Below are 55,768 nucleotides of genomic sequence, written 5' to 3'. Positions count from 1 at the left end.
CGCGCGCAGGGCTTCATCATTGATGGCCAGCATGTGGCGCGCATATTCCACCAGGCGCCTGCCATGGGTGGACAGGGTCTTGTTGCGGCCTTGCTTTTCGAACAGGGGCAGGCCAAGGGTCGCCTCCAGGCGCTGCATCTGCTGGGTCACGGCCGACTGGGTCTTGTGCAGCCGGTTGGCGGCTTCGGAAAAGGTCTCGTAGCGCGCGATCGCGGTCAACGTACGCAGCAGGTCCAGATCGAGATTACGCATGAGGAACGGGGATATCGCCTAAATACATTAGAGATGCTTATGGAATATTAAGGCAATTTAAATTGTTGGCGCCGACGCTCGACGATACAGTGACTGTAATAACTCGTGAAACAAGAGAGAAAGTCATCGTGAGCACCCCGCATCCCCATCAGCACGGCATCGACAGCGCCGTCGGAAATATTAAAAATACTTTAGGAAATAAGGGGCTGAACCGCGACAGCCTGAAGGTGGTGCTGGACGAACTCATCGGCCTGGCGGGCCACACCGACTGGTGGGCCCAGGACCGCTACCCGGCACCGGAAGACGGCGAGCGCCAGGCGCGCTACCTGATCAGCGAGGACGCCGACAAAAGTTACGCGCTCTACCTGAACGTGATGCGGCCCGGCAAGCAGATCGTGCCGCACAACCACACCACCTGGGCCTGTATCGCGGCCGTCGAAGGGGTCGAATACAACTACGTCTACGATCGCACCGACGATGGCTCGGTGCCCGGCGTCGGTCACCTGAAGCAACGCGGCACCGTGGTGGTCGGGCCGGGCGCCGGCATTGCGCTCATGCCCGACGATATCCACGCGGTCGAGATCCAGGGCGACAGCGTGATCCGTCACCTGCACATGTATGGCCGCGCCCTTGAAACGCTGAACGAACGGCTGGCCTTCGACCTGGCCGCCGGGACCTGCAAAGTCATGCCGATCGGCGTGCAGACCCGCCGCTGACCGCCATGAACAAGCCCCTGCGGCCCGCGACGCGCTTGCTGCGCGCCGGGCGTCCCCACGCCGGCTGGGTCAATACCCCGGTCACGCGCGCCAGCACTTATGTGTTCGACAGCGTCGCGGCCTGGCGTGACACCCGCGCCCGCCGCGAACAGGAACGCCTGGCGTCATATGGCGCGCGCGGCACCGACAGCACGCACGCGCTGGAAGACGCGCTGGTCGAGCTGGAGCAGGGCCATCGCGCCCAGTTGTACCCGACCGGACAGGCCGCCATCGCCACCGTGCTGCTGGCCTATCTGCGCAGCGGCGATCATGTGCTGGTGACCGACGCGGTATATGAACCGGTGCGGCGCTTCTGCGCCGAGCACCTGGCGCGGCTGGGCATCGAGGTCACCTTCTACCCGCCGGATGGCGCCGGCCTGGCGCAGTTGCTGCGTCCCAACACACGCATGATCTATGCCGAGTCGCCCGGCTCGCTCACTTACGAGATGCCCGGCTTGCGACAGATGGCCGATCTGGCGCGGCGCCATGGGTGCTGGCTGGCTGTGGACAATACCTGGGCGTCCGGCTTGCTGTGCCAGCCGCTGGCGCTGGGCGCGGATATCTCGATTCTGGCGGCCACCAAATACCTGGGTGGACATGCCGACGTGATGATGGGCGCGGTCGTGACCAATGTCCGGGCATGGCGCGCGCTGGAACGGGCCAGTATCGATTTCGGCCAGACCGTCGGCGCCGACGATGCGTTCCTGGTGCTGCGCGGCATGCGATCGCTGCCGCTGCGCCTGGCGCAGCATGCCCGCAGCGCCTTGCGCGTGGCGCAATGGCTGCAGGGCAGGGCGCAGGTGGCGCGCGTGCTGTACCCGGCCTTGCCCGGCGACCCCGCGCATACGGTCTGGCGGCGCGAATGTTCAGGCGCCAATGGCCTGTTGACGCTGGAGTTCGCCGCGGGCATCACCGACGCAGACATGGAGCGCGTTATCGATGCCCTGCGCCTGTTTGGCATCGGCGCCTCCTGGGGCGGTTTCGAGAGCCTCGTGATTCCCGTCAATCTGGCCAAGGCCCGGTCCCTGCCTGTCGCCCCGCATGGCGCCATGCTGCGCCTGCATATCGGGCTTGAAGATCCGGACGACCTGATTGCCGATCTCGAACAGGCATTGGACCAACTGCGGCCAGCCTTGAATTCCCATTCTCCCGATTCCCTGCGGATTTGATGATGCATTCCCCTTCCCACCCGACGCTGGCCGACATCGACTCGCACACGCTCAAAGGCTGGTTGCACGACGGCGACGAGATCGCGTTGCTGGACGTGCGCGAGCATGGCCAGTATGGCGAGTCCCACCTGTTCTATGCGGCGCCGGTGCCCTTCAGCCGCCTGGAAGCCGACATCGCGCGGCTGGCGCCGCGCCGCGATGTGCGCCTGGTGGTGTATGACGCCGGCGCCGAGGATGACGTCGCCCTGCGCGCGGCCTCGGCTTTGCGCGCGCTGGGCTATACCCGTGTCTATCGCCTGGCCGGGGGCATCGCGCAATGGCAGCGCGATGGCTATGCCACGTTCGCCGGCGTCAACGTACCCAGCAAGACTTTTGGCGAACTGGCTGAAGAGGTCTTCCATACGCCGCGCATCAGCGCGGCCGAACTGGCCGAGCGCCAGCGCCGCGGCGACAACCTGATCGTGCTCGACGGCCGGCCCTACGCTGAATACCAGAAGATGAGCATCCCCGGCGGCATCTGCTGCCCCAACGGCGAACTGGCGCTGCGCGCCCACACCCTGGCGCGCGACCCGAGCACCACCATCGTGGTCAATTGTGCTGGCCGCACGCGCAGCATCATTGGCGCGCAGACGCTGATCAACCTGGGTGTGCCCAATCCGGTCTATGCGCTGGAAAACGGCACTCAGGGCTGGTATCTGGCGGACTTCAGGCTCGACCACGGCGCCAGCCGCCGCTACGACGAGGCCATCGCGCCGCAAGACCTGCCCGCGCTGGCGCAACGCTCGGCCGGCCTGGCCGAACGCCACGGCGTGCCGATCGTGGACGCGGCCCAGGTGCGGGCCTGGCTGGGCGACACGGCCCGCAGCACCTTTCTGTGCGATGTGCGCAGCGCCGAGGAATACGCGCAAGGCTCGCTGCCCGGCGCGCAGCATGCCCCGGGTGGCCAGTTGATCCAGGCCACCGACCAGTACCTGGCCGTGCGCGGCGCCCGCATCGTGGTGTTCGATGGCGAAGGCGTGCGCGCGCCGGTGGTGGCCAGCTGGCTGTGCCAGATGGGCTGGGACGCATGTGTGCTCAAGGAAGGCCTGGCCGCCGACCTTCCAGCACCGGTCGCGCCGCCGGTCGAGCCCGCCCTGCGGCTGCTGGATGATCGCGCTCTGGCCGCGGCGCAGGCGCGGGGCGCGCGGCTGATCGATATCCGTTCCAGCATGCGTTATCGCGCCCAGCATATCGCGGGGGCGCAATGGTCGATCCGGCCGCGCTTTGCCGGCCTGGCGCTGGCGCCGTCGCAGCCGCTGGTGCTGCTGGCCGACGAACGCGCCGTGGCCGCCTGGGCCGTGGCCGATCTGCGCGCGCTCGGTGCGCACGATGTGGCGGTAAACCTGGGCACGCCGGCCAGCTGGTCGGCCGCCGGCATCCCCCTGGTTGCGACGCCCGACGAACCGGCCGACCGGGATTGCATCGACTACCTGTTTTTCGTACATGACCGCCACGACGGCAATAAGGCCGCCGCGCGTCAGTACCTGGCTTGGGAAACCAATCTGGTCAGGCAGATCGACGCGCGCGAGCGCGCCGCCTATCGCTTCCCGGCAGGATAACCATCGCAGCTCGGCCGCCACGGCGGCCGGGTGAAACGCTTCATCCGATCAGCACGCCCCGGCGCTTTGCCGGCGGGGCGCGGACGGTTCATGGCGAACCGGAATGCAATGGACGGCCGAGCATCCGGCCGCCAACCACAAGGGGAAATACCGATGAACAAGTACATCGTGCAACATGCATGCAAGACCGCCGCCGCCCTGGCCTGCCTGGCGTGGGGACTCAATGCCCATGCCCAGGCGCTCGCGCCCCTGGCCGACTATCCCAGGCAGGCCATTACCGTGGTGTCGCCATTCCCGCCCGGCGGCGGCAACGATGGCGTGGCACGCCTGATCGCGCAGGAACTCGGCGTCATCACCGGCCAGAGCGTCGTGGTGGAAAACCGCTCCGGCGCCGGCGGCAACGTTGGCACGTCACAGGTCTCGCGCGCCAAGCCTGACGGTTATACGCTGGTGATGTCGCAGACCAGCGTCATGGCGGTCAACCCGCGCCTGTACAAGAACGTCGGTTTCGATCCGCTCAAGGACTTCGTGCCGATCTCGCAGATCACCTCGGCGCCGCTGGTGCTGGTGGCGCGCAGCGAAAGCGCCTACAAGTCGCTGGGCGACTACCTGGACGCCGCGCGCAAGCAGCCGGACGTCATCACCTACGCCACGCCCGGCAACGGCACGATGAGCCACTTGATGGGGGCGCTGCTGTCGCAGAAGGCCAACGTCAAGCTGGTGCACGTGCCGTATCGCGGCGCCGCGCCCGCCATCACCGACCTGATGGGCGGCACCGTCGACATGCTGATCACCTCGCCGGCCTCGGCCGAGCCGATGGTCACGGCCGGCAAGCTGCGCATCCTGGCGCTCAGCCACGAGAACGGCATCGGCATCTTCAAGGGCGCGCCCACGCTTGGCCAGGCCGGCATGGATGGCATCACGGCCGACGACTGGTACGGCCTGTTCGCGCCGGCGGGGACGCCGCCCGAGCGTGTTGCCTACCTGGCGCAGGCCGTGGCGCAGGCGATGAAGTCGCCCAATGTGATCGCCAAAATCCGGGCTGGCGGCAGCCAGCCCGTGGGCAGTGCGCCCGACGCGTTCGGCAAGCGGTTGCAGCAGGACACCGCGTACTGGGCCGACATGGTGAAGGTGGCGGGGGTGTCGGTCGACTGACGCGCCGCTATACCACCAGCAGCTTGCCGACCGCGGCCGCCAGGGCCGCGAACGCAGGCTGCTTCTGTGCCTGGGTGTTGGTGATGAGGTGGTCGATGCGATTGACCTCGCAATACGACACCCGGCTGCACAGGCCGATCTTGCTGAAGTCGGCCAGCAGGATGCGCTGCTTGGCGTTGGCCGCCATGGCGCGGGCCACTTCGGCCTCGCGCAGGTCGTAGCTGGTGGCGCCGCATTCTGCGTCCACGCCCACCGGCGACAGCAGCGCGACGTCGGCGCGGTAGCGGTGGATCTCGGCGATGGTGATGTCGCCGGCGGTGGCGCAGACCGGGCCGCCCACCGAGCCTCCCAGCATGATCAGTTCGTTGGCGCCATGGCCGGCGGCGCCCACCTTGAGCGCCACATCGAATGAATTGGTGATGATGGTCAGCCCGCTCAGCTTGGCCAGCTCATCGGCCAGTGTGCTGGTGGTGCTGCCCGCGTCCAGGAACAGCGTCTGGCCGCTGGCCACCAACCCGGCGGCGGCGCGCGCGATGGCGCGCTTGTACTTGACGCGGGTGTGCACGCGTTCGGTGATCGGCGGCTCGCTATGCACCGGCACGGCGCCGCCATGCACGCGGCGCAACTCGCCCATGGCCTCCAGTTCCAGCAGATCGCGCCGGACCGTCTCCCGCGATACGCCCAGTTCACCGACGATACGGTCGGTCGATACCTGCTGCAGCGAAGACAGCAGGGCGCGGATTCTCTGATACCGCTCTTCTTGCCACATATCGGATGCTTCCTAATCTTATTTGCGGCGCCGCGCCGGCAGCGCGATCAACGCGCGCATCGCCAGCAGCGAACCACCTACGACCAGCATGATAAGCGTCGAATAGGCCGCGGCCTGCGAGACGAAGCCGGCTTCGTCCAGCCGCAGTACGGAAACGGGCGCCACGCTGATTGACGGCGTCACCAGGAATATCACCGCCGACAGCGTCACCATGGAACGCATGAACAGGAAGAAGAATACGCCCAGCACCGTCGCGCCTATTTGCGGCAACACCGCGTCGCGCAGCACGTGCGCGGTGCCGCCGCCCAGGCAGCTCACCGCTTCCTCCAGGGCCTGCGGCACCGCGCGCATGCCGGTCATCATCGTCAGGAAACCCTGCGTGTGATAGTGGTAGAAGTTGCAAAGCGCGATCAGCGCGGCGCTGCCATACAGCGCGTAGAGCGGCGTGGAAGGGGAGTTGAAGGCGAAGATATAGGACAGCCCCAGCACCAGTCCCGGCACGCCCACGGGCAGCACCGATACCAGGTAGACCAGTTTGGCCCAGACACGTGGAATGCGGCACACCCCGAAGGTCAGGAAGAACAGCAACAGCACGCCACCGGCCGCGGCCGCCAGCGACAGGTACAGCGATGTCCACAGTGGCGCATAACCGCCGCTGACCGTGATGTCGTAGTGCTTCAGGGTCCACTCCATACGGTACGGCCATAGCCGCATGAAGCTGGCGAACACCACCGTGGCCACCGTCGCCACGATGGCGCCCGCGCACAGCGACACTCCCAGCGTGAACGCGAGGTCGCGCCCGCGCGCCGATTGCGGCGTCACGCGCAGGCCGCTGGGCGAGGCGGCGCCGAACTGGCGCTGCGAGGCCACGCGCTCGATCTGCACCGAGATCAGCGACGGCAGCAGCAGCAGGATGCCGACCACCGAGCCCATGCCGAAATTCATCTGGCCCGACACCTGGCTGTAGATCTCGGTGGCCAGCACGCGGTAGTTGCCGCCGATCACCGCGGCATTGCCGAAGTCGGTGATGGTGATGACGAACACCACGAAGGCCGCGCTCAACAGACCGAACCTGCAGTTTGGCAGCGTGATGTCGAAGAACTGCCGCAGGCTCGACGCGCCCATCACCTCGGCCGCATCGTAATAGCGCGCGTCGGTGTTGCGCAGCGCCGCCTGCAGAATCAGCACGGCCTGGGGCAGGGCATAGAACACGTTCGAGATCAGCAGTCCCCAGAAGCCGTAGATGTCGATCTCCCAACCGGTCCAGCGGTGCACCAGGCCATTGCGGCCGAGAATGAAGATCAGTCCAAGCCCTTGCACCAGCGACGGCGCCAGCAGCGGCAGCACCAGCGCCAGTTTGACGAAAGCCTTGCCGCGCATGCGGCTGCGGTCCAAGCCGAAGGCAATGGCGAAACCCAGCAGCAGGCTGACGGCGGTGGTGGCCGCGCTCATCGTCAGGCTGTTGGCGGTGGCGGTCAGGATGCCGCGCGTGGCGAACACCTCGGTGTAATTGCCCAGGCCGATGCCGCCGTCCTTTTCCACCAGGCTGCGCCAGCCTACCGTGGCCAACGGATACAGGAAAAACAGCGCCAGGCCCGTCATCGGGATGCCGACGCAGGCCCACAGCAACAGCCGATCCAGCGATGCGGGCGCGCGGCTGGCGCGGGACGAAGCGGTGGCGTCGATACGAGCGGTATTCATGTCCGGGCTCCCGCGCGAATCGGCGTGGCGGATACGTTCATACATGAACCCAGGCGCATTGTTCCGGCGCCATGTCCAGGCGCACCGGCGTGCCCCGCGACAGGCCCGCCGCGCCTTGCTGTTCGACCAGCAATTCGCGGCCCCGCCAGTCCACCCGCACGCGTGTCAGGTTGCCCATGAAAGTCATCTCGCGCACGCGCCCCGGTCCGCGTTCATCGGCGGCGATGCGCAGGCTCTCCGGCCGCAGACACGCCTCGAAACGCTCGCTGGCGCCATCCGGCCGGGTCGCCAGCAGCGCTGGCATGGCCTCGCGCACCCAGTCGGTCGGCAACAGGTTGCTCAAGCCGACGAAGTTGGCGACAAAACGCGTGCGCGGCCGCAGGTACAGGTCAGACGGCGATCCCACCTGTTCGACGCGGCCATCGTTCATGCAGACGATCTTGTCGGCCAGCGTCAGCGCCTCCTCCTGGTCGTGCGTCACCATGATGGTGGGGATCTGCAGGCGACGCTGCACCTCGTGGATCTCGGCGCGCATGTCGGTGCGCACGCGCGCATCCAGCGCCGACAGCGGCTCGTCCAGCAGGATCAGCGCGGGATCCACCGCCAGTGCCCGCGCCAGCGCCACGCGTTGCTGCTGGCCGCCGGACAACTGATGGGGATAACGCTGTGCATAATCCGGCAGCTTGATCAGCGCCAGCAATTCGCGCACGCGCGCGTCGATGCGCTCGCGGCCTTCGCCGCGGATGCGCAGGCCGTAGCCCACGTTCTGGGCGACGGTCATGTTGGGGAACAGCGAATACGACTGGAACACGATGCCGAAGCCGCGTTTGCGCGCGGGCAGCGCCGACAGGTCGCGTCCGCCCAGCGTGAGGGTACCGCTGTCGAAGGGCAGCAGCCCGGCGACGATGCGCAGCAGGGTCGTCTTGCCGCAGCCGCTGGGGCCCAGCAGGCAGACGAATTCGTGCTCGCCGACGGACAGGTCGATGCCTTCCAGCGCCACCGCGCCGTCGAAGGTCTTGCGGATTCCGCGCAATTCCAGGTACATGGCCACTCCAGGCGGTGGCGTGGCGGCCGGCGGCGCCGGCCGCGCGCGCCGTCAGCGTTTGATGGTTTCCTGCCAGGTCTTGATGGTGGTGTCGCGTTCCGCCGCCGATTTCTGGAAGTCCACCGGGTACAGCACGGCGGTCAGGTCCTTGGGCAGGCCCGCGGCCTCGGCCGCCTTGTTGGGGGCGGCGCCCGGGATCGTCACCAGTTCCTTGTACTTGCTGTACAGCTCGCCGGCCTGCGCCGACAGCGTCCAGTCGAGGAAACGCTTGGCATCCGCGGGATTCTTGGCGGTCTTCATGAGGCCGGAGGCTTCGAGTTCATAGCCGACCCATTTCGACGGGATCACCATCTTCACCGGAAAGCCCTCCTCGATCGACTGCATCGCCGGAAACGCGAACGACACGCCGATTGCATACTCGCCGGCGCGCGCCATCTTGCAGGGGCGCGAGCCCGACGACGTGTACTGCGCTACGTTCTTGTCCAAGTCCTTGAGCAGCGCCCAGCCTTTCTCGGCGCCCAGCCCCTGCAGCAATGCCACGATCTGCAGATAGCCGGTGCCGGATGCCGCCGGGCTGGGGATGACAATCTCGCCCTTGTAGACCGGCTTGGTCAGATCCTCCCACGAGGTTGGCAGCGGCAGGTTCTTCGACTTGAGCCGGTCGGTGTTGACGCAGAACGCGGCCACATAGCCGGTGGCGGCGAACCACTTGTTGTCGGCGGCCTTGTATTGCGCCGGCAGGGTATCGATGCCCTTGGCCGCATACGGCTCCAGCAGCTTTTGCAGACGCGGGTCCAACATGTTGCTGACGGCGAAGCCCCAGATCACGTCCTGCTGTGGATTGTCCGCCTCGGCGATCAGGCGCGCGCCCAGATCGCCGGTGGACAGGCGCAGCACGTTCACCTTCACGTCCGGCATGGCGGCATTGGCCGCCTTCAAGTAGGCGGCGATCTCGTCTTCCTCCAGCGCGGTATAGACGGTGATGGCGCCGGCATGGACGGCCTGGGCGAAACCTAGGGAAATTACTGCAACCACAAGACCAAGCTTCTTCTTACATTGCATGATGGAACTCCGGAAAGGAATACACGGCAACGGCGATGAGCTGCTTTTCTGCGAACGGCGGGGCGGTAAAGTTGCGCGAGGAAACGTTGCGTTTCCCGGGTTGCGTTTTTAGGTATATTTGCAAATTTGTGGCAACGTGTCTAGACTGGAAAAACCCGAATCGCATGGGTTTTTCTGCGCCGCGCCACGCCTCGGAGCTCGTCATGCAAACTTCGCCGCCGCTTACCGCGCAGCAATTGGCCGTGTTTTCCTCGTTCGCCCAGACGCTGGCGGATCAGGTCCGGCCTTTGTCGCGCCAGTGGTTCCGCCACCCCTTGACGGTGGAAACCAAAGCGGACGAAAGTCCCGTCACCCGGGCCGACCGCGAGGTCGAGGCAGCCTTGCGCGAGACCATCGCGCAGCACTACCCGGACCATGGCATCTTCGGCGAGGAATACGGCGCCAGCCATGCGGAGGCCGAATGGGTGTGGTCGCTCGATCCCATCGACGGCACCCGCGCCTTCATCTCAGGCAATCCCCTGTGGGGCACATTGCTGGCGCTGCTGCATCGCGGCCGCCCGGTGCTGGGACTGATCGACATCCCCATGATGGCCGAGCGCTGGCTGGGCGCCAGCGGTTCGCCCGCTCGCCTGAACGGCGAGCCCTGCCGGGTCAGCGCCTGCACCCAGCTGGACCAGGCTATCCTCTACGCCACCTCGCCCGACATATTCGACGGCCCCGACCTGGACGCGTTCGACACGCTGGCCGGCACGGTGCGCATGCGTCGCTACGGTGGCGATTGCTACAGCTATGGGCTGCTGGCCAGCGGCCATGTCGACCTGGTGGTCGAGGCCGGCCTGCAGCCTTATGACTATCTGGCGCTGATGCCCGTGATCGAAGGCGCGGGCGGCGTCATTACCGATTGGTCGGGGCAGCCGTTAGGCCTCGCGTCGCAGGGCCGCGTGATCGCGGCCGCCACACCGCAACTGCATCGCGAGGCGATGCGGGCGCTGGGGCGGCCGTGACCTGAAACACCGCGCCCCGCGACCCCGCACGTCAACGCAACGCTTCAGCCACGACAAGGTGAACGAGCCATGCATGCACTAGGGGTAGCAACGGTGGAAGACGCGGAGCGGCTGGTCCAGGCCAGTACGCTCTCGCATATCAAGATCGGCCTGTCCGACGTCGATGGCGTCATGCTGGGCAAGTACGTCAGGCGCGACAAGTTCCTGGCCGCGCTACGCGGCGGGCTGGCGTTCTGCGACGTCGTGTTCGGCTGGGATCTGGACGACCAGCTCTACGACAACGCCAAGTACACCGGCTGGCACACGGCGTATCCCGACGCGCAGCTGCGCATCGTGCCCAGCACATGCCGCCGGCTGCCGCTGGAGCAGGGGCCCGGCGGCGAAGACATGCTGCTCTTCCTGGCCGAATTCGACGGCCCCGCGGCCGACATCTGCCCGCGCCGCCTGCTGCACCGCACGCTGGACCGCGCCGCCGGCATGGGCTTCGAGGTCTATGCCGCGCTCGAATACGAGTTCTTCATGTTCCGCGAAACGCCGCACTCGGTGCGCGCCAAGCACTACCGCGACATGGAGAACTGGACCCCCGGCAACTTCGGCTATTCGATGCTGCGCAGCACGGTGCAGGGCGATTTCTATCGCAAGCTGCTCGACATGTGCGAGCGCATGGACATGCCGATCGAAGGCCTGCATACCGAGACCGGGCCCGGCGTGCTGGAAGCGGCCATCGCCGTCGACCAGGCTAGCGCCGCTGGCGACAAGGCCTTCCTCTTCAAGACCTTCACCAAGGCGCTGGCACAGCAGAACGGCCTGATGGCCACCTTCATGGCGAAGTGGTCGCACGATCATCCCGGCCAGAGCGGCCACATCCACCTGTCGCTACGCGACCGCACCAGCGGCCGCTCGGCGTTCTACGATGAATCGCGCCCGCACGGCATGAGCGCGACGCAGACGGCCTTCATGGCCGGCGTGCAGCGCTACCTGCCCGAATTCATGGCGCTCTACGCGCAGACCATCAACAGCTATTCACGCCTGGTGCCGGGCTACTGGGCGCCGCTGGACGCCACCTGGGGTATGGAAAACCGCACTACCGCGCTGCGCCTGATTCCCGGCAGCGACAAGTCGCAACGCGTCGAAGTGCGCATCGGCTCGGCCGACGCCAATCCGTATCTGGCGCTGTCCGCCGCGCTGGCGTCGGGCCTGTACGGTATCGAGCAGGGCCTCGAACCCGAACCGATGGTGCAGGGCAACGCCTACACGCAGCAGTTCCCCGAACACCTGCGGTTGCCCACCACGTTGTGGGAGGCGGCGCAGCGCCTGCGGCAGTCGGAGGCGGCGCGCGAGCTGTTCGGCGATGCTTTCGTCGAGCACTACGCCGCCACGCGCGAATGGGAAGAACGTCAGTTCCGCCGCCACGTCACCGATTGGGAACTGGCCCGCTATTTCGAGATCATCTGAACGCCGCCGCTTCCTTCATTCACCACGCATGCACAGGGTCGCCATGACGCAGGAACTCATCACCATCAGTCCCAGAGACGGGCGCGAAGTCGTGCGCCGCTCCTACGCCAGCGAGGCGCAGGTTGCGCAGGCGCTGGCTGACGCGCAGGCCGCGCAGGCCGCGTGGCACGCGCTCGGCATCGAGCAGCGCGGCCGCATCCTGTCCGACGCGGTATCGCGCTTCGTCGCCGCCAAGACGGAGATCGCGCATGCCATCACGATCCAGATGGGACGCCCCTTGCGTTATACGCCCGGTGAAGTGGATGGCTTCGAGCAGCGCGCGCGCCACATGATCGGCATTGCGCAAGAAGCGCTGGCACCGATCCAGGTGCCGGAACTGGCGGGCTTCACGCGCTTCATCAGCCGCGAGCCGATCGGCGTGGCGCTGACGATCGCGCCGTGGAATTATCCATTGCTGACGGCGGTCAACAGCATCGTGCCGGCGCTGATGGCCGGCAACACCGTCATCCTCAAGCATTCCGACCAGACCCCGCTGTGCGCCGAACTGATCGACCGCGCCTTCAGCGAGGCCGGCGTGCCGCGCGGCGTGTTCCAGTATCTGCACGCCAATCACGACATTGCGCAGCGCCTGATCCGCGCACCCGAGATCGGCTACGTGTCCTTCACCGGCTCGGTGCGCGGCGGCCAGAGCGTTGAACAGGCCGCCGCCGGCCGATTCATCGGCGTGGGCCTGGAGCTGGGCGGCAACGACCCCGCATACGTGCGCGCCGACGCCAATCTGGCGCATGCGGTCGAGACGCTGGTGGACGGCGCCTTCTTCAACTCTGGCCAGTCCTGCTGCGGCATCCAGCGTATCTACGTGGCGCGCGAGCGCTACCAGGACTTCATCGACCGCGCCGCGGCCTTGACCCGCGAATACGTGCTGGGCGATCCCTTGCAGCCAGACACCACGCTCGGGCCGGTGGTGCGCACGCGCGCCGCCGATGAGGTGCGCGAAGTGATTGCCGAGGCCGAGTCCCGCGGCGCCCGCAACCTGGTCGACGCCACGCGTTTTGACGCCGCGCGCGCCGGCACGCCATACGTGGCGCCGGCGCTGTTGACGCAGGTGGATCACCGCATGCGCGTGATGAACGACGAGTGCTTCGGCCCGGTGGTCGGCGTGATGCCGGTCGACAGCGACGAAGAAGCCGTGGCCTTGATGAACGACAGCCCCTATGGCCTGACCGCCGCCGTCTTCACGCAGGACGAGCAGGCCGCCTTGCATCTCGGCCGCCAGCTGCACACCGGCACCGTCTTCATGAACCGCTGCGACTATCTCGATCCCGCGCTGGCGTGGACCGGCGTCAAGCACACCGGCCGCGGCGTTTCGTTGTCGCGCGTCGGCTACGAACAACTCACCCAGGCCAAATCCTTCCATTTGCGCCGCAACGCCTGAGCGCGCGACCAGGAGCCGACATGACCGTCCCCAGCGTCAACTGGAACTATCCCACCGCCATCAAGGCGGGCCCCGGCCGCATCGAGGAACTGCCCGACTGGTGCCGCGAACTCGGCATGGCGCGGCCGCTGCTGGTCACCGACCCAGGCCTGGCCGCGCTGCCCATGATCGCCGACGCGGTGCGCGGCTGCCGCCAGGCCGGACTCGAATGCGGCCTGTTCCACGAAGTGAAGGGCAACCCCACCGGCAGGAATGTGGACGATGGCGTGGCGCGCTATCGCGAGGGCCGCCACGACGGCGTCATCGCGTTCGGCGGCGGCTCGGCGTTGGATGCGGCCAAGGCCATTGCGCTGATGGCCGGGCAGAAGCGTCCCCTGTGGGACTTCGAAGACATGGGCGACAACTACCTGCGCGTGAACGTTGCCGGCATGGCGCCGGTGGTGGCGGTGCCGACCACCGCCGGCACCGGCTCGGAAGTGGGGCGCGCATCCGTCATCACCGACGAGGCGGCGCAGGTCAAGCGCATCATCTTCCACGCGCGCATGCTGCCGGCCATTGTCATCCTCGACCCCGAACTGACCGTCGGCCTGCCGCCGCGCATCACGGCGGCGACCGGCATGGATGCGCTGTCGCACAATCTCGAAGCCTACTGTTCGCCGTTCTTTCATCCGATGGCCGCCGGCATCGCGCTGGAAGGCATGCGCATGATCAAGGAATACCTGCCGCTGGCTGTGACGGACGGCGCCGATCTGCAGGCGCGCCATCAGATGCTGGTGGCATCCAGCATGGGCGCCACCGCGTTCCAGCGCGGCCTGGGGGCGATGCATGCGCTGGCGCACCCGCTGGGGGCGCTGTACGACGCACACCATGGCATGCTCAACGCCATCCTGATGCCCTACGTGCTCAAGGCCAACCAGCACGCGATCGCGCCGCGGTTGCAGGCGCTGGCGCGCTACCTGGCGCTTGCGGACGATCGTCCGGGCGCCGTGCTCGACTGGGTGCTGGGCCTGCGCGAGTCCATCGGCATCCCCCACACCCTGGCCGACATCGGCATCGACGACGCGCAGGCCGAGCGGGTAGGGCGCATGGCGAGCGAGGATCCGTCCGGCGGCACCAACCCCGTCGCCTACACCGCGGACCAGTACGCCGAACTTTTTCGTGCAGCCGTTCGCGGAATCTTGTAAGCTTCGCCCCCTCTGCGCGCAAATGCGGCAGGCAGAACGAAAGTTTTGAATATTTTTCGTCCCAGGCGTTTGACAGCGGATTTGAAAGTGTTCATAATCTCAAGTTCTCCGCTGGAGGGGTGCCCGAGTGGTTAAAGGGGGCAGACTGTAAATCTGTTGGCCTTGCGCCTACGTTGGTTCGAATCCAACCTCCTCCACCAGAGACCCAAACCTGAATCCAGGCGATGTTTGCCTGGATTTTAAAATGCAGGCCTAGTGAACTGGGCGGCCTTCGCAACGAAGGCGGCAGGTTTTCCAAGGCCTTCGTTTTGAAAGTCTGGGATAGATAGTGAGGTGGTGAAAGGACAGCCGCGGGTGTAGCTCAATGGTAGAGCAGAAGCCTTCCAAGCTTACGACGAGGGTTCGATTCCCTTCACCCGCTCCAAGCAGTACACATGCCCATGTGGCTCAGTGGTAGAGCACTCCCTTGGTAAGGGAGAGGTCGCGCGTTCGATCCGCGCCATGGGCACCACAAATTCCAAAGTCTTTTCTTCAGTCAGCAGCTTCAGTCAAAAGCGCAATCCAGGTCAGGAGTCAGCCATGGCAAAAGGCAAGTTTGAACGTACCAAGCCGCACGTGAACGTGGGTACGATTGGTCACGTTGACCACGGCAAAACGACGTTGACGGCGGCCATCACGACCGTTCTGTCGACCAAGTTCGGTGGCGAAGCCAAGGGCTACGACCAGATCGACGCGGCTCCCGAAGAAAAGGCTCGCGGCATCACGATCAACACGGCGCACGTCGAGTACGAAACGGAAACGCGTCACTACGCGCACGTTGACTGCCCGGGCCACGCTGACTACGTCAAGAACATGATCACGGGCGCGGCGCAGATGGACGGCGCGATCCTGGTTGTGTCGGCCGCTGACGGCCCGATGCCGCAAACGCGTGAACACATCCTGCTGAGCCGCCAGGTTGGCGTGCCGTACATCATCGTCTTCCTGAACAAGGCCGACATGGTTGACGACGCCGAGCTGCTCGAGCTGGTGGAAATGGAAGTTCGCGAACTGCTGAGCAAGTACGACTTCCCGGGCGACGACACCCCGATCGTGAAGGGTTCGGCCAAGCTGGCGCTGGAAGGCGACAAGGGCGAACTGGGCGAGCAAGCGATCCTGTCGCTGGCGCAAGCGCTGGACACCTACATCCCGACGCCCGAGCGTGCCGTTGACGGCGCGTTCCTGATGCCGGTCGAAGACGTGTTCTCGATCTCGGGTCGCGGCACCGTGGTGACCGGCCGTATCGAACGCGGCGTGATCAAGGTCGGCGAAGAAATCGAAATCGTCGGTATCGTGCCGACGGTCAAGACGACCTGCACCGGCGTGGAAATGTTCCGCAAGCTGCTGGACCAAGGTCAAGCCGGCGACAACGTGGGCATCCTGCTGCGCGGCACCAAGCGTGAAGACGTCCAGCGCGGCCAGGTTCTGGCCAAGCCGGGCTCGATCACCCCGCACACGGACTTCACGTCCGAGGTGTACATCCTGTCCAAGGAAGAAGGCGGCCGCCACACCCCGTTCTTCAACGGCTACCGTCCCCAGTTCTACTTCCGCACGACGGACGTGACGGGCACGATCGACCTGCCGGCCGACAAGGAAATGGTTCTGCCGGGCGACAACGTGACGATGACCGTCAAGCTGCTGGCCCCGATCGCCATGGAAGAAGGCCTGCGTTTCGCCATCCGTGAAGGCGGTCGTACCGTCGGCGCCGGCGTCGTCGCCAAGATCCTGAAGTAAGCAATACCCGGGTGGGTAGAGTGGACTCTCAAGTCCCTCTATCCATCTTTGCTGTAAAAGTAGTATGATGTATGGTTCCGCAAGCTGCTGCGCGTGGCGGTTTGCCTGGAACGAAAAGCGAAGTGCACGTGAATGTGAGTGTTTTAGGGGCATAGCTCAATTGGCAGAGCGTCGGTCTCCAAAACCGAAGGTTGTAGGTTCGATTCCTACTGCCCCTGCCACCGCCAGGATAAACCCGCGGGAGATCATCGCGAGTTACGCATTCACGGCGGCTCGCGTCGCAATATGTCTAATACCAGCGTAGAAACCGTAACCAGTACCGCCGACCGGGTCAAGCTCGGGCTGGCGGTTCTTGTCGTTATTGCTGGCATCGTCGGGTTTTCCGTGCTCAGCGCGCAACCGATGCCTGCTCGTATCGGCGTCTTTGTCGGCGGTCTCGTGATCGCAGCCGTGATCGCCTGGTTCAGCGAACCCGGCCGTCGCACCCTGAGCTTTGCCAGCGAGTCGTACAACGAAGTCAAGCGTGTCTCCTGGCCCACGCGCAAGGAAACGACCCAGATGACGGGCATCGTTTTCGCGTTCGTGGCGGTCATGGGCATTTTCATGTGGGTGCTCGACAAGGGCATCGAATGGATTCTCTACGGCCTGTTGTTAGGCTGGAAATAAGGACGGCGAATGAGTAAGCGTTGGTATGTCGTCCATGTGTACTCCGGCATGGAAAAAAGCGTACACAAGGCCCTGAACGAGCGCATCGAGCGCGCGGGCCTGCAAACGTCTTTCGGCCGCATTCTTGTGCCCTCCGAGGAAGTCGTCGAGGTCAAGGGTGGCCAGAAGTCGATCACCGAGCGCCGCATTTTCCCCGGTTACGTCCTGGTTGAAATGGACCTGACCGACGAAACGTGGCACCTGGTCAAGAACACCAACCGTGTCACCGGTTTTCTGGGTGGCTCGGGCAATCGTCCGACCCCGATTTCCGAGAAGGAAGTCGAAAAGATCCTCTCCCAGATGGAAGAGGGCGTCGAGAAACCCCGCCCCAAGATCCTGTTCGAAGTGGGCGAGATGGTTCGGGTCAAGGAAGGTCCGTTTGCGGACTTCAACGGCAACGTCGAAGAAGTCAACTACGAAAAGAGCAAGGTTCGCGTGTCTGTCACGATCTTCGGTCGTGCCACTCCCGTCGAACTGGATTTCAGCCAGGTCGAAAAGACCTGATTTCAAACCCCGGGGAGCCCTGGCCTCGCGCTAGGGCGATATAACCCGCAAGGAGCAAAGCATGGCGAAGAAGATCGTCGGCTTTATCAAGCTGCAAGTGCCGGCTGGTAAGGCTAACCCCTCCCCCCCGATTGGCCCGGCCCTGGGTCAGCGTGGCCTGAACATCATGGAATTCTGCAAGGCGTTCAACGCCAAGACCCAAGGCATGGAGCCTGGTCTGCCGATTCCGGTGGTGATCACCGCCTTCGCCGACAAGAGCTTCACCTTCATCATGAAGACCCCGCCCGCGACGGTCCTCATCAAGAAGGCCGCCGGCGTGCAGAAGGGTTCGTCCAAGCCGCATACCGACAAGGTTGGCACGCTGACCCGCGCGCAAGCTGAAGAAATCGCCAAGGCCAAGGGCCCCGATCTGACCGCCGCTGATCTGGACGCCGCCGTCCGCACGATCGCTGGCAGCGCCCGCAGCATGGGCATCACGGTTGAGGGGATCTAATCATGGCAAAACTGAGCAAGCGCGCCGCCGCCATTGCGCAAAAGATCGACCGCACCAAGCTGTACCCGGTCGCCGAAGCCCTGACCCTGGTCAAGGAAACCGCTGTCGCCAAGTTCAACGAATCGATTGACGTGGCCGTGCAGCTGGGCATCGACCCGAAGAAGTCGGATCAACTGGTCCGCGGTTCGGTCGTGCTGCCCGCCGGCACCGGCAAGACGGTTCGCGTCGCCGTGTTCGCCCAGGGCGACAAGGCTGAGGCCGCCAAGGCCGCCGGCGCCGACATCGTCGGTCTGGACGATCTGGCCGAGCGCATCAAGGCTGGCCAGATGGATTTCGACATCGTCATCGCTTCGCCCGACACGATGCGTGTCGTGGGTGCCCTGGGTCAGGTCCTGGGTCCCCGTGGCCTGATGCCGAACCCGAAGGTCGGCACCGTGACGCCCGACGTCGCCACCGCCGTCAAGAACGCCAAGGCCGGTCAGGTCCAGTACCGTACCGACAAGGCCGGCATCATCCACGCCACGATCGGCCGCGCGTCGTTCGACGTGGAACAGCTGCAAACCAACCTGGCCGCGTTGGTCGACGCCTTGCAAAAGGCCCGTCCCGCCGCTGCCAAGGGCATCTACCTGCGCAAGCTGGCCGTCTCGTCCACGATGGGCGGTGGTGCGCGCGTGGAAATTGCCTCGCTGTCGGCTGCTTAAGCCTACAGCTGTAAACGTACTTTGGGCCGCATCCGGATTCCTCCGGATGCTGCTGTCAAAGACCGCTGGAGCAGGTCGGCGCGAAGGTCCTCCTTCCGCTGGAAGCAGTACCCTGCTGATCCGCTTAATCCCGAAGCTTGCATAGTTCGGATCCAGCGTAGACGGCGTCCCCAGGAAGATTTCTTTACCCGAAGAACTCGACCAGGCGCCGCATTCGGTTGACGCGCAAGGCTCCGGCCCCAGGCGTCTTTTGATGGAGTGTTCAAACCGTGAGTCTCAATCGTCAAGAGAAAGCGGTGGTGATCGAGGAAGTCTCGGCCGAAGTGGCCAAGGCGCAATCGATTGTTATCGCCGAGTACCGTGGTCTGGACGTCGCCTCTGTCACCGTACTGCGCAAAACTGCGCGTGAATCGGGCGTGTATCTGCGTGTTCTGAAGAACTCGCTGGCCCGTCGTGCTGTTGCCGGCACGGCTTTCGAGCCGTTGGCCGAGCAACTGACCGGTCCGCTGATCTATGGCATCAGCACCGACCCGGTCACGGCGGCCAAGGTCCTCGCAGGTTTCGCGAAAAGCAACGACAAGCTGGTCATCAAGGCGGGCGCTCTGCCCAACAGCCTGCTGAACCAAGAAGGTGTGAAGGCCCTGGCCACCATGCCCTCGCGCGAAGAGTTGCTGTCGAAACTGCTGGGCACCATGCAAGCCCCCATCGCGCAATTCGTGCGTACGCTCAACGAAGTTCCGACCAAGTTCGCCCGTGGCCTCGCCGCCGTGCGCGACCAGAAGGCCGCGGCTTAATCGCCGTCCTTCCCGGAATTCGCTGAACGACCGAGCGACACCCAAACCCTGGCATTACCCAATATTTGGAGTTCTTAAAAATGGCACTTAACAAAGCTGAAATCCTTGACGCCATCGCTGGCATGACCGTGCTCGAACTGTCCGAGCTGATCAAGGAAATGGAAGAGAAGTTCGGCGTGTCGGCTGCTGCCGCCGCTGTGGCCGTGGCCGCTCCGGCCGCCGGTGGCGCTGCCGCCGCTGCTGAAGAGCAGACCGAGTTCACCGTTGTCCTGGCTGAAGCCGGCGCCAACAAGGTTTCCGTCATCAAGGCCGTGCGCGAGCTGACCGGCCTGGGCCTGAAGGAAGCCAAGGACCTGGTCGACGGCGCGCCGAAGCCCGTCAAGGAAGGCGTTGCCAAGGCTGACGCCGAAGCCGCCAAGAAGAAGCTGGAAGAAGCTGGCGCCAAGGTCGAAGTCAAGTAAGACCTGCGTCAATTTGCCCGGGGACAGCGCAATTTGCCGTCCCCGGGCTTTTGCGTTTCCAGGAAACCCCTGCTGGGGTCAGGCCCTTTCCAGAGGGGTTTCCTGGAGTCGTATCACCTGGGGCCGTGGTTGACGGCCCATGCAACCTCGAGTCGGAGTGCTCATGCCTTACTCGTACACCGAAAAAAAGCGCATCCGCAAAAGCTTCGCCAAGCGTGAAGACGTTCAAAACGTTCCCTTCCTCCTGGCGACTCAGCTTCAATCCTACCTAACTTTCCTGCAGGCGGATACCGCCCCGTCCGAACGCGTAGCCGACGGTTTGCAGGCGGCGTTTACGTCGATTTTCCCGATCGTTAGTCACAACGGTATGGCGCGCTTGGAGTTCGTGAGCTACGTGCTCGGCGAACCGGTGTTCGATGTCAAGGAATGTCAGCAACGTGGTCTGACCTATGCCTCGCCCCTGCGAGCCAAGGTCCGCCTGGTGCTGCTTGACCGCGAAGTCAGCAAGCCCACCGTCAAGGAAGTGAAGGAACAGGAAGTCTACATGGGCGAGATTCCGCTCATGACGGGCACCGGTTCCTTCGTCATCAACGGCACCGAACGTGTCATCGTGTCGCAGCTGCACCGTTCGCCCGGCGTGTTCTTCGAACACGACCGCGGCAAGACGCACAGCTCCGGCAAGCTGCTGTTCTCGGCCCGCGTGATTCCCTACCGCGGCTCGTGGCTGGACTTCGAGTTCGACCCCAAGGACGTCCTGTTCTTCCGCGTCGACCGTCGCCGCAAGATGCCCGTCACGATCCTGTGCAAGGCCATCGGCATGACGCCGGAGTCGATCCTGGCCAACTTCTTCGATTTCGACAATTTCGAGTTGAAGAGCGAAGGCGCCATGATGGAATTCGTGCCCGAGCGTTGGAAGGGCGAAATGGCCCGTTTCGACATTGCGGACCGTTCCGGCAAAGTCATCGTCGAGAAAGACAAGCGTATCAACGCCAAGCATCTGCGCGATCTGGCTGCCGGCGGCATCCAGCGCATTTCCGTGCCGGAAGACTTCCTGTACGGCCGCGTGCTGGCCAAGAACATCGTTGATGCCGACACCGGCGAAGTCATCGCCAACGCCAACGACGAGATCACCGAAAGCGTGCTGAGCAATCTGCGCGCGGCCAACGTGCACGACATCCAGACGCTCTACACGAACGATCTGGACCGTGGCCCGTACATCTCGCAGACGCTGCGCACCGATGAAACCGCCGACCAGATGGCCGCGCGCGTTGCCATCTATCGCATGATGCGTCCTGGCGAGCCGCCCACCGAGGAAGCGGTGGAAGCGCTGTTCCAGCGCCTGTTCTACAGCGAAGAAACCTACGATCTGTCGCGCGTCGGCCGCATGAAGGTCAACAGCCGCCTGGGCCGTGGTGAGGATATCACCGGCCCGATGACGCTGACCAACGAAGACATCCTTGAGACCATCAAGGTGCTGGTTGAGCTGCGTAACGGCCGTGGCCAGATCGACGACATCGATCACCTGGGCAACCGCCGCGTGCGTTGCGTCGGCGAACTGGCCGAAAACCAGTTCCGCGCCGGTCTCGTGCGCGTGGAGCGCGCCGTCAAGGAACGTCTGGGCCAGGCCGAGACCGAAAACCTGATGCCGCACGACCTGATCAATTCCAAGCCGATCTCGGCCGCCATCAAGGAATTCTTCGGTTCGAGCCAGCTGTCGCAGTTCATGGACCAGACCAACCCGCTGTCGGAAATCACGCACAAGCGCCGCGTTTCCGCACTGGGCCCGGGCGGTCTGACCCGCGAGCGCGCCGGCTTCGAAGTCCGTGACGTGCATCCGACCCACTACGGCCGCGTCTGCCCGATCGAAACGCCGGAAGGCCCGAACATCGGCCTGATCAACTCCATGGCGCTGTACGCCCGCCTGAACGAGTACGGCTTCCTGGAAACGCCTTACCGCAAGATCGTCGACGGCCGCGTCAGCGACCAGATCGACTACCTGTCGGCCATCGAGGAAAGCCACTACGTGATCGCGCAGGCCAACGCCGCGCTCGATGACGAAGGCAAGTTCGTGGACGACCTGGTGGCTTGCCGTGAAGCCGGCGAAACCATGCTGACCGCCCCGGCCAACGTGCACTACATGGACGTGGCTCCGTCGCAGATCGTGTCGGTCGCCGCCTCGCTGATTCCGTTCCTGGAGCACGACGACGCGAACCGCGCGCTGATGGGCGCCAACATGCAACGTCAGGCCGTGCCTTGCCTGCGTCCGGAAAAGCCGGTCGTGGGTACGGGTATCGAGCGCACCGTGGCCGTTGACTCGGGCACCACCGTGCAGGCGCTGCGTGGCGGCCTGGTCGACCACGTCGACGCCGAGCGCGTGGTGATCCGCGTGAACGACGAAGAAAACGTCGCCGGCGAAGTCGGTGTCGATATCTACAACCTGATCAAGTACACGCGTTCCAACCAGAACACGAACATCAACCAGCGTCCCATCGTCAAGCGCGGCGACCGTGTCGCCAAGGGTGACGTGCTGGCCGACGGCGCATCGACGGACCTGGGTGAACTCGCCCTGGGCCAGAACATGCTGATCGCGTTCATGCCCTGGAACGGCTACAACTTCGAAGACTCGATCCTGATCTCCGAGAAGGTCGTGGCCGATGACCGCTATACCTCGGTGCACATCGAGGAACTGACGGTCGTTGCCCGTGACACCAAGCTCGGTCCGGAAGAAATCACGCGCGACATCAGCAACCTGGCCGAGACGCAACTGAACCGTCTGGACGATTCCGGCATCACCTACATCGGCGCCGAAGTCAGCGCCGACGACGTGCTGGTCGGCAAGGTCACGCCCAAGGGCGAAACCCAGCTGACGCCGGAAGAAAAGCTGCTGCGCGCCATCTTCGGTGAAAAGGCTTCCGACGTTAAGGACACCTCGCTGCGCGTGCCCTCGGGCATGACCGGCACGGTGATCGACGTGCAGGTGTTCACCCGCGAAGGCATCGTGCGCGACAAGCGTGCCCAGTCCATCATCGACGATGAACTGCGCCGCTATCGCCAGGACCTGAACGACCAGTTGCGCATCGTTGAAAACGACCAGTTCGACCGTATCGAGAAGATGCTGGTCGGCAAGACCGTCAACGGCGGCCCGCGCAAGCTGGCCAAGGGCGCGACGATCACCAAGGCCTACCTGGCCGACCTGGATCGCTGGCAGTGGTTCGACATCCGCCTGGCCGACGAGCCCCACGCCGTGGTGCTGGAGCAGGCCAAGGAATCGCTCGAGCAGAAGCGCCACCAGTTCGACCTGGCCTTCGAAGAGAAGCGCAAGAAGCTGACGCAGGGCGACGAGCTGCCCCCGGGCGTGCTGAAGATGATCAAGGTCTACCTGGCCGTGAAGCGTCGTCTGCAGCCTGGCGACAAGATGGCAGGCCGTCACGGCAACAAGGGCGTGGTCTCGCGCATCACCCCGGTCGAAGACATGCCGCACATGGCTGACGGCACGCCGGCCGACATCGTTCTGAACCCGCTGGGCGTGCCCTCGCGGATGAACGTGGGTCAGGTGCTGGAAGTGCACTTGGGCTGGGCCGCCAAGGGCGTGGGTCATCGCATCGCCGATATGCTGCGCGACGAGCGCACCGCGCAGGTCAAGAACGTCCGCGCGTACCTGGACAAGGTCTACAACACGACCGGCACCGGCGCGCGCATCGACGAGCTGACCGACGAAGAAGTCATGGAAATGGCCCAGAACCTCAAGAACGGCGTGCCGTTCGCGACGCCCGTCTTCGACGGCGCGACCGAAGAGGAAATTACCAAGATGCTGGAACTGGCCTATCCGGACGACGTCGCCAAGCGCATGGCGCTGACGCCCTCGCGCACGCAGGCGTGGCTGTACGACGGCCGCACCGGCGAGAAGTTCGAGCGTCCGGTCACCGTCGGCTACATGCACTACCTGAAGCTGCACCACTTGGTCGACGACAAGATGCACGCGCGTTCGACCGGCCCGTACTCGCTCGTGACCCAGCAGCCGCTGGGCGGCAAGGCGCAGTTCGGTGGCCAGCGTTTCGGGGAAATGGAAGTGTGGGCGCTGGAAGCCTACGGCGCCGCCTACACCCTGCAGGAAATGCTGACGGTGAAGTCCGACGACATCACCGGCCGCACCAAGGTATACGAAAACATCGTCAAGGGCGATCACGTCATCGATGCCGGCATGCCGGAATCGTTCAACGTGCTGGTCAAGGAAATCCGCTCGTTGGCCCTGGACATGGATTTGGAGCGTAACTAATGAAAGCGCTACTCGACCTCTTTAAGCAAGTCTCGCAAGACGAGCAATTCGATGCCATCAAGATCGGCATCGCCTCGCCCGAGAAGATCCGTTCGTGGTCCTACGGCGAAGTTCGCAAGCCCGAGACCATCAACTACCGCACGTTCAAGCCTGAGCGCGACGGCCTGTTCTGCTCCAAGATCTTCGGCCCGATCAAGGACTACGAGTGCCTGTGCGGCAAGTACAAGCGCTTGAAGCACCGTGGCGTGATCTGCGAGAAGTGCGGCGTTGAAGTCACCGTTGCCAAGGTTCGCCGTGAACGCATGGGCCACATCGAGCTGGCCAGCCCCGTCGCGCACATCTGGTTCCTGAAGAGCCTGCCGTCGCGTCTGGGCATGGTGCTCGACATGACCCTGCGCGACATCGAACGCGTGCTGTACTTCGAAGCCTGGTGCGTGATCGAGCCCGGCATGACGCCGCTCAAGCGCGGCCAGATCATGTCGGACGACGATTTCCTGGCCAAGACCGAGGAATACGGCGATGACTTCCGTGCCCTGATGGGCGCCGAAGCTGTGCGTGAACTGCTGCGCACCATCGACATCGACCGTGAAGTGGAAACGCTGCGCGGCGAACTGAAGGCCACCAGCTCGGAAGCCAAGATCAAGAAGATCTCCAAGCGCCTGAAGGTGCTGGAAGGCTTCCAGAAGTCCGGCATCAAGGCCGAGTGGATGGTCATGGAAGTGCTGCCCGTGCTGCCGCCGGACCTGCGTCCGCTGGTGCCGCTGGACGGCGGCCGCTTCGCGACCTCCGACCTGAACGACCTGTACCGCCGCGTCATCAACCGCAACAACCGTCTGAAGCGCCTGCTGGAGCTGAAGGCTCCTGAAATCATCCTGCGCAACGAAAAGCGCATGCTGCAGGAAGCCGTCGACTCGCTGCTGGACAACGGTCGCCGCGGCAAGGCCATGACCGGCGCCAACAAGCGCCAGCTCAAGTCCCTGGCCGACATGATCAAGGGCAAGAGCGGTCGTTTCCGTCAGAACCTGCTGGGCAAGCGCGTCGACTACTCGGGCCGTTCGGTCATCGTGGTGGGTCCGCAGCTCAAGCTGCACCAGTGCGGCCTGCCCAAGCTGATGGCCCTGGAACTGTTCAAGCCGTTCATCTTCAATCGCCTGGAGATGATGGGCCTGGCCACGACCATCAAGGCCGCCAAGAAATTGGTGGAAAGCCAGGAACCGGTGGTCTGGGACATCCTGGAAGAAGTCATCCGCGAACACCCGGTGATGCTGAACCGCGCGCCGACGCTGCACCGTCTGGGCATCCAGGCGTTCGAGCCGGTGTTGATCGAAGGCAAGGCCATCCAGCTGCACCCGCTGGTCTGCGCGGCGTTCAACGCCGACTTCGACGGTGACCAGATGGCCGTCCACGTGCCGCTGTCGCTGGAAGCCCAGCTGGAAGCGCGCACGCTGATGCTGGCTTCGAACAACGTGCTGTTCCCGGCCAACGGCGAACCGTCGATTGTGCCGTCCCAGGACATCGTGCTGGGTCTGTACTACACGACGCGCGAGCGCATCAACGGCAAGGGCGAAGGCATCTTCTTCACCGACGTGGCCGAAGTGCAACGTGCCTACGACAATGGTGAAGTCGAGCTGCAAAGCCGCATCACCGTGCGTCTGAAGGAACACGAGCGTGACGAGAATGGCGAATGGCAGCCGGTGATCCGCCGCCATGAAACCACCGTCGGCCGCGCGCTGCTGTCCGAGATCCTGCCCAAGGGCCTGCCCTTCACCGTCCTGAACAAGGCGCTGAAGAAGAAGGAAATCTCGCGCCTGATCAACCAGTCGTTCCGCCGTTGCGGCCTGCGCGACACGGTGATCTTCGCCGACAAGCTGATGCAGTCGGGCTTCCGTCTGGCCACCCGTGGCGGTATCTCGATCGCCATGGGCGACATGCTGATCCCGTCGGCCAAGGAAGGCATCCTGGCCGAAGCCAGCCGCGAAGTGAAGGAAATCGACAAGCAGTACTCGTCGGGTCTGGTCACGTCCCAGGAACGCTACAACAACGTGGTGGACATCTGGGGCAAGGCCGGCGACAAGGTCGGCAAGGCGATGATGGAACAACTGGCCACCGAACCCGTCATCAACCGTCACGGCGAGGAAGTGCGCCAGGAGTCGTTCAACTCCATCTACATGATGGCCGACTCGGGCGCGCGCGGTTCGGCCGCCCAGATCCGCCAGCTGGCCGGTATGCGCGGCCTGATGGCCAAGCCGGACGGCTCGATCATCGAAACGCCCATCACCGCGAACTTCCGTGAAGGCCTGAACGTGCTTCAGTACTTCATCTCGACGCACGGTGCGCGTAAGGGTCTGGCCGACACGGCGCTGAAGACCGCGAACTCGGGTTACCTGACCCGTCGTCTGGTCGACGTGACGCAAGACCTGGTGATCACCGAGGACGATTGCGGCACCTCGCAGGGCTACAACATGAAGGCCCTGGTGGAAGGCGGTGAAGTCATCGAGCCGCTGCGCGACCGTATCCTCGGCCGCGTTGCCGCCGTGGACATCGTCAACCCGGACACGCAGGAAACCGCCATCACGGCCGGTACCTTGCTGGACGAGGACATGGTCGACACCATCGACCGCATCGGCGTGGACGAAGTCAAGGTCCGCACCCCGCTGACCTGCGAAACGCGCCATGGCCTGTGCGCGCGCTGCTACGGCCGTGATCTCGGCCGCGGCTCGTCGGTCAACCAGGGCGAGGCGGTTGGCGTCATCGCCGCCCAGTCCATCGGTGAACCCGGCACGCAGCTCACGATGCGTACGTTCCACATCGGTGGCGCGGCGTCGCGCTCGGCCTTGGCCAGCGCGGTGGAAACCAAGTCCAGCGGCGTGGTCGGCTTTGCCAGCACCATGCGCTACGTCACCAACGCCAAGGGCGAGCGCGTTGCGATCTCGCGCTCGGGCGAACTGGCGATCTTCGATGACAACGGCCGCGAGCGCGAACGCCACAAGATCCCGTACGGCGCGACCGTGCTGGTGGGCGATGGCGAGGCCGTGAAGGCCGGCGCGCGCCTGGCGACGTGGGATCCGCTGACCCGTCCGATCGTGTCGGAATACGGTGGCGCCGTCCGCTTCGAGAACATCGAGGAAGGCGTGACCGTGGCCAAGCAGGTGGACGAAGTCACCGGCCTGTCGACGCTGGTCGTCATCACGCCCAAGACCCGTGGCGGCAAGATCGTCATGCGTCCGCAGATCAAGCTGGTCAACGAGAACGGCGAAGACGTCAAGATCGCCGGCACCGATCACTCGGTGATCATCTCGTTCCCGGTCGGCGCGCTGATCACCGTGCGTGACGGCCAGCAGGTTGCCGTGGGTGAGGTGCTGGCGCGTATTCCGCAGGAATCGCAAAAGACCCGCGACATTACCGGCGGTCTGCCGCGCGTGGCCGAGCTGTTCGAAGCCCGTTCGCCCAAGGATGCCGGCATGCTCGCCGACGTTACCGGTACGGTCTCGTTCGGCAAGGACACCAAGGGCAAGCAGCGCCTGGTCATCACCGACCTGGAAGGCGTCAGCCACGAGTTCCTGATTCCGAAGGAAAAGCAGGTGCTGGTGCACGACGGCCAGGTGGTGAACAAGGGCGAAATGATCGTGGACGGCCCGGCCGATCCCCACGACATCCTGCGCCTGCAGGGCATCGAGAAGCTGGCGACCTACATCGTCGACGAAGTGCAGGACGTTTACCGTCTGCAGGGCGTGAAGATCAACGACAAGCACATCGAAGTGATTGTTCGCCAGATGCTGCGTCGTGTGAACATCGTCGATGCGGGCGATACCGAGTTCATCCCGGGCGAGCAGGTCGAGCGCTCCGAGCTGTTGAACGAGAACGACCGTGTCAACGCCGAGAACAAGCGTCCGGCCACCTACGAAAACGTGCTGCTGGGTATCACCAAGGCCTCGCTGTCGACCGACTCGTTCATCTCGGCCGCCTCGTTCCAGGAGACCACGCGTGTCCTGACCGAAGCCGCCATCATGGGCAAGCGCGACGACCTGCGTGGCCTGAAGGAAAACGTCATCGTCGGCCGCCTGATCCCGGCCGGTACCGGCCTGGCGTATCACCATGCCCGCAAGGACAAGGAAGCCCTGGAGGCCGCGGAACGCGAAGCCGCCCGCCAGCTGGCCAACCCGTTCGAGGACGCGCCGGTCACGGTGGGTTCGGACGCCGATGCCCCGTCGACTGACCTGGGTAGCGAGGACGCCGCCGAGTAACGGCGCGCGTCGGTATATCCCCCGCGCGGTCCGGGCGGGGGAGGCCAGAAGCAAAAAGGCCGCTGATGCGAATCAGCGGCCTTTTTTTGCGCGTGGCAGGGCCCGGTTATCTGGCCGCCTGGGCCTTGGCGTGCTGGAACACGGGGCCCCAGATCGGATGGCCAGCTTCGTTGGGTGCCAGTTCGAAGGAGGGATCGATCTGCAGGATGCGGCGGAAGCTGTCTTCGCACAGTTGTGCATAGCGGCTGACGCAGTAGCTGAACGCCTGCAGCTTGTACGCCTCGATGCGAACGGCCTTGCTGGAGGCCGCCAGTTCATCGGAGCGCGCTACCCGTCGGATGACTTCGCCATAATGGCCGGCCATGTATTGGTCACGCACCTGTTGCAACTGTTCCAGTGCCTCGGGCGTGGGGGCGCGGTCGGGGGCGGTAGCGCTCAGGCCGGAACAACCGGCCAGCCCGAACGATAATCCGAGCGCACCATAGAGAAGGCGAATTTTCATAGGCTTCCAGCGAATTCGGAGAAACTTGACGATACGCTATCGTGCCACAGCCTGATGCGCTCGGACATTTTCGGCAATGTCCTTACGTAACGGATTGGCTAATATTCCGCCTACCAGCCGTCAACCCGATTTCTTGCGCCCGTCGCGCAGCCTTTTGATTATGTCTTCATCCGTCGGCCTGCATACGCCGCGCAGCCCCTTTTCAGGCGCTGCGCCGCTCGCTTTGCGCCCATTGAGCGCCATCGCCGCCAGTTCGGCGGGGGGCGTGCCGGAGGCGCGCATCAAGCGTTTGCTGGCGGACCTGCTGCCGTCGCTGATGGGGCTGCATGCCCAGGGCGAGATCTGCGGCGACATTTCCCTGGATACGGTGGGCATGGATGAGGGCGCGCACGCGCACCTGCTGCCGGAACTGGCGGTGCCGCGCTCGCGCCGGGCAGGAGTGACGCCGGCTCCGGGGTTCGCGCCTTTCGAACTGTATACCGATTCCGCACAATGGCCTCGCGGTCCCTGGACCGACGTTTACGCGCTCTGTGCGGTCATGCATGCCCTGGTCATCGGCCTGCGTCCGCCCCCGGCGCCGGAGCGCCGCGCGACCGACAGTTATGAGCCGTTGATGGCGCTGGGCCTGACGAAGTACAGCCCGGCATTCCTGGAGGCTATCGATCGCGGCCTGGCGATGCAGCCTGCCGACCGGCCACAGACCTTGGGCGAACTGGCGGCCATGTTGGATATCTCCGCGGATGCCGAAATCGCGCCCGTCGTTCCGGAGGCATCCCGGGCCGCGGCGACAGCCGTTCCCGCCGCGCCGGCGGCGGCCGCCGGCAAGCCGCGTGGCGCCGGCCGGCCATTGCTCATGCTGCTGTTGCTGGTGGCGTTGATGGGTGCTGGCGTCTATGCCTGGATGCGTGCCGGAGGTGGCGGCACCAACGCCGTGATCACCCGTTCCGAAGTCGTGCAGCCGAATCCCCCAGTCACCTCGCCCGCGCCGGTGGCGGCCCGCCCTGCGGCAACGGCCATGGCGCCGTCAGGACCGCCGCTGTCCGCAGTATCGCGGCAGGCTGCGCCCGAGGCGGGAGCGGCAGGCATGACGGTCGCGCCGCAGGCGCCAGCCGCCGCCCCGGCCGATGCCGGTACCGCGAGCCCGATTCCGCCCGCGCCGGCTACCTCGGCCGAGGCCGGCGTGCCAGCGGTCGAGGAACCGGCCGCGCCATCGGAGCCGGTTCAGGATGAAACGCCGAAACCCAAGCCGGCGCCGGTTCTGGTGCGCCTGGATATCCGGCCCTGGGGCGAGGTATGGGTCAACGGTGTTGCGCGCGGCGTCAGTCCGCCGGTCAAGGAATTGCGCCTGGTTCCCGGCAAATACCAGGTGGTGCTGCGCAACGCCGACCTGCCTCCCTATCGGACCACACTGGAAGTCAGGGCCGGCAGACCCGCCGTCATTTCGCACGTTTTCCAATAAGGCGCGGATCCGCCTTCCCTGCCGGCCCTAGGCCGAGGCTTCCTCGGGGGCGACAGGCAGGCGGAGCGTGAATACCGAGCCCACGCCGGCCTCGCTTGTCACCTCGACGTCGCCGCCATGGCGCAGCGCCACGGTGCGCACAAAGGCCAGCCCCAGCCCCGCGCCGCCCACATCCCCCCGTGTGGCGACGCCTACCCGCGAGAATGGCTCGAAAAGGCGCGCCAGATCCTCTGGCGCGACACCCTGTCCCTGGTCGCGGATGTGGACGCGCCAATAGCCCTGCGCCGCGTCGATGTGGCACGCAATGCGGGTGCGCGGCGGGCTGTACTTGATCGCGTTGTCGATCAGGTTGCTCAAGGCGCGCATCAGCAGCGTCTGGTCGCCGCGTACATAGGCCACCGGCAGCGGCGGGATCACTTCCAGCGTGATGCCGCGCTTGTGCGCAGCAGCCCAGAATTCATCGACGCCGTCCTGCAGCAGGCTGCCCAGATCCAGGTCGACAGCGCTGATGGCCATCGATTCGGCGCGCGTCAGGTGCACGAAATCGTCGACCAGGTGCAAGGTACGGTTGGCCAGGGCGGCGATGCGCGCCAGGGTATCGTCTTTGCCATCCGGCGCGGCGCCGTCCTGGGTCATTTCGACCAGCGCGAGGATGGAACTCTGCGGCGCCCGCATGTCGTGCGAAATGAAGCGCAGCGTCTCCTCGCGTTGCCGCTCGGCTTGGCGGATGCCGGAAATGTCCGTCAGCGTGGCGACGGTGCCGGCGAAGTTGCCTTCGGCCGTGTGGATCGGCGCGCACTTCAGGATCAAATCACGGCCGGCGTGGTCGCGGACCTCCAGGTCGGCACTCCACGGTGACTGTTCCGCCACCGGCCCCTGGCCGCTCAACACCTGGGCCACGCGCTGCCGTGTCGGTTCGTCGCCGATGGTCTTTTCCAGCAGATGGATCGCCGGATGCCCGACGCGCGGCGGCCGCATGCCCAAGCGCTGGAAATACATCACCGCGGCCTGGTTGCGGAATTGCATGCGGCCATCCTGGTCGAATACCAGCGTTGCGTCGGGCATGCCGTCCAACCCGTCGGCCAGGAAGCGCCGCAGATTGCGCACGCGCGCCAGCGCCCGCCGCAATTCGCCGACGCGACTCTCGAGCGAGGCGCTGGGCCCGCCGGACTGTGCCCTGGCTTCATTCAGCACGGGCGGATACTCACGTTGCAACCGCCGCAGTTCGTTGTCCATATAGCGCAGCGCGGCTTCCTGGCTGCGCCAGCTCCATAGCGGATAGCACAGGGCCACGCCCAGCAGCGCCGCGGTTGGCGCGAACCACAGATAGCTGTGGCCCAGCAGCAGCAGGCTGCAGAGCAACACCAGCGCCAGCAGGGCAATGTTCACCAGCAGTGCCAGGTTGGGAGACAGGCGCCAGAGCGCCAGGCAGGCCAACAGCACCGGCAGCGCCGAGAACAGGGCGTTGAGCCAGGGGGCGGGCGGCTGGAAGGCGATGTCGTCATTGGCCGCCTGCAGCAGATTGGCAATGATCTCCACGCCCGGCATGCCGCTGACGTCATGCGATACCGGCGTGGTGTAGGCATCGCCCAGGCCCGTGGCCCAGGCGCCTACCAGGATGTACTTGCCGCGCAGTTGATCGGCCGGCACGTCGCCGCGCAGCACCGACAGATACGACACGGCACGCGTATGCGCCACCGGCCCGGCGTATGGAATCAGTATGCTGCCTTCCGTGCCGGCGTGTCGCAGCAGCCTGTCGGCCAGGGCCTGTTGCCCGCCTACGTCAAGCATGCTCAGCGCGAAGTGTTGCCAGCGTTCGCCGCCGTAGCGGGTCGTCAGTTGCGCCGAGCGCAGCACGCCATCCGCATCCAGGCTGGCGTTGATGAAGCCGCTGCCGGCCGCGGCCTGGGCCAGGGCGGGAATGGGCGTGCTGATCGACGAAGGGTGCCGCAGGCGATCCAGCACCACCGGCAGCACGACGCGGCCATTGCGCCGGATGCTGTCGGCAAGAATGCCATCGTCGCCGGGATGGGTGGTGTCGGGTTCGGCGAAGATCAGGTCCAGGCCGACCGCGCGGGCGCCTTGCAGGCGGTCCAGCAGCGCGGCGTGCACCGCCCGCCGCCATGGCCAGCGGCCGAGCGCGTCGATGCTGGCGTCGTCGATCGCGACGATCAGGATGTCGGGCGAGATGTCACGCCCGGTCAAGCCGACGGCGCGGTCATACAGGATCTGATCGATACGTCCCAGGCCGTTGAACCCGCCGAGCAAGGCGGCCAACAGCGCCAGCGCCACCGTCAACCACAGGCCTGATCGCGAGGTCCGGTCGATGGGATCGACGGCGTCCGCCATGAGCACCCGTCTAGTATTCGGTCAGCGTCACGAATCCGCCGCTGCCGGTGGCGACACCCAGGCCGCTGCTGGTCATCAGCTGGTTCACGCCGGTGAAAGTGGCCGTGGCGTCCTGGCCGCCCAGGCCGAGCTCATCGATGGCCCGCACCGACACGTAAAAGGTCCCAGGGCCGGGGGCGCTGAAGCGGATGTCCGGGGTGGCAAATCGGGTGGAGGACACCAGCTGGGTGCCATCGGCATCGCGCGCCACGCGCACCAGGTAGCCCTGCGCGCCGGGCACGGGCGCGAAGGCGCTGGTCCAGACGCCGCCACCCGCACGCACCGGTTCGCCCAGTCGCGGCGCCGCGAGCAGTCGGCGCACGCCCGCGACCTGGCCGTCGGCACCGATGGCCGCGCCATAGCCCTTGGCCACGGCCACCGGCTGCGCCGGCGCCGCGCCGGGCGCGTGCGGTTGCAACCTCACGCTGCCTTCCAGGACTTCGCTGCGTACCCCCTGGCTGCCACTCTGCACGCGAAACCGCGTGCCGCGCACGCCCGTCACGGCCACCGGCGTACGCACCTCGAAACGGCCTACTCCCTGCCCGCTAGGCGCGACGCTGGATTCGACACTGCCGCGTTCGACGTGGATGACCGAGTCGGTCAGGTCGGTGCCTTCGAATTGGCGCAGGCGGGTCAGTTCCACGGCGCCGTCGGCCGGCAGCGTGAGCTTGGAGCCGTCGGCCAGCTCCAGCGTGACGAAGCCATTGGGCGCGGTGACGACTTTGCTGCCTTCGGACACGTTGGCCCCCGCCTTGAGCGCCTGTCCGTCCAGCTTCGCCTGGCCGCTGACGTGCACCACGCGTGCCTCGGCGGCACGCTCTGGAATCATCGACAGGGGGATGCGCAGTTCCAGTCCGATCGGCAGGCGCTCGGGCGTGGTGACGTTATTGAGCGCCTGCAGCGGGTTCCAGTTGGCCGGATTGCGCGTATAGGCGGAGGCAATATTGATCAGCGTATCGCCCTGGCGCACGCGGTAGATGAAATCCTCGCCCAGCGCGCCAGCGGGTTGACCATGCGAGGAAGTTGCGAGCAGCAGGCCGGAAAACAAGGCAAGCAGGGAAAGCGCGCGGCAGCGGCTCATGACGTTCAGATCTCCAGTTAGTGCCGCTTGGCGCTAGGGCGCCGCAGGCGTGCTGTCTTCGGACGCGCCGATCAATTCCAGCCGGTAGCCGAGCGCGTAGGAAGAACTCAGCCGCACGCCATGCTCCGGCCGCAGCTGCAGCTTCTGGCGGATGTTCGACAGGTGCGTGTCGAGCGTGCGGGAAGTGGCGGGAATCTCGCGGTTCCAGACGCATTCGGCCAGCACGTCGCGCGACATGAGCCGGCCCAGGTTGCGGAAGAACAGCAGCGCGAGTTCGAACTCCTTGGGCGCCAGCGCGATCGCCGCGCCATCGAGCGCGATCGAGCGCGCGGCCGGATCGACGCGATAGTTGGCCACGTCGAAGGCCTGGTCGGCAGGCTCGGCGATCTGGCTGCGGCGCAGCAATGCCGCGACACGCGCCAGCAATTCCAGCGGCCGCAGGGGCTTGACGATGTAGTCGTCGGCACCGGCGCGCAGGCCCTCGACCAGGTCGTCCTCGCTGGAACGATTGGTGAGAAAAATGACCGGAATGCGCGGGCCGATATTGGCGCGCAACCAGCGCACCACATCGTCGCCATCGATATCGGGTAAGTGCCAGTCCAGTAGCACCAGGTCAAACGCTTCATTGCGCAAAGCGGCGAGCAGGTCGCGGCTTTGCTGATAGCTGGTGCAGGCGTATCCGGCGGCAGTCAGGACTTGCTGGATGCGTTTCGCCTGGTCCAGGTCGTCTTCCAGCGACGCGATTTTCATCAGACGGGGTCTCTCTCGCGAAGGTTGGCTGCGCAAGCGCGCCCTGTGGCGCCCTACTGCAATAAGGAGAAAGGATTGTGTAATGGAATGATAACTCGCGTCGCGTCACTGTTGGCTACGTTGTGCCAACAACTGTCAAACATTGCAAAGTTGACGAATCTTGACTGGAGTTGTTGCAGAACAACGGGCCAAACTGTCCCCAACCTCCCCATCAGCCGGCGCGGTCAGCCGGCGCGCGGGGGGAGGCAGAAGGGATGGAAGAAACCTATGAATCAATTGCGCGTACTGATGATGTCGCCGGACGAGGCCGCACGCAACGCCGCGGTGTCCGCACTGCTTCAAGCTGGAATTTCGGCCCGTGGCTGTTCGACTTCTCTGGAATTATTCGGCCTGTTGAGCAACAGCACCTACGATGCCGTGGTCCTGAACGTGGGGACGCTGGGTGAAATCGGCTATGCCCTGGTGGCGCGGTTGCATGGCTCCTCGCCGCTGGGAATTGTGGTGACGGGCAACAATCTGTCGCTGGAAACCCGCCTGCGTTGCCTGCAGAGTGGCGCTGACGCCTGCCTGCCGCCGCCGCATGACCCTCGCGAACTGGCCTGCATTCTGTTGGCGCTGGCCCGCCGTCTGCCCATCGGGCAGGACAGTGCTCCGGTCGAAGAGCCTGGGTCGGGCCAATGGGAGTTGCGCGACCAGGGGTGGACCCTCGCGGCGCCTTCCGGCACGACGATCTCCCTGTCGGCCAATGAACGACTGATCGTGCGTTCGCTGCTGGAAGTGGCGGGCAGGGCGGTCGGGCGCAACGAATTGGGTGACGAGTTGCGGGAGGAAGGGGGCGGAGCGCGCTCCAGCGGCACACGCAGTATTGACGTCATCGTCAGCCGCCTGCGGCGCAAGGCCGAACTGGCGGGCGTGATGTTGCCAATCCGCACGGTCTACGGCAGTGGCTACCTGTTCGCCGACCAATAAACCACCCTTGGCGCGTGCCTTGCGCTATCCTGCCGGCAGGGGCTTCGGCCTCTTTGGTTGGGGCGAGGAGCACGCTTGCCGACCAGGGAATATCCCGCAGCGGTCGTCATCTTCCCGCCTCGGCAATTTGGCCCCATTTTTGCCGACTTGCCCTTGAGCTGCGCCTAACGCGTCGTCTTTTGCCGGCAACACGCCTGGGCGCGGCGCTTACAAAAGTTTTTGACAGTGCGCCTGGTTCTAAGCTATGCTAAAGGGCTTACTGCTTTATTTGCGCGCAAAGTTTGATGCCAGGAATGGCAATCAACAAGTGAAGCGCCAGGAAGACGGGTCCGGTCAATCACCCAGGCAACCTTTGCCTGGCGACCCAAGGCCAAAGGGGTGCGTCACGAGCCCCTGTCAACCGACGCTGCCATCTCCGAAGCATCCGGTTTGTGCGTTTTCATGGTTTGTTGGCAAGCCCGCTCTTTTACGTATTTGAACGTTTGAGGCGGTCTTGCGCGAGCCGCCTTCTCCGAGAGTCACCACTCGCGGAGACGAGTACGTAAGTACTTACCCAGTGGTACGTAAAAGGGATTTCAAAGGTCATGCCTACCATTAGCCAACTCGTGCGCAAGCCGCGCGAAGTCAGCATCATCAAAAGCAAGAGCCCCGCGCTCGAAAACTGCCCGCAACGCCGCGGCGTGTGCACTCGCGTGTACACCACCACCCCCAAGAAGCCGAACTCCGCTCTGCGTAAGGTTGCCAAAGTGCGTCTGACCAACGGTTACGAAGTCATTTCGTACATCGGCGGTGAAGGCCACAACCTGCAAGAGCACTCGGTGGTTCTGGTGCGTGGCGGTCGTGTAAAGGACTTGCCCGGTGTGCGTTATCACATCGTGCGCGGTTCCCTCGACCTGCAAGGCGTCAAGGATCGTAAGCAAGCCCGCTCGAAGTACGGCGCCAAGCGCCCGAAGAAGGCCTGATCACGAATCAGCAGTACCCCCGCGTGGCGGCCATCCGTCATTAGGGAAGTGCAACCGCGCCATCCGCAATGCAAGGGAAGGTGCGCGGCACGTAAGGGGTCGTCTTATTGGACGGCCATGGCCGTGTAACGAAACACGGTTCAACTGAACAGACACAAGGAAGCAACAATGCCCCGTCGTCGCGAAGTACCCAAGCGCGAGATTCTGCCCGATCCCAAGTTCGGCAGCGTCGAACTCGCCAAGTTCATGAACGTCGTCATGCTGGACGGCAAGAAGGCCGTCGCCGAGCGCATCGTCTACGGTGCCCTCGAGCAAGTCGCCACCAAGACCGGCAAGGAGCCGATCGAGGTTTTCAGCCTGGCGATCAACAACATCAAGCCGATCGTCGAAGTCAAGAGCCGCCGCGTTGGCGGTGCCAACTACCAAGTGCCGGTTGAAGTGCGCCCCGTGCGCCGCCTGGCCCTGGCTATGCGTTGGCTCCGTGAAGCCGCCAAGAAGCGTGGCGAAAAGTCGATGGATCTGCGTCTTGCTGGCGAACTGATCGACGCCTCCGAAGGTCGTGGCGCCGCGATGAAGACGCGCGAAGACACGCACAAGATGGCCGAGGCCAACAAGGCCTTCAGCCATTTCCGCTGGTAATTTAAGGACTAACCCACCATGGCCCGCAAAACCCCGATCGAGCGCTATCGCAACATTGGTATCTCTGCGCACATCGATGCAGGGAAAACCACCACGACCGAACGTATCCTGTTCTACACCGGCGTCAATCACAAGATTGGCGAAGTGCATGATGGCGCCGCCACCATGGACTGGATGGAGCAAGAGCAAGAGCGTGGCATCACCATTACGTCGGCTGCAACGACGGCGTTTTGGCGTGGCATGGCCGGCAACTACCCCGAGCATCGCATCAACATCATCGACACCCCGGGACACGTGGACTTCACCATCGAGGTGGAACGTTCCATGCGCGTCCTGGACGGTGCCTGCATGGTCTACTGCGCGGTGGGTGGTGTTCAGCCCCAGTCCGAAACCGTGTGGCGTCAAGCCAACAAGTACGGCGTGCCGCGTCTGGCGTTCGTCAACAAGATGGACCGTACCGGCGCGAACTTCTTCAAGGTCTATGACCAACTGAAGACGCGTCTGCGCGCGAACCCCGTGCCCATCGTGATCCCCATCGGCGCCGAAGACACGTTCCAAGGCGTGATCGACCTGGTCAAGATGAAGGCGATCATCTGGGACGAGGCCAGCCAAGGCACCAAGTTCGACTACAAGGACATTCCGGCCGAGCTGGAAGGCACCGCCGCCGAATGGCGCGAAAAGCTGGTTGAAGCTGCCGCCGAGTCGTCGGAAGAGCTGATGAACAAGTACCTGGAGTCGGGTACGCTGGACGAGGCCGAGATCAACCTGGCCATTCGTCAACGCACCATCGCTGGCGAAATCCAGCCGATGCTGTGCGGCACCGCCTTCAAGAACAAGGGCGTGCAGCGCATGCTGGACGCGGTCATCGACTACCTGCCTTCGCCCGTGGACATCCCCCCGGTCGACGGCCAGGACGACGAAGGCAACGCCATCAACCGCAATGCCGACGACAACGAGAAGTTCTCGGCGCTGGCATTCAAGCTGATGAGCGATCCGTTCGTCGGCCAGCTGACCTTCGTGCGCGTTTACTCGGGCATCCTGAAGTCGGGCGACACGGTCTACAACCCCATCAAGGGCAAGAAGGAACGTATCGGCCGCATCCTGCAGATGCACGCGAACAACCGCGAGGAAATCAAGGAAGTTCTGGCCGGCGACATCGCCGCCGTGGTGGGCCTGAAGGACGTGACGACCGGCGAAACGCTGTGCGACGTCGATTCGCACATCCTGCTGGAGCGTATGGAGTTCCCCGAGCCCGTGATTTCGCAGGCCGTCGAACCCAAGTCGAAGGCTGACCAGGAAAAGATGGGCCTGGCGCTGTCGCGCCTGGCGCAGGAAGATCCGTCGTTCCGCGTGCGCAGCGACGAAGAATCCGGCCAAACCATCATTTCCGGCATGGGCGAGCTGCACCTGGAAATTCTGGTCGACCGCATGAAGCGCGAATTCGGCGTGGAAGCCAACGTCGGCAAGCCGCAAGTGGCCTACCGTGAAACCATCCGCAAGACCTGCGAAGAAGTCGAAGGCAAGTTCGTCAAGCAGTCGGGCGGTCGTGGTCAGTACGGTCACGTGGTCCTGAAGGTCGAACCGCTCCAACCGGGCGGCGGCTACGAGTTCGTCGACGCCATCAAGGGCGGTGTGGTTCCTCGCGAATTCATCCCCGCGGTGGACAAGGGCATCCAGGAAACGCTGCCTGCCGGCATCCTGGCCGGTTACCCGGTCGTGGACGTCAAGGTCACGCTGTTCTTCGGTTCGTACCACGATGTGGACTCGAACGAAAACGCGTTCAAGATGGCCGGCTCGATGGCGTTCAAGGAAGGCATGCGCAAGGCCAGCCCCGTGCTGCTGGAACCGATGATGGCCGTTGAAGTCGAAACGCCTGAAGACTACGCCGGTACCGTGATGGGCGATCTGTCCTCGCGTCGCGGCATGGTCCAGGGCATGGACGACATGGTCGGTGGTGGCAAGACCATCAAGGCTGAAGTTCCGCTGGCCGAGATGTTCGGTTACGCCACGAACCTGCGTTCGCTGACGCAAGGTCGTGCCACGTACACGATGGAATTCAAGCATTACTCCGAGGCCCCCAAGAACGTCGCTGACGAAGTCATCGCCGCTCGGGCCAAGTAAATAACCCTCGCCGCGCCCGCCCACAAGGCGGCGCGGCAAATATCGAAATTTCCTTGAAAGTCAAAGGATAGAGATCATGGCAAAAGGCAAGTTTGAACGCACCAAGCCGCACGTGAACGTCGGCACCATCGGTCACGTCGACCACGGCAAGACCACCCTGACGGCGGCCATCACGACCGTTCTGTCGACCAAGTTCGGTGGCGAAGCCAAGGGCTACGACCAGATCGACGCGGCTCCCGAAGAAAAGGCTCGCGGCATCACGATCAACACGGCGCACGTCGAGTACGAAACGGAAACGCGTCACTACGCGCACGTTGACTGCCCGGGCCACGCTGACTACGTCAAGAACATGATCACGGGCGCGGCGCAGATGGACGGCGCGATCCTGGTTGTGTCGGCCGCTGACGGCCCGATGCCGCAAACGCGTGAACACATCCTGCTGAGCCGCCAGGTTGGCGTGCCGTACATCATCGTCTTCCTGAACAAGGCCGACATGGTTGACGACGCCGAGCTGCTCGAGCTGGTGGAAATGGAAGTTCGCGAACTGCTGAGCAAGTACGACTTCCCGGGCGACGACACCCCGATCGTGAAGGGTTCGGCCAAGCTGGCGCTGGAAGGCGACAAGGGCGAACTGGGCGAGCAAGCGATCCTGTCGCTGGCGCAAGCGCTGGACACCTACATCCCGACGCCCGAGCGTGCCGTTGACGGCGCGTTCCTGATGCCGGTCGAAGACGTGTTCTCGATCTCGGGTCGCGGCACCGTGGTGACCGGCCGTATCGAACGCGGCGTGATCAAGGTCGGCGAAGAAATCGAAATCGTCGGTATCGTGCCGACGGTCAAGACGACCTGCACCGGCGTGGAAATGTTCCGCAAGCTGCTGGACCAAGGTCAAGCCGGCGACAACGTGGGCATCCTGCTGCGCGGCACCAAGCGTGAAGACGTCCAGCGCGGCCAGGTTCTGGCCAAGCCGGGCTCGATCACCCCGCACACGGACTTCACGTCCGAGGTGTACATCCTGTCCAAGGAAGAAGGCGGCCGCCACACCCCGTTCTTCAACGGCTACCGTCCCCAGTTCTACTTCCGCACGACGGACGTGACGGGCACGATCGACCTGCCGGCCGACAAGGAAATGGTTCTGCCGGGCGACAACGTGACGATGACCGTCAAGCTGCTGGCCCCGATCGCCATGGAAGAAGGCCTGCGTTTCGCCATCCGTGAAGGCGGTCGTACCGTCGGCGCCGGCGTCGTCGCCAAGATCCTGAAGTAATCCGGATCACCCAAGCAGCACACAACCAGCGGGGGCGCTCGCGCCCTCGCCTCTCGTTCTTTAGGAAACGCCATGAAAAACCAAAAGATCCGTATCCGCTTGAAAGCCTTCGATTACAAGCTGATCGATCAATCGGCCGCTGAAATCGTCGACACCGCCAAGCGCACGGGCGCCGTTGTCCGCGGCCCGGTGCCGCTGCCCACGCGTATCCGTCGTTACGACGTGCTGCGTTCGCCGCACGTCAACAAGACGTCGCGTGACCAGTTCGAAATCCGTACCCATCAGCGCCTGATGGACATCGTTGATCCTACCGACAAGACCGTTGACGCTCTGATGCGTCTGGACCTGCCGGCCGGCGTCGACGTCGAAATCGCGCTGCAGTAAGGCGCTCCCCGGGGCCGCCACCTTCGCCGGCGGGCCCGTGAAAAATGGCCGCAGTCCTTCGGGAGTGCGGCCATTTGTTTTTGCGCCACAGCCAGGCGCGTGGGTGGCGGGGCAGGGCGCTTTTGCTGCTAAGTGCTTGTGCTGCCTGAAAAAAACGTGCTAATATGCCAAGCTTGCCATTTTGTGGCAGGTCTAACTACGGCGAGGCCCGTGCGTATCCGAGCTTTCGGGGCGTGCAAGCCACAGCCAGGTTGAACATAGTCGTAGGGCAAAGGCCGTTACCTTTTGCCTGATTAGCCCCGACCAATCGCAGTCGGGAATGGAGAAAACGATGTCGAATTCGACACCCACGCCCGCCGCTCACCGGCTGGGGCTGGTGGGTCGCAAGGTCGGCATGACCCGCATTTTTACCGAGGAAGGTGAATCCATCCCGGTGACCGTGCTGGACGTGTCGAACAACCGCGTGACCCAAGTTAAGTCGCTGGAAACCGACGGCTACGCCGCGATCCAGGTGGCTTATGGCACTCGTCGTGCCTCGCGTGTGCCGCAAGCGCAAACGGGCCACTACGCCAAGGCCGGCGCTGAAGCCGGCAGCATCCTCAAGGAATTCCGCCTCGATCCCGCCCGCGCCGCCGAATTCTCGGCCGGTGCCGTGATCGCCGTGGAATCGGTGTTCGAAGCCGGCCAACAGGTCGACGTCACGGGCACCACGATCGGTAAGGGCTTTGCCGGTACCATCAAGCGCCACAACTTCGGCTCGCAACGCGCCTCGCACGGTAACTCCCGTTCGCACCGCGTTCCCGGCTCGATCGGTCAGGCTCAAGATCCGGGTCGTATTTTCCCGGGTAAGCGCATGGCGGGTCACCTGGGTGATGTCACCCGCACCGTTCAAAACCTCGACGTCGTTCGCGTTGACGTGGAGCGCGGCCTGCTGCTGGTCAAGGGCGCTGTCCCCGGCCACGCTGGTGCCGACATCGTCGTGCGTCCGGCCATCAAGGCCCCGGCCAAGAAGGGAGCGTAAGTAAATGGATCTCAAGCTCCTGAACGACCAAGGTCAGGCCGCGACTTTCAGCGCGCCCGACACGATCTTCGGCCGTGACTTCAACGAAGCGCTGATTCACCAGATCGTGGTGGCCTTCCAGGCCAACGCCCGTGCCGGCAACCGCGCTCAGAAGGATCGCTCGGAAGTCAAGCACTCGACCAAGAAGCCCTGGCGCCAGAAGGGTACCGGCCGCGCTCGCGCCGGTATGACTTCGTCGCCGCTGTGGCGTGGCGGTGGTCGGATTTTCCCGAACTCGCCGGAAGAGAACTTCAGCCAGAAGGTCAACAAGAAGATGTACCGCGCCGGGATCCGTTCGATCCTGTCGCAGCTGGCTCGCGAAGACCGCATCGCCGTCGTCGAATCGTTCGATCTGGAATCGCCCAAGACCAAGGCCGCCGCTGCAAAGCTGAAGAGCCTGGGCCTGGACTCGGTCCTGATCATCACCGACAACGTCGATGAGAATGTTTACCTCGCCACCCGCAACCTGCCGCACGTTGCCGTTGTCGAGCCCCGTTATGCCGATCCGTTGTCGCTGGTCCACTACAAGAAAGTGCTGATCACCAAGCCGGCCATCGCTCAACTCGAGGAGATGCTGGGATGAACGCTGAACGCTTGATGCAAGTCATTCTGGCTCCGATCGTGACCGAAAAGGCCACGTTCGTCGCTGAGAAGAATCAGCAAGTCGCTTTCCGTGTCGTGGCTGACGCTACCAAGCCGGAAATCAAGGCTGCCGTCGAACTGCTCTTCAAGGTGCAGGTCGAGTCCGTGCAGGTCCTCAACCGTAAGGGCAAAGTCAAGCGCTTTGGCCGATTCGTTGGCCGTCGTCGCGACGAGCGCAAGGCCTACGTTTCGCTCAAGGACGGCCAGGAAATCGACTTTGCGGAGGTGAAGTAAATGGCCCTCGTAAAAGTTAAGCCGACTTCGGCTGGCCGTCGTGGCATGGTGAAGGTTGTCAGCCCGAACCTGCACAAGGGTGAGCCCTACGCGCCGCTGCTGGAAAAGAAGACCCGTGGTTCGGGCCGTAACAACAACGGTCACATCACGATCCGCCACCGTGGCGGCGGTCACAAGCAACACTACCGTGTCGTTGACTTCCGTCGTGACAAGGATGGCATCCCCGCGAAGGTCGAGCGTCTGGAATACGACCCGAACCGTACGGCGCACATCGCTCTGCTGTGCTACGCCGACGGCGAGCGTCGCTACATCATCGCTCCGCGCGGCCTGGAAGTGGGCGCCACGCTGATCTCGGGTATCGAAGCCCCGATCCGCGCCGGCAACACGCTGCCGATCCGCAACATCCCGGTGGGTACGACGATTCACTGCGTCGAAATGCTGCCCGGCAAGGGTGCCCAGATGGTCCGTTCGGCCGGCGCTTCCGCTGTCCTGCTGGCCCGCGAAGGCACCTACGCTCAGGTGCGTCTGCGCTCGGGTGAAGTCCGCCGTGTGCATATCGAATGCCGTGCCACCATCGGTGAAGTCGGTAACGAAGAACACAGCCTGCGCCAGATCGGCAAGGCCGGTGCAATGCGTTGGCGCGGTGTCCGCCCGACGGTTCGTGGCGTGGCCATGAACCCGGTCGATCACCCGCACGGTGGCGGCGAAGGCCGTACCGGTGAAGCACGCGAACCGGTCAGCCCGTGGGGCACTCCGGCGAAGGGTTTCAAGACCCGTCGCAACAAGCGGACGAACAATATGATCGTCCAACGGCGCAAGCGCAAGTAAGAGGCGAACACTATGTCACGTTCGATCAAGAAAGGCCCGTTTGTCGATGCTCACCTGATCAAAAAGGTGGACACGGCCGTCGCGGGCAAAGACAAGAAGCCGATCAAGACCTGGTCGCGTCGCTCGACGATCCTGCCCGAGTTCATCGGTCTGACGATCGCTGTGCACAACGGCAAGCAGCATGTTCCCGTTTACATCAACGAGAACATGGTCGGTCACAAGCTGGGCGAGTTCGCGCTGACCCGTACGTTCAAGGGTCACGCCGCGGACAAGAAGGCGAAGAGGTAAGCGATGGAAACTACTGCCATTATCCGTGGGGTTCACATCTCCGCTCAAAAGACGCGTCTGGTTGCGGATCTGATCCGCGGCCAGAAGGTCGGCCGTGCGCTCGAGATCCTCACCTTCTCGCCGAAGAAGGCCGCCGTCATCCTGAAGAAGGCTGTCGAGTCCGCCATCGCCAACGCCGAGCACAACGACGGCGCCGATATCGACGAACTGAAAGTCACCACGATCTTCGTGGACAAGGCTCAGTCGATGAAGCGCTTCTCCGCTCGCGCCAAGGGCCGCGGCAACCGTATCGAGAAGCAGACCTGCCACATCACGGTCAAGGTCGGAGCTTAAGGAGTCACGATGGGTCAGAAAATTCACCCCACTGGGTTCCGTCTCGCGGTCACCCGTAATTGGTCCTCGCGTTGGTTCGCCGACGACAAGGCCTTCGGCAGCATGCTGGCCGAAGACATCCGCGTCCGCGAGTACCTGAAGAAGAAGCTCAAGAGCGCCTCCGTTGGTCGCGTGATCATCGAGCGTCCCGCCAAGAATGCCCGCATCACCGTCTACTCGGCTCGTCCGGGCGTGGTGATCGGCAAGCGCGGCGAAGACATCGAAAGCCTGAAGGCTGATCTGCAGCGCCTGATGGGCGTGCCCGTGCACGTCAACATCGAAGAAATCCGCAAGCCGGAAACCGATGCTCAACTGATCGCCGACTCGATCTCGCAACAGCTCGAGAAGCGCATCATGTTCCGTCGCGCCATGAAGCGCGCGATGCAGAACGCCATGCGTCTGGGTGCCCAAGGCATCAAGATCATGAGCTCGGGCCGTCTGAACGGTATCGAAATTGCCCGCACCGAGTGGTATCGCGAAGGCCGTGTGCCGCTGCACACCCTCAAGGCCAACATCGACTACGGCACCTCCGAAGCCCACACCACGTACGGCGTGATCGGCATCAAGGTCTGGGTCTACAAGGGCGACATGCTGGCCAACGGCGAACTGCCGCCGGAAACCGCCGCCCCGCGTGAAGAAGAACGTCGTCCGCGCCGCGCTCCGCGTGGTGATCGTCCGGACGGTGCTCGCACCGGTCGTCCGGGTGGTCGTGGCCGTGGTCCCCGCAAGGCGGACGCTGCTCCGGCGCCTGAAGGAGAATAACCATGCTGCAACCCTCTCGCAGAAAGTATCGCAAAGAGCAGAAGGGCCGCAACACCGGTCTGGCGACCCGTGGCACCCACGTGTCGTTCGGCGAATTCGGTCTGAAGGCCACCGGCCGTGGCCGTCTGACCGCCCGCCAGATCGAAGCCGCTCGTCGTGCCATCAACCGTCACATCAAGCGCGGCGGCCGCATCTGGATTCGCATTTTCCCGGACAAGCCCATCTCGCAAAAACCTGCCGAAGTCCGTATGGGTAACGGTAAGGGCAACCCGGAGTACTGGGTCGCCGAGATTCAGCCCGGCAAGGTGCTCTACGAAATGGAAGGGGTTAGCGAAGAGCTCGCGCGTGAAGCTTTCCGCCTGGCCGCTGCCAAGTTGCCGATTTCGACCACGTTCGTCGCGCGTCATATCGGTGCTTAAGGAGTACTAAGACATGAAAGCCAGCGAACTCCGTTCGAAAGACGCCGCAGAGCTCGGCAAAGAGCTCGAAAGCCTGCTGAAGGCGCAATTCGGTCTGCGTATGCAGAAGGCCACGCAGCAGCTTGCCAACACCAGCCAGCTGCGTAACGTGCGCCGCGACATCGCGCGCGTGCGTACCTTGCTGACCGAGAAGGCAGGGAAATAAAGATGAGCGAAACTCAAAACACCCAAGTGGCCAAGCGCCAGCGTACGCTGGTCGGCAAGGTCGTCAGCAACAAGATGGACAAGACTGTCGTCGTTCTGGTTGAGCGCCGCGTCAAGCACCCCATCTTCGGCAAGATCATCATGCGTTCCGCGAAGTACAAGGCGCACGATGAATCGAACCAGTACAACGAAGGCGATACGGTTGAAATCGCTGAAGGCCGTCCCATCTCGCGCTCGAAGTCGTGGAGCGTGGTGCGTCTGGTCGAAGCCGCGCGTATCATCTAAGTGAAGATTTCAGAACGGTTCGCCGTTCTGAGGTAAAACGGCAAGGGTTCAGGCCCTTGCCGTTTTTTTTCGTCCGGCAGCTTTATCGCGTCGGGATTCTAAGGACATCATGCACGGTTCCAGTAAGGTGGCGTTGCTCGTGCTGCTATGCATTGGCGGGCAGTTCGCCGTGCCCGCGCGGGCACAGGCGCCGATGCCGGCCAGTGAGATGGCAGGCAGGCGCGCCGGGGCTCCCGGGGTGATGACGCCCGCTCCGGATCCTGCGGCGATCGGCCGCAACGTATTGAATGCGGGACCAGATCCTCGTGTGCGGCTCGATGGCCTGTCTCGCGATCACGCCGCGATCTTCGGTACCCAGGATGAAGACGAACAGGCCTTGCTGGACAATGAACAGGCACTGCAGCAGCAGCGCGACCAGCTCCGCATGCTCGAGCGCCTTTTCATGCAGAGACCGGCGCAGGCGGATCCGCGACCGCCGGCGATGATGCCGTTGAAGAACGGAGCATCCATGAATATGGCGCCCCTTGTGCCCACGCCCTCCGGCTCGCAACTGGCCGGCGGCCAGGCGCAACGCAGCGTCGACCAGATGCAGCGGCGGGTCGACGATCTGCGGCGCGGCGCCGAGGCGCCGAAACCGGCGTCGCGCTAGTTTCTCGGCGCGGCCCGACGGGCGTCGTCAGGAACCTGGCGACGTAGGCATTGAAACCGAACGAAGCAACTGCCGGCAGGCAGTGCTCGTCCTCGGGCTCCGCCCTTGATATAACGGGCGAGGAAGAGCAATCCGCCCTTCATCATCGACCGGATCGGGAGTCTGACATATGCGTGCATCGCTAAGCAAACTCGGGTTGGCGCGGGTGGCCGTATTGGTTGCCGCGGGGCTGATGGCGTCGACGGCATATGCCTGGGATATCAGGCTGAAGGACTGGTCGGTAGAACGGCCGACCTATGACCGGTTGTTCGTGGTGGGCAGCGATGGCCGACTACGCACCGGCCCGAACGTGCGCGACCTGGAAGCGTTGATGCAGAAGGTCTCCGATCAGTCCAAGGCGCTTGAGGAACTGCGTGGCAGGAACGACGCCCTGAGCCGCAAGCTGGACGAGCAGGCTCAGAAGATCGCGGACCTGGAGCGCAAACAGGGCGATGGCGGCCGCAGCAGCGACAGCCAGAAAGGAGAGATCGATAAGCTGACGCGCGCGGTCGATAACCAGAAGAATGAACTGGACAAGCTGTCGCGCAGCGTTTCGCAACTGAGCAACTCAGGCAGCGCCGGAGATCGCAAGATTGATGATCTGCAGCGTCGTGTCGATGACGTCAAGCGCAGTGTGGATGACCTGCGCAGCCGCGTGAAGTAGCTTGTCTGCGCGGCCGCGGGTGTGCTCCGTGGGGCGCACCCGCGCGAGCGGCTAGCGTTGCTTCAGTTCCCGCAATCGCCCGGCTACGCCGCTCGGGAAGTAATACACCGACAGCACGAACAGGATGCCCAGCCACAGCAGCCAGCGGTCCTGCTCGAACAGCAGCGCCAGCGGCGCCACGCTGCCGACCGCATCGTGGATCACATGCAGACCGTCCTGCAGGTAGCTTTGCGCGAACACGAACAGGCTGGCGCCGATGACCGCTCCGTACATGGTGCCCATGCCGCCAATCACCACCATCAGCAGAATGTTGAGCATGATCTCGAACGACAGCGAGGTGTCCGGTCCGTTGTAGCGCAGCCAAAGCGCATACAGCGCGCCAGCCAGCGTGGCGAAGGCCGCCGCCAGCAGGTTCGACAGGCTGCGGTAAAGCACGGTGCGATAACCGATGGCCTCGGCGCGAAACGGATTTTCGCGAATGGCCTGCAACACCCTTCCGAATGGCGAATTGACGATGCGCAGCAGCATCAGGAACAGCACGACGCAGACCGCCGCGATCAGGTAATAAGTGATGATGCGGCCATCGACCGTGATGCCGAAGACAGGCTCGGAGAATGGCCGGAAGGCAGGACGCAGCATTTGCGGCACCTTGAAGCTCAGGCCGTCCTCGCCGCCGGTCAGCTCAGACAGTTGAGACACCAGGGTTTGGAAGGCCGCCGCCACGGCCAATGTGATCATGGCGTAGAAGATGGCGCGCACCCGCAGGCTGGCCAGGCCGATGATCAGCGCGAACACCAGCGATATGGCGAGGCCGGCGGCCGTGCCGGTCAGTACCGCGAGCCAGCCCGCCTCCATGCGCACGCTGGCGATGGCCACGCCATAGGCGCCGATACCGAAGAACATGGTGTGGGCGAAGCTGACGATGCCGGTGTAGCCCAGCAACAGGTCATAGCTGGCGACCAGGATCACGAACACCAGTATCTTGGCCGCCACCGCCAGCGACTTGGGGCCGGGAAACAGGAAAGGCGCGGCGGCGAGCGCGACGGCAATGGCGATCAGCATGACCGCCAGCAGCGCGCTGCGCGGGGGATCGCCGGAAAGCAGGCGGAAGGACATGGAGGCGATTCCTAGCGATTCGTGACCGGGTACACACCCTGGGGACGCCATAGCAGAATGGCGACCATCAGCGCGATGTTCGAGAACAGCGCCGCTTTGGGCATCAGGAAGCCGGTGTAGTTGGCCATCAATCCGACCAGCAGCGCGCCGATCAGGCAGCCCACCGTCGAACCCAGGCCGCCGATCATGATGACGATGAAGATCAGCACGTTCACCTGGGCCCCCAGCTGCGGCACGATGGACTGTTGGTAGAGTCCCCACAACACGCCGCCCAGCCCGGCCAGCATCGAGCCGGCCACGAATACGCCGACGAACAGGTGGCGGATGCGATAGCCCAGGCTTTCGACCATCTCGCGGTCCTCGACCCCGGCCCGGATCAACAGGCCGAGCTTGGTGCGGTTGAGCAGCCACAGCATGCCGCCCAGCACCGCCACGCCCACCACCAGCGCGACGATGCGGAACTTCTCGATGGCGGCGTCGCCCACCAGCAGCGCGCCGCGCAACGCCTCGGGCAGGGGCAGCGACAGCGTCTGCGGACCCCACAGCATCTTGATGATCTCTTCACCGATGATCATGCCGCCCATGGTGATGAGAATCTGCTTGAGGTGCTGCCCGTAGACCGGCCGCACGATCACGCGTTCGAACGCCACACCCACCGCGCCGGCCACCAGCATGCCGACGATCATGGCCGGCAGCACCGCCGCCAGGTTGAGCCACAGGCTGCCGGACTGGGTCCAGTCGGACATCGAGCCGAGCACCGTGGCCGCCATGTAGGCGCCGATGGCGATGAACAAACCGTGGCCGAAGTTCAACACGTCCATCAGGCCGAACACCAGCGTCATGCCAGAGGCAACGATGAAGATGATCATGCCCATCGCCAGGCCGGCGAAGGTCAGCGTCATCCAGGTCGAGAACGAGCCGATCAGTGGCAAGGCGATGGCGGCCAGCCCCAGTACCAGCATCACCGGACGCAGGTCGGCGCGGGTCTGCGGCAGCGGCGTATCGAGATCGGCGGCGCTCATTGGTGCGCTCCCAGCGACAGGCCCAGCAGGCGCGTCTGCAGCGCGTCGTCCTGCGCCAGGTCGGCCATGCCGCCAGCGTGCACCACGCGGCCGTTGTCCATGACGGCGACGTGGTCGCCCACCTGGCGCGCGAAGTTGAAGTTCTGCTCCACCAGCAGAATGGTGGTGGCGGCCTGCTTGAGTTCGATGAAGGCGTCGATCATGTTCTGGATGATGGCGGGCGCCAGGCCCTTGCTGGGTTCGTCGACCAGCAGCAGGCGGCGTGGTTCGATGATGGCGCGAGCAACGGCCAGCATCTGCTTCTGGCCGCCCGAAAGCTTGCCGGCGGGGTACAGCCAGAATTTCCGCAGCGCGGGGAAGAAGCCGAAGATCCATTCCAGCCGCGTGGTGTCCAACTGCGCGGCGCTGCGCGCCTGGCGCGCGGCCAGCAGGATGTTCTCTTTGACTGACAGGTCGGCGAAGATGCCCATGTTCTCTGGCACATAGGCGATGCCCAGGCGCGCCATATCCGGCGGCGAGGTGCGCACACCGGGGCCGCCGACCGCGGCGCTGTCGAAGCCGATATGGCCCTGCGTCGCTTTCCACAGGCCCATGATGGTGCGCAGCGTAGTGGTCTTGCCGGCGCCGTTGCGGCCCAGCAGCATGGTGACGCCCGCGGCCGGCACGGACAGGTCCACACCGTGCAGTATGTGATACGCGCCGATGTGCGTGTGCACATCCTTCAGTTCCAACAAGGCTGCCGCGCTCATGTCGTTTTCTCCGGCAGGGCGGCGCCCAGATAGGCCTGCTGCACGATCGGCGAGGCGATCACCTCGGCCGGATCGCCGTCCGCCATCAGCTCGCCGTTGTGCAGCACCACGATGCGGTCCGCCAGTTCACGCACCACGTCCATCTTGTGTTCCACCAGCAGAATGGTCTTGGACCGATCGGTCTTGATTTCGCGGATCAGGTCCAGCACCACGGGCACGTCGTCCACGCTCATGCCGGCAGTGGGCTCGTCGAACATGAAGACCTGCGGCTCCAGCGCGATCAACATGGCGATCTCGAGCTTGCGCTGGTCGCCATGGGGCAGGTCGGCGGCGGCCTGGTCGCGGCGGGAGGTGAGCCGGGTGCGTTCCAGCAGGGCGTCGGCGCGCGCCAGCAGCGCGCGATCATCGTCCCAGGTACGCCAGAAGCGGATCTGACGCCAACTCAGGCCTTGCTGGCGCGATTGCAGCGCCAGCCGGACATTCTCGCGCACCGACAGCCGCGGGAACAGCTGGGTCAGCTGGAAGGCGCGGCCAAGACCGGCATGCATGCGGGCCGGCGCCGACAGGCCGGTCAGGTCGCGGCCGTCCAGGTGCACCGATCCGGCGCTGGCACGCAGCTGGCCCGAGATCAGGTTGAAGTAAGTGGTCTTGCCCGCGCCGTTGGGCCCGACGATGGCCGTCAGGGTGCCCGGGGCGAAGCGGCAGCTCACCGCGTTGACAGCCACATGGCCGCCGAAGCGGATCGTGAGCGATTGGGTTTCCAGCATGAAGGGCAGGGCTCAGCGTTTGTTCTGGATCGGCACCGCCATCTGGTCGGGCGTGATTTCCTTGACCAGGTCCTGCACCGCCCACGGCACCGAGGCGTCGTTCTTGATGCGGAAGTGATACATCGACTGCATGGCCTGGTGGTCTTGCGGACGGAAGGTCATCTTGCCCTTGGGCGTGTCGAAGCTCATGCCTTCCATCGCCTTGATCAGCGTGTCGGTGTCGCTCTTGCCGGCGGTCTTGTTCAACGCCGTCACGATGGCGATGCCGGCCGACATGCCGCCCGCGGTGAAGAAATCCGGGGGCTGTCCGTAGCGCTTCTGGTGTTCGGCCACCAGCCAGTCGTTGATCGGGTTCTTGGGGATGCCGTAGTAGTAATAGGTCGCGCCTTCCATGCCGGCCAGTGACTTGAGCGGCGTCATCGCGGCCAGGGTATTGCCGCCGGTGGCGATCTCGATGCCGAAGCGCTGCGGATCCAGATCGGCGATCTTGAACGGATTGCCGGCGCCAGCCCACAGGATGAAGATGATCTTGCGGCCGGGTTGGTCCTTGAGCGCATCGAACAGGCGCTGCGCGCCGGCGGTGAAGTCGGTGGCATTGGCCGGCAGGTATTCCTCGTGCACGATCTTGGCCTGCTTGAGCGCGCCCTTGAAGGCCTTGACGCCGTCGCGGCCGAACGCATAGTCCTGCGCCAGCATCGCGATGGAGGTGCCGGGCTGGTCGAAGGCCACGGCATTGGCGATGGCGTCCTGCGAGGAATTGCGGCCGGTGCGGAAGACGTACTTGTTCCACTTGGCGCCGGTGATCGAATCGGCGACTGCCGGTTCGACCAGCAGGATCTTCTCGTACTCCTCGGCGATCGGCAACATGGCCAGCGCCACGCCAGACGAGGTCGGACCCACCGCGATGTCGGCGTCGTCGTCGGCATAGGCCGAGGCGAGTTGGGCGCGGGCAACGTCGGGCTTGCCCTGGTTGTCTTTCTCGATCACGCGGATCTTGCGGCCGGCGACCGTCATGGTGCCCTGCGTGGCGTATTCCAGGCCGAGCATCAGGCCGTTCTGGGTCTGTTTGGCGTAGGCCTCCAGCGGTCCGGTCTTGTCGTAGACGTGCGCCACGACGAAGTCCTTGGCCACGGCGGTGGAAGTCAGGCACAGGCCGGCCAGTGCGGCGAGCAGGATGCGTTTCATGGGAGTCTCCTTGTTCTTAGCGTGCGACGGCGGCAGCGGTGGCGGCCGGCGTGGCGAGAAAGTGGCGAACGGCGTCGATCTGCGGGGCGACGTTCAAGGCCGGCGCATGGCCGCAGTCCGGGAAGTCGATGCGGTGTGCGCACGGTCCGCGCCGCGTCATGGCGTCGGCGATCTCGGGCAGCAGCAGATCGGAGTTGGCGCCGCGCAGCAATAGCAGCGGCATGCGCAGCGTGTCGTATTCGGCCCAGCGTTCGTAGTCCGCCGGATGATGCCGGAACTGGCCGACGATGGCCGGATCGTAGTGCGCCGTGACGCGGCCGTCGGGCAGGCGGCGCATGGAGGTCTCGGCCATGCGCCGCCATTGTTCATCGCTCTGCCAGCCATAGGGTTTATAGGCGGCGCGCAGCCAGGTTTCCAGTTCGGTGACCGTGTCGAAGGCCGGCGGGTTGCCGGCATAGGCCAGTATGCGGTCGATGGCCGGCTGCGGCAGCGACGGGCCGATGTCGTTGACCACCAGGTGCGAGACGCGGTCCCGCAGCGTGGTGGCCGCCGCGTACATACCGGTAGCGCCACCCATCGAGGTGCCGACCCAACGCACCTGTTCCAGGCCGAGGCCGTCGAGCAGGGCGCGCGCCAGCAGGGCGTAGAACTCGAGCCGGTATTCCGCCACCGGATCCGGGCTCCATTGCGACAGGCCGCGGCCAATCGTGTCGGGGCAGATGATGCGGTAGTCGTCCGCCAGCGCCTGCGCCAGTTCGTCGAAGTCGCGACCCGTACGGGCCAGGCCGTGCCACATGATGAGCGCGGGGGCGTCGGCGTCGCCCCATTCGGTGTAATGCAGCTCGCGGCCCTCGCAGCGCAGATAGCGCGAAGCCGGTATGTGGCGAGCGGCCTGTGTGGGCGCGTTGGCCATGCGTCTCCTCCCGGGTTGTCCAGGTTGTATGCTTGTGGCGCTGACTATAGACTTGCGCGAGGCGCGGCCACAATGCGCCGGACCACCCGCGACACGGTGAGTCAAGAATATGTAGACGCAGGGTCAACAACACCTACCGCGCCCGCGAACCAGGAGACCGCGCCATGCCCGACACGGAATTCGTCACTTCGGCCATCGCCGGCGCCGAGCGGTACGAACAATGGCGCGCGGCGCTTTCGGATGCGTTCGGACCGTTCGAAGTGCATTGCGGTCAGGCCGGCCAGTTCGCCGGCCATGTGCGCTACGTGCGGCGCGCCAGTCTTCAGTTCAACGACCTGCACTATCAGGGACAGAGGCTGGAACGCACCGCCGGCAACATTTCGCGGTTGGACCAGGAGTTCTATACCTTCGGCCTGCCGTTGGCGGGCCCGCTGGCCGTGCGGCAACAGGGGCGTGAATTCCAGGTCGAACCTGGCTGCGTGTACCTGATGAACCAGAGCCTGCCCTACCAGGCCACCGCGCTCGGCGCCGATGGCTACCGCAGCCTGAGCGTGTCCTTTCCGCGCAGCGCGCTGTCGCAGCGCGATTCGCGCATCGGTCCCTTTTACAAGCTGCGTGTCGACGACGGCTCGCCGCGCGGCGCGATGCTGGCCAGCTACATGGATCACCTGTTCCAGGGGCTCGAAGGCTGGTCGCCGGCCGAGGCGGCCGAGCTGGGCGAACGATTGATCGACTTGATCGTGCTGTTCCTGGTGCAGCCCGGGCAGGGCCACGCCTCGCAAGCGGACAGCAGTGTGACGATCGCGCATCGCCAGCGCGCCATGGCCTACATCCGCCAGCACCTGGCTGATCCGGCGCTGTCTCCGCAACGGGTCGCGCAGGGTTGCGGCCTGTCGGTGGCATACCTGCACCGCGTGTTCCAGGCGGGCGATCTGTCGGTGGAGAGCTTCGTCTTCGACCAGCGCCTGGAGCGCTGCCGCGAATTGCTGCTGAACCCGGCGCAGCGTCACCGCGGCATCGCTGAGCTGGCGTACCAGGCCGGGTTCGCCCATCCTTCGCACTTCAGCCGGCTGTTCAGGCGCCGCTTCGGCATGTCGCCGCGTGAGTGGCGCGCCGGCCAGCAATGAAAAAGGCCCGCTTGCGCGGGCCTTGTCGCAGCGGGCCGTCGGCCCGTGGCGAAAGCAAGCGGGTCAGATGTGCGTGATGTACTTCGTGACTAGGTAGCCGTCGAACGTTTCCAGGCCGCCTTCGCTGCCGATGCCGCTGTCCTTGATGCCGCCGAACGGCGTCTCGGCCAGCGCGCTGCCGAAATGGTTGATGTTGACCATGCCGGCTTCCAGCCCGTTGGAGACTTTGGTGGCGGTCTGCAGCGAGTTGGTGAAGACGTAGGAGGACAGGCCGAACGGCAGGCTGTTGGCGCGCGCCAGCACCTCATCGGTGTCGGTGAAGCGGACCACCGGCGCCACCGGGCCGAAGGGCTCTTCGGTCATCAGCATGGCGTTGTCGGGCAGGTCGGTCACGACCGTGGGGGCGAAGAAGAAGCCCTTGCGATCCAGCGGGCCGCCGCCCACCACCACCTTGCCGCCATGCTTCTTGGCGTCGTCGATGAAGGCGCTCATGGCGGGCACGCGGCGTTCGTGCGCCAGCGGGCCCATGTCGGTGCCGGCTTCCAGGCCGTCGCCGACCTTGATGTTCTTGAGCACGTCGGAAAAGCGCGCCAGGAACTGCTCGTAGGCGCCGTTCTGGACGTAGAAGCGGGTCGGCGAAACACACACTTGGCCGGCGTTGCGGACCTTGAACTTGGCCAGCATGGTGGCGGCGCGATCGATGTCGGCGTCGTCGAACACCAGCACCGGCGAGTGGCCGCCCAATTCCATGGTGACGCGCTTCATGTGGGCGCCGGCCAGCGCGGCCAGCTGCTTGCCCACCGGCACGGAACCAGTGAACGAAACCTTGCGCACGATCGGCGAGCGGATCAGGTAGTCGGAAATCTTGGCCGGTTCGCCCCAGACGATGTTCAGGCAGCCCTTGGGCAGGCCGGCGTCGTGGAACATGCGGGCGATCGCCATGACGGCGCTGGGGGAGTCTTCGGGGCCCTTGAGCACGACCGTGCAGCCGGCGCCGAGCGCGGCGGCGATCTTGCGAATAGCCTGGTTGTACGGGAAGTTCCAGGGCGTGAAGGCGGCGCAGACGCCGATCGGCTCGCGCACCACGATCTGGCGCACGTCCGGGTTGCGCGGCGGGATCACGCGGCCGTAGATGCGGCGGCATTCCTCGGCGTGCCAGTCGGCGTGTTCGGCGCAGGAGGTGACTTCGCCGACGGCTTCGGCCAGAGGCTTGCCCTGGTCCAGCGTCATGTTGCGGCCGATTTCCTTGGCGCGCTCGCGCGACAGGGTGGCGACTTTGCGCAGGATGGCGGAACGATCCATGGGAGAAGATTTCTTCCAGGATTCGAACGCGCGCTGGGCGGCTGCCAGTGCACGGTCCAGATCCGCTTCGGTGGCGTGGGGCAACTG

The 55,768-nt window shown here is 64.5% G+C and carries 53 protein-coding genes and 4 tRNA genes (2 of these 57 cut by a window edge); 41 read left to right on the top strand and 16 right to left on the bottom strand.

The annotated features are described in order from the left end of the window. Positions 1 to 252: the beginning of a LysR substrate-binding domain-containing protein gene (locus HV701_RS11925; protein WP_175133237.1), read on the bottom strand. The gene continues 630 nt to the left of window position 1, outside the view; 252 of the gene's 882 nt are visible here — the first part of the coding sequence; the start codon lies at positions 250 to 252; its stop codon lies off the left edge, out of view. Between the two features lie 128 nt (positions 253 to 380). On the opposite strand from HV701_RS11925, the gene HV701_RS11920 reads away from it, so the two are divergent. The 4 genes from HV701_RS11920 to HV701_RS11905 all read left to right on the top strand — a co-directional run bounded on the left by HV701_RS11920 (position 381) and on the right by HV701_RS11905 (position 4,929). Then, the gene (locus HV701_RS11920; RefSeq protein WP_175133236.1) at positions 381 to 968 is read left to right on the top strand and encodes a cysteine dioxygenase family protein; all 588 of its coding nucleotides are present in this window, start codon (positions 381 to 383) and stop codon (positions 966 to 968) included. A 5-nt stretch (positions 969 to 973) separates the two neighbouring features. Next, on the top strand, positions 974 to 2,176 hold the full coding sequence (gene metC, locus HV701_RS11915; protein ID WP_175133235.1) for a cystathionine beta-lyase: 1,203 nt from the start codon (positions 974 to 976) through the stop codon (positions 2,174 to 2,176). A 2-nt stretch (positions 2,177 to 2,178) separates the two neighbouring features. Beyond that, positions 2,179 to 3,774 (top strand): rhodanese-like domain-containing protein, encoded by a 1,596-nt coding sequence (locus HV701_RS11910; protein ID WP_175133234.1) that lies wholly within the window; start codon positions 2,179 to 2,181, stop codon positions 3,772 to 3,774. Between the two features lie 153 nt (positions 3,775 to 3,927). After that, positions 3,928 to 4,929, top strand: a complete 1,002-nt coding sequence (locus tag HV701_RS11905) for a Bug family tripartite tricarboxylate transporter substrate binding protein (protein WP_175133233.1) — start codon at positions 3,928 to 3,930, stop codon at positions 4,927 to 4,929. Between the two features lie 7 nt (positions 4,930 to 4,936). On the opposite strand, the gene HV701_RS11900 is transcribed toward HV701_RS11905, so the two are convergent. From HV701_RS11900 to HV701_RS11885, 4 genes are read right to left on the bottom strand one after another with little or no spacing between them, the layout of a single operon-like run. Further along, positions 4,937 to 5,698, bottom strand: coding sequence for a DeoR/GlpR family DNA-binding transcription regulator (locus tag HV701_RS11900; RefSeq protein ID WP_175133232.1), 762 nt, complete (start codon positions 5,696 to 5,698; stop codon positions 4,937 to 4,939). 18 nt (positions 5,699 to 5,716) lie between these two features. Then, on the bottom strand, positions 5,717 to 7,399 hold the full coding sequence (locus HV701_RS11895; RefSeq protein ID WP_175133231.1) for an ABC transporter permease subunit: 1,683 nt from the start codon (positions 7,397 to 7,399) through the stop codon (positions 5,717 to 5,719). 37 nt (positions 7,400 to 7,436) lie between these two features. Next, on the bottom strand, positions 7,437 to 8,444 hold the full coding sequence (locus HV701_RS11890) for an ABC transporter ATP-binding protein (protein WP_175133230.1): 1,008 nt from the start codon (positions 8,442 to 8,444) through the stop codon (positions 7,437 to 7,439). A 51-nt stretch (positions 8,445 to 8,495) separates the two neighbouring features. After that, the gene (locus HV701_RS11885; RefSeq protein ID WP_175133229.1) at positions 8,496 to 9,506 is read right to left on the bottom strand and encodes an ABC transporter substrate-binding protein; all 1,011 of its coding nucleotides are present in this window, start codon (positions 9,504 to 9,506) and stop codon (positions 8,496 to 8,498) included. A 203-nt stretch (positions 9,507 to 9,709) separates the two neighbouring features. On the opposite strand from HV701_RS11885, the gene hisN reads away from it, so the two are divergent. The 17 genes from hisN to rpoC all read left to right on the top strand — a co-directional run bounded on the left by hisN (position 9,710) and on the right by rpoC (position 28,532). Further along, positions 9,710 to 10,510: a histidinol-phosphatase gene (gene hisN / locus HV701_RS11880; protein ID WP_175133228.1), complete on the top strand. Its 801-nt coding sequence runs from the start codon at positions 9,710 to 9,712 to the stop codon at positions 10,508 to 10,510. Positions 10,511 to 10,579: 69 nt separating this feature from the next. Then, on the top strand, positions 10,580 to 11,965 hold the full coding sequence (locus tag HV701_RS11875; protein WP_175133227.1) for a glutamine synthetase family protein: 1,386 nt from the start codon (positions 10,580 to 10,582) through the stop codon (positions 11,963 to 11,965). A 43-nt stretch (positions 11,966 to 12,008) separates the two neighbouring features. Beyond that, a complete protein-coding gene (locus HV701_RS11870) occupies positions 12,009 to 13,400 on the top strand; it encodes an aldehyde dehydrogenase family protein (RefSeq protein WP_175133226.1) in 1,392 nt (463 codons plus the stop codon). Between the two features lie 20 nt (positions 13,401 to 13,420). Then, positions 13,421 to 14,584: an iron-containing alcohol dehydrogenase gene (locus HV701_RS11865; protein ID WP_175133225.1), complete on the top strand. Its 1,164-nt coding sequence runs from the start codon at positions 13,421 to 13,423 to the stop codon at positions 14,582 to 14,584. A 113-nt stretch (positions 14,585 to 14,697) separates the two neighbouring features. Then, positions 14,698 to 14,784: transfer RNA gene (locus tag HV701_RS11860), tRNA-Tyr, on the top strand. 150 nt (positions 14,785 to 14,934) lie between these two features. Then, positions 14,935 to 15,008: transfer RNA gene (locus tag HV701_RS11855), tRNA-Gly, on the top strand. A 12-nt stretch (positions 15,009 to 15,020) separates the two neighbouring features. Then, a tRNA-Thr gene (locus HV701_RS11850) sits at positions 15,021 to 15,095 on the top strand. A gap of 68 nt (positions 15,096 to 15,163) precedes the next feature. Continuing rightward, positions 15,164 to 16,354: an elongation factor Tu gene (gene tuf, locus HV701_RS11845; RefSeq protein WP_054495833.1), complete on the top strand. Its 1,191-nt coding sequence runs from the start codon at positions 15,164 to 15,166 to the stop codon at positions 16,352 to 16,354. A 145-nt stretch (positions 16,355 to 16,499) separates the two neighbouring features. Next, positions 16,500 to 16,575 (top strand) — tRNA-Trp (locus tag HV701_RS11840). A 64-nt stretch (positions 16,576 to 16,639) separates the two neighbouring features. Further along, positions 16,640 to 17,020, top strand: a complete 381-nt coding sequence (secE, locus tag HV701_RS11835; RefSeq protein ID WP_006389585.1) for a preprotein translocase subunit SecE — start codon at positions 16,640 to 16,642, stop codon at positions 17,018 to 17,020. A 9-nt stretch (positions 17,021 to 17,029) separates the two neighbouring features. Then, positions 17,030 to 17,563, top strand: a complete 534-nt coding sequence (nusG, locus tag HV701_RS11830; protein ID WP_006389586.1) for a transcription termination/antitermination protein NusG — start codon at positions 17,030 to 17,032, stop codon at positions 17,561 to 17,563. Positions 17,564 to 17,624: 61 nt separating this feature from the next. Beyond that, on the top strand, positions 17,625 to 18,056 hold the full coding sequence (rplK, locus tag HV701_RS11825; protein WP_006389587.1) for a 50S ribosomal protein L11: 432 nt from the start codon (positions 17,625 to 17,627) through the stop codon (positions 18,054 to 18,056). Positions 18,057 to 18,058: 2 nt separating this feature from the next. Beyond that, complete coding sequence (gene rplA / locus HV701_RS11820; RefSeq protein WP_175133224.1) at positions 18,059 to 18,757, top strand: 50S ribosomal protein L1; 699 nt, start codon at positions 18,059 to 18,061, stop codon at positions 18,755 to 18,757. A 269-nt stretch (positions 18,758 to 19,026) separates the two neighbouring features. After that, positions 19,027 to 19,551, top strand: coding sequence for a 50S ribosomal protein L10 (gene rplJ, locus HV701_RS11815; protein WP_175133223.1), 525 nt, complete (start codon positions 19,027 to 19,029; stop codon positions 19,549 to 19,551). Between the two features lie 80 nt (positions 19,552 to 19,631). After that, complete coding sequence (rplL, locus tag HV701_RS11810) at positions 19,632 to 20,012, top strand: 50S ribosomal protein L7/L12 (RefSeq protein WP_006389590.1); 381 nt, start codon at positions 19,632 to 19,634, stop codon at positions 20,010 to 20,012. A gap of 163 nt (positions 20,013 to 20,175) precedes the next feature. Beyond that, positions 20,176 to 24,288 (top strand): DNA-directed RNA polymerase subunit beta, encoded by a 4,113-nt coding sequence (gene rpoB / locus HV701_RS11805; protein WP_175133222.1) that lies wholly within the window; start codon positions 20,176 to 20,178, stop codon positions 24,286 to 24,288. Next, positions 24,288 to 28,532: a DNA-directed RNA polymerase subunit beta' gene (rpoC, locus tag HV701_RS11800; protein WP_175133221.1), complete on the top strand. Its 4,245-nt coding sequence runs from the start codon at positions 24,288 to 24,290 to the stop codon at positions 28,530 to 28,532. The genes rpoB and rpoC overlap by 1 nt, the downstream gene beginning before the upstream one ends. A 106-nt stretch (positions 28,533 to 28,638) precedes the next feature. Here the strand turns inward: rpoC and HV701_RS11795 are convergent, their stop codons facing one another. Then, positions 28,639 to 29,034, bottom strand: a complete 396-nt coding sequence (locus HV701_RS11795) for a TssQ family T6SS-associated lipoprotein (protein WP_175133220.1) — start codon at positions 29,032 to 29,034, stop codon at positions 28,639 to 28,641. A 160-nt stretch (positions 29,035 to 29,194) separates the two neighbouring features. On the opposite strand from HV701_RS11795, the gene HV701_RS11790 reads away from it, so the two are divergent. Beyond that, complete coding sequence (locus HV701_RS11790; protein WP_175133219.1) at positions 29,195 to 30,493, top strand: serine/threonine-protein kinase; 1,299 nt, start codon at positions 29,195 to 29,197, stop codon at positions 30,491 to 30,493. 27 nt (positions 30,494 to 30,520) lie between these two features. Here the strand turns inward: HV701_RS11790 and HV701_RS11785 are convergent, their stop codons facing one another. Genes HV701_RS11785 through HV701_RS11775 form a run of 3 tightly spaced genes read right to left on the bottom strand, consistent with a single transcriptional unit; the run spans position 30,521 to position 34,712 of the window. Next, positions 30,521 to 32,842 (bottom strand): CHASE2 domain-containing protein, encoded by a 2,322-nt coding sequence (locus tag HV701_RS11785; RefSeq protein ID WP_175133218.1) that lies wholly within the window; start codon positions 32,840 to 32,842, stop codon positions 30,521 to 30,523. Positions 32,843 to 32,852: 10 nt separating this feature from the next. Beyond that, positions 32,853 to 33,962, bottom strand: a complete 1,110-nt coding sequence (locus HV701_RS11780; protein WP_175133217.1) for a FecR domain-containing protein — start codon at positions 33,960 to 33,962, stop codon at positions 32,853 to 32,855. A gap of 33 nt (positions 33,963 to 33,995) precedes the next feature. Next, positions 33,996 to 34,712 carry a response regulator transcription factor gene (locus HV701_RS11775; protein ID WP_175133216.1) on the bottom strand — a complete coding sequence of 239 codons (717 nt, stop codon included), beginning with the start codon at positions 34,710 to 34,712 and terminating at the stop codon, positions 33,996 to 33,998. A 267-nt stretch (positions 34,713 to 34,979) separates the two neighbouring features. On the opposite strand from HV701_RS11775, the gene HV701_RS11770 reads away from it, so the two are divergent. The 18 genes from HV701_RS11770 to HV701_RS11685 all read left to right on the top strand — a co-directional run bounded on the left by HV701_RS11770 (position 34,980) and on the right by HV701_RS11685 (position 47,500). Beyond that, the gene (locus tag HV701_RS11770) at positions 34,980 to 35,681 is read left to right on the top strand and encodes a response regulator transcription factor (protein ID WP_175133215.1); all 702 of its coding nucleotides are present in this window, start codon (positions 34,980 to 34,982) and stop codon (positions 35,679 to 35,681) included. Between the two features lie 584 nt (positions 35,682 to 36,265). Continuing rightward, a complete protein-coding gene (rpsL, locus tag HV701_RS11765) occupies positions 36,266 to 36,643 on the top strand; it encodes a 30S ribosomal protein S12 (protein WP_005017264.1) in 378 nt (125 codons plus the stop codon). Positions 36,644 to 36,811: 168 nt separating this feature from the next. Further along, a complete protein-coding gene (gene rpsG, locus HV701_RS11760) occupies positions 36,812 to 37,282 on the top strand; it encodes a 30S ribosomal protein S7 (protein ID WP_175133214.1) in 471 nt (156 codons plus the stop codon). A gap of 18 nt (positions 37,283 to 37,300) precedes the next feature. Next, positions 37,301 to 39,403, top strand: a complete 2,103-nt coding sequence (gene fusA, locus HV701_RS11755; protein ID WP_175133213.1) for an elongation factor G — start codon at positions 37,301 to 37,303, stop codon at positions 39,401 to 39,403. A 76-nt stretch (positions 39,404 to 39,479) separates the two neighbouring features. Beyond that, the gene (gene tuf / locus HV701_RS11750) at positions 39,480 to 40,670 is read left to right on the top strand and encodes an elongation factor Tu (RefSeq protein ID WP_054495833.1); all 1,191 of its coding nucleotides are present in this window, start codon (positions 39,480 to 39,482) and stop codon (positions 40,668 to 40,670) included. A 72-nt stretch (positions 40,671 to 40,742) separates the two neighbouring features. Then, the gene (gene rpsJ / locus HV701_RS11745) at positions 40,743 to 41,054 is read left to right on the top strand and encodes a 30S ribosomal protein S10 (protein WP_003806903.1); all 312 of its coding nucleotides are present in this window, start codon (positions 40,743 to 40,745) and stop codon (positions 41,052 to 41,054) included. Positions 41,055 to 41,385: 331 nt separating this feature from the next. Next, positions 41,386 to 42,075 carry a 50S ribosomal protein L3 gene (gene rplC, locus HV701_RS11740; RefSeq protein WP_006389604.1) on the top strand — a complete coding sequence of 230 codons (690 nt, stop codon included), beginning with the start codon at positions 41,386 to 41,388 and terminating at the stop codon, positions 42,073 to 42,075. Between the two features lie 4 nt (positions 42,076 to 42,079). Continuing rightward, a complete protein-coding gene (gene rplD, locus HV701_RS11735; protein ID WP_006389605.1) occupies positions 42,080 to 42,697 on the top strand; it encodes a 50S ribosomal protein L4 in 618 nt (205 codons plus the stop codon). Then, on the top strand, positions 42,694 to 42,990 hold the full coding sequence (gene rplW, locus HV701_RS11730) for a 50S ribosomal protein L23 (RefSeq protein ID WP_006389606.1): 297 nt from the start codon (positions 42,694 to 42,696) through the stop codon (positions 42,988 to 42,990). Before rplD ends, rplW begins: the two co-directional genes overlap by 4 nt. Then, positions 42,991 to 43,818 (top strand): 50S ribosomal protein L2, encoded by an 828-nt coding sequence (gene rplB, locus HV701_RS11725; RefSeq protein ID WP_175133212.1) that lies wholly within the window; start codon positions 42,991 to 42,993, stop codon positions 43,816 to 43,818. A gap of 12 nt (positions 43,819 to 43,830) precedes the next feature. Next, on the top strand, positions 43,831 to 44,106 hold the full coding sequence (gene rpsS, locus HV701_RS11720; protein ID WP_006216555.1) for a 30S ribosomal protein S19: 276 nt from the start codon (positions 43,831 to 43,833) through the stop codon (positions 44,104 to 44,106). A 3-nt stretch (positions 44,107 to 44,109) separates the two neighbouring features. Beyond that, complete coding sequence (gene rplV / locus HV701_RS11715; RefSeq protein ID WP_006227021.1) at positions 44,110 to 44,439, top strand: 50S ribosomal protein L22; 330 nt, start codon at positions 44,110 to 44,112, stop codon at positions 44,437 to 44,439. Between the two features lie 9 nt (positions 44,440 to 44,448). Then, a complete protein-coding gene (gene rpsC / locus HV701_RS11710) occupies positions 44,449 to 45,240 on the top strand; it encodes a 30S ribosomal protein S3 (RefSeq protein ID WP_006389609.1) in 792 nt (263 codons plus the stop codon). A gap of 2 nt (positions 45,241 to 45,242) precedes the next feature. Further along, positions 45,243 to 45,659 (top strand): 50S ribosomal protein L16, encoded by a 417-nt coding sequence (rplP, locus tag HV701_RS11705; RefSeq protein ID WP_006389610.1) that lies wholly within the window; start codon positions 45,243 to 45,245, stop codon positions 45,657 to 45,659. 13 nt (positions 45,660 to 45,672) lie between these two features. Then, positions 45,673 to 45,864, top strand: a complete 192-nt coding sequence (gene rpmC / locus HV701_RS11700; RefSeq protein ID WP_003806912.1) for a 50S ribosomal protein L29 — start codon at positions 45,673 to 45,675, stop codon at positions 45,862 to 45,864. Positions 45,865 to 45,866: 2 nt separating this feature from the next. Then, positions 45,867 to 46,148 (top strand): 30S ribosomal protein S17, encoded by a 282-nt coding sequence (gene rpsQ / locus HV701_RS11695; RefSeq protein ID WP_175133211.1) that lies wholly within the window; start codon positions 45,867 to 45,869, stop codon positions 46,146 to 46,148. A gap of 109 nt (positions 46,149 to 46,257) precedes the next feature. Beyond that, a complete protein-coding gene (locus HV701_RS11690) occupies positions 46,258 to 46,797 on the top strand; it encodes a hypothetical protein (RefSeq protein ID WP_236755454.1) in 540 nt (179 codons plus the stop codon). Positions 46,798 to 46,966: 169 nt separating this feature from the next. Beyond that, positions 46,967 to 47,500, top strand: coding sequence for a hypothetical protein (locus HV701_RS11685; RefSeq protein ID WP_175133210.1), 534 nt, complete (start codon positions 46,967 to 46,969; stop codon positions 47,498 to 47,500). Between the two features lie 51 nt (positions 47,501 to 47,551). Here the strand turns inward: HV701_RS11685 and HV701_RS11680 are convergent, their stop codons facing one another. From HV701_RS11680 to HV701_RS11655, 6 genes are read right to left on the bottom strand one after another with little or no spacing between them, the layout of a single operon-like run. Then, positions 47,552 to 48,616: a branched-chain amino acid ABC transporter permease gene (locus HV701_RS11680; RefSeq protein ID WP_175133209.1), complete on the bottom strand. Its 1,065-nt coding sequence runs from the start codon at positions 48,614 to 48,616 to the stop codon at positions 47,552 to 47,554. 11 nt (positions 48,617 to 48,627) lie between these two features. Then, positions 48,628 to 49,638 carry a branched-chain amino acid ABC transporter permease gene (locus tag HV701_RS11675; RefSeq protein WP_175133208.1) on the bottom strand — a complete coding sequence of 337 codons (1,011 nt, stop codon included), beginning with the start codon at positions 49,636 to 49,638 and terminating at the stop codon, positions 48,628 to 48,630. Next, the gene (locus HV701_RS11670; protein WP_175133207.1) at positions 49,635 to 50,387 is read right to left on the bottom strand and encodes an ABC transporter ATP-binding protein; all 753 of its coding nucleotides are present in this window, start codon (positions 50,385 to 50,387) and stop codon (positions 49,635 to 49,637) included. Before HV701_RS11670 ends, HV701_RS11675 begins: the two co-directional genes overlap by 4 nt. Continuing rightward, positions 50,384 to 51,154, bottom strand: a complete 771-nt coding sequence (locus HV701_RS11665; protein WP_175133206.1) for an ABC transporter ATP-binding protein — start codon at positions 51,152 to 51,154, stop codon at positions 50,384 to 50,386. The genes HV701_RS11670 and HV701_RS11665 overlap by 4 nt, the downstream gene beginning before the upstream one ends. Positions 51,155 to 51,166: 12 nt before the next feature. After that, entirely contained in the window at positions 51,167 to 52,339 is a 1,173-nt protein-coding gene (locus HV701_RS11660) for a substrate-binding domain-containing protein (protein WP_175133205.1), read from the bottom strand. 16 nt (positions 52,340 to 52,355) lie between these two features. Beyond that, positions 52,356 to 53,252, bottom strand: coding sequence for an alpha/beta fold hydrolase (locus HV701_RS11655; protein ID WP_175133204.1), 897 nt, complete (start codon positions 53,250 to 53,252; stop codon positions 52,356 to 52,358). 164 nt (positions 53,253 to 53,416) lie between these two features. On the opposite strand from HV701_RS11655, the gene HV701_RS11650 reads away from it, so the two are divergent. Then, complete coding sequence (locus tag HV701_RS11650) at positions 53,417 to 54,379, top strand: AraC-like ligand-binding domain-containing protein (protein WP_175133203.1); 963 nt, start codon at positions 53,417 to 53,419, stop codon at positions 54,377 to 54,379. A gap of 63 nt (positions 54,380 to 54,442) precedes the next feature. Here the strand turns inward: HV701_RS11650 and HV701_RS11645 are convergent, their stop codons facing one another. Then, a protein-coding gene (locus HV701_RS11645; RefSeq protein ID WP_175133202.1) for an NAD-dependent succinate-semialdehyde dehydrogenase crosses the window boundary here: on the bottom strand, positions 54,443 to 55,768 show its 3' portion. Its footprint extends 102 nt past the window's final position; 1,326 of the gene's 1,428 nt are visible here — the last part of the coding sequence; its start codon lies off the right edge, out of view; it ends in the stop codon at positions 54,443 to 54,445.

The organism is Achromobacter pulmonis, from assembly GCF_902859765.1.
GTDB lineage: Bacteria > Pseudomonadota > Gammaproteobacteria > Burkholderiales > Burkholderiaceae_B > Achromobacter > Achromobacter pulmonis.
Note: the sequence above shows the minus strand (reverse complement) of the source record. Positions and strands in the feature narration are given on the sequence as shown.

What these genes read in the sequence shown, in the direction of transcription:
- tuf (WP_054495833.1), top strand. Translation starts at nt 15,164, where the DNA reads ATGGCAAAAGGCAAGTTTGAACGTACCAAGCCGCACGTGAACGTGGGT.
- rpsJ (WP_003806903.1), top strand. Translation starts at nt 40,743, where the DNA reads ATGAAAAACCAAAAGATCCGTATCCGCTTGAAAGCCTTCGATTACAAG.
- rplA (WP_175133224.1), top strand. Translation starts at nt 18,059, where the DNA reads ATGGCAAAACTGAGCAAGCGCGCCGCCGCCATTGCGCAAAAGATCGAC.
- HV701_RS11780 (WP_175133217.1), bottom strand. Translation starts at nt 33,962, where the DNA reads ATGAGCCGCTGCCGCGCGCTTTCCCTGCTTGCCTTGTTTTCCGGCCTG.
- HV701_RS11865 (WP_175133225.1), top strand. Translation starts at nt 13,421, where the DNA reads ATGACCGTCCCCAGCGTCAACTGGAACTATCCCACCGCCATCAAGGCG.
- rplV (WP_006227021.1), top strand. Translation starts at nt 44,110, where the DNA reads ATGGAAACTACTGCCATTATCCGTGGGGTTCACATCTCCGCTCAAAAG.
- rplC (WP_006389604.1), top strand. Translation starts at nt 41,386, where the DNA reads ATGTCGAATTCGACACCCACGCCCGCCGCTCACCGGCTGGGGCTGGTG.
- rpoB (WP_175133222.1), top strand. Translation starts at nt 20,176, where the DNA reads ATGCCTTACTCGTACACCGAAAAAAAGCGCATCCGCAAAAGCTTCGCC.
- hisN (WP_175133228.1), top strand. Translation starts at nt 9,710, where the DNA reads ATGCAAACTTCGCCGCCGCTTACCGCGCAGCAATTGGCCGTGTTTTCC.
- HV701_RS11795 (WP_175133220.1), bottom strand. Translation starts at nt 29,034, where the DNA reads ATGAAAATTCGCCTTCTCTATGGTGCGCTCGGATTATCGTTCGGGCTG.
- rplK (WP_006389587.1), top strand. Translation starts at nt 17,625, where the DNA reads ATGGCGAAGAAGATCGTCGGCTTTATCAAGCTGCAAGTGCCGGCTGGT.
- rpoC (WP_175133221.1), top strand. Translation starts at nt 24,288, where the DNA reads ATGAAAGCGCTACTCGACCTCTTTAAGCAAGTCTCGCAAGACGAGCAA.
- HV701_RS11895 (WP_175133231.1), bottom strand. Translation starts at nt 7,399, where the DNA reads ATGAATACCGCTCGTATCGACGCCACCGCTTCGTCCCGCGCCAGCCGC.
- HV701_RS11685 (WP_175133210.1), top strand. Translation starts at nt 46,967, where the DNA reads ATGCGTGCATCGCTAAGCAAACTCGGGTTGGCGCGGGTGGCCGTATTG.
- HV701_RS11775 (WP_175133216.1), bottom strand. Translation starts at nt 34,712, where the DNA reads ATGAAAATCGCGTCGCTGGAAGACGACCTGGACCAGGCGAAACGCATC.
- HV701_RS11785 (WP_175133218.1), bottom strand. Translation starts at nt 32,842, where the DNA reads ATGGCGGACGCCGTCGATCCCATCGACCGGACCTCGCGATCAGGCCTG.
- tuf (WP_054495833.1), top strand. Translation starts at nt 39,480, where the DNA reads ATGGCAAAAGGCAAGTTTGAACGCACCAAGCCGCACGTGAACGTCGGC.
- rpsL (WP_005017264.1), top strand. Translation starts at nt 36,266, where the DNA reads ATGCCTACCATTAGCCAACTCGTGCGCAAGCCGCGCGAAGTCAGCATC.
- rplW (WP_006389606.1), top strand. Translation starts at nt 42,694, where the DNA reads ATGAACGCTGAACGCTTGATGCAAGTCATTCTGGCTCCGATCGTGACC.
- rplD (WP_006389605.1), top strand. Translation starts at nt 42,080, where the DNA reads ATGGATCTCAAGCTCCTGAACGACCAAGGTCAGGCCGCGACTTTCAGC.
- secE (WP_006389585.1), top strand. Translation starts at nt 16,640, where the DNA reads ATGTCTAATACCAGCGTAGAAACCGTAACCAGTACCGCCGACCGGGTC.
- HV701_RS11660 (WP_175133205.1), bottom strand. Translation starts at nt 52,339, where the DNA reads ATGAAACGCATCCTGCTCGCCGCACTGGCCGGCCTGTGCCTGACTTCC.
- rpsG (WP_175133214.1), top strand. Translation starts at nt 36,812, where the DNA reads ATGCCCCGTCGTCGCGAAGTACCCAAGCGCGAGATTCTGCCCGATCCC.
- HV701_RS11875 (WP_175133227.1), top strand. Translation starts at nt 10,580, where the DNA reads ATGCATGCACTAGGGGTAGCAACGGTGGAAGACGCGGAGCGGCTGGTC.
- nusG (WP_006389586.1), top strand. Translation starts at nt 17,030, where the DNA reads ATGAGTAAGCGTTGGTATGTCGTCCATGTGTACTCCGGCATGGAAAAA.
- HV701_RS11870 (WP_175133226.1), top strand. Translation starts at nt 12,009, where the DNA reads ATGACGCAGGAACTCATCACCATCAGTCCCAGAGACGGGCGCGAAGTC.
- HV701_RS11680 (WP_175133209.1), bottom strand. Translation starts at nt 48,616, where the DNA reads ATGTCCTTCCGCCTGCTTTCCGGCGATCCCCCGCGCAGCGCGCTGCTG.
- rplL (WP_006389590.1), top strand. Translation starts at nt 19,632, where the DNA reads ATGGCACTTAACAAAGCTGAAATCCTTGACGCCATCGCTGGCATGACC.
- HV701_RS11690 (WP_236755454.1), top strand. Translation starts at nt 46,258, where the DNA reads ATGCACGGTTCCAGTAAGGTGGCGTTGCTCGTGCTGCTATGCATTGGC.
- metC (WP_175133235.1), top strand. Translation starts at nt 974, where the DNA reads ATGAACAAGCCCCTGCGGCCCGCGACGCGCTTGCTGCGCGCCGGGCGT.
- rpsQ (WP_175133211.1), top strand. Translation starts at nt 45,867, where the DNA reads ATGAGCGAAACTCAAAACACCCAAGTGGCCAAGCGCCAGCGTACGCTG.
- HV701_RS11905 (WP_175133233.1), top strand. Translation starts at nt 3,928, where the DNA reads ATGAACAAGTACATCGTGCAACATGCATGCAAGACCGCCGCCGCCCTG.
- rpsC (WP_006389609.1), top strand. Translation starts at nt 44,449, where the DNA reads ATGGGTCAGAAAATTCACCCCACTGGGTTCCGTCTCGCGGTCACCCGT.
- rplP (WP_006389610.1), top strand. Translation starts at nt 45,243, where the DNA reads ATGCTGCAACCCTCTCGCAGAAAGTATCGCAAAGAGCAGAAGGGCCGC.
- HV701_RS11655 (WP_175133204.1), bottom strand. Translation starts at nt 53,252, where the DNA reads ATGGCCAACGCGCCCACACAGGCCGCTCGCCACATACCGGCTTCGCGC.
- HV701_RS11675 (WP_175133208.1), bottom strand. Translation starts at nt 49,638, where the DNA reads ATGAGCGCCGCCGATCTCGATACGCCGCTGCCGCAGACCCGCGCCGAC.
- HV701_RS11910 (WP_175133234.1), top strand. Translation starts at nt 2,179, where the DNA reads ATGCATTCCCCTTCCCACCCGACGCTGGCCGACATCGACTCGCACACG.
- HV701_RS11885 (WP_175133229.1), bottom strand. Translation starts at nt 9,506, where the DNA reads ATGCAATGTAAGAAGAAGCTTGGTCTTGTGGTTGCAGTAATTTCCCTA.
- HV701_RS11670 (WP_175133207.1), bottom strand. Translation starts at nt 50,387, where the DNA reads ATGAGCGCGGCAGCCTTGTTGGAACTGAAGGATGTGCACACGCACATC.
- rplB (WP_175133212.1), top strand. Translation starts at nt 42,991, where the DNA reads ATGGCCCTCGTAAAAGTTAAGCCGACTTCGGCTGGCCGTCGTGGCATG.
- rpmC (WP_003806912.1), top strand. Translation starts at nt 45,673, where the DNA reads ATGAAAGCCAGCGAACTCCGTTCGAAAGACGCCGCAGAGCTCGGCAAA.
- HV701_RS11665 (WP_175133206.1), bottom strand. Translation starts at nt 51,154, where the DNA reads ATGCTGGAAACCCAATCGCTCACGATCCGCTTCGGCGGCCATGTGGCT.
- HV701_RS11650 (WP_175133203.1), top strand. Translation starts at nt 53,417, where the DNA reads ATGCCCGACACGGAATTCGTCACTTCGGCCATCGCCGGCGCCGAGCGG.
- fusA (WP_175133213.1), top strand. Translation starts at nt 37,301, where the DNA reads ATGGCCCGCAAAACCCCGATCGAGCGCTATCGCAACATTGGTATCTCT.
- rpsS (WP_006216555.1), top strand. Translation starts at nt 43,831, where the DNA reads ATGTCACGTTCGATCAAGAAAGGCCCGTTTGTCGATGCTCACCTGATC.
- HV701_RS11790 (WP_175133219.1), top strand. Translation starts at nt 29,195, where the DNA reads ATGTCTTCATCCGTCGGCCTGCATACGCCGCGCAGCCCCTTTTCAGGC.
- HV701_RS11890 (WP_175133230.1), bottom strand. Translation starts at nt 8,444, where the DNA reads ATGTACCTGGAATTGCGCGGAATCCGCAAGACCTTCGACGGCGCGGTG.
- HV701_RS11770 (WP_175133215.1), top strand. Translation starts at nt 34,980, where the DNA reads ATGAATCAATTGCGCGTACTGATGATGTCGCCGGACGAGGCCGCACGC.
- HV701_RS11900 (WP_175133232.1), bottom strand. Translation starts at nt 5,698, where the DNA reads ATGTGGCAAGAAGAGCGGTATCAGAGAATCCGCGCCCTGCTGTCTTCG.